This window comes from Bacillus sp. PS108 (genome assembly GCF_037963335.1).
In the GTDB taxonomy this organism is placed as follows: Bacteria; Bacillota; Bacilli; order Bacillales; family Bacillaceae; genus Bacillus; species Bacillus subtilis.
Window position 1 is genome coordinate 3,132,672 of sequence record NZ_CP150155.1, and the last position, 57,671, is coordinate 3,190,342.

General features: G+C 44.9%; 53 protein-coding genes (2 of these 53 cut by a window edge). 22 read left to right on the top strand and 31 right to left on the bottom strand.

All coding sequences use genetic code 11. The features are described from left to right. Together NSQ16_RS16350 and NSQ16_RS16355 are read left to right on the top strand one after the other, a co-directional pair. A protein-coding gene (locus NSQ16_RS16350; RefSeq protein ID WP_076457651.1) for a transglycosylase domain-containing protein crosses the window boundary here: on the top strand, window positions 1-624 show its 3' end. 1,251 nt of this gene lie to the left of the window's left edge; 624 of the gene's 1,875 nt are visible here — the last part of the coding sequence; its start codon lies beyond the left edge, outside the window; it ends in the stop codon at window positions 622-624. Between the two features lie 20 nt (window positions 625-644). Beyond that, the gene (locus NSQ16_RS16355; RefSeq protein ID WP_003228839.1) at window positions 645-1,058 is read left to right on the top strand and encodes a thiol-disulfide oxidoreductase DCC family protein; all 414 of its coding nucleotides are present in this window, start codon (window positions 645-647) and stop codon (window positions 1,056-1,058) included. A 202-nt stretch (window positions 1,059-1,260) separates the two neighbouring features. On the opposite strand, the gene NSQ16_RS16360 is transcribed toward NSQ16_RS16355, so the two are convergent. Beyond that, window positions 1,261-1,818, bottom strand: coding sequence for a YufK family protein (locus NSQ16_RS16360; RefSeq protein WP_003228837.1), 558 nt, complete (start codon window positions 1,816-1,818; stop codon window positions 1,261-1,263). A 177-nt stretch (window positions 1,819-1,995) separates the two neighbouring features. Between NSQ16_RS16360 and maeL the strand changes: the two genes are divergently transcribed. The 7 genes from maeL to maeN all read left to right on the top strand — a co-directional run bounded on the left by maeL (window position 1,996) and on the right by maeN (window position 10,957). Then, window positions 1,996-3,597, top strand: a complete 1,602-nt coding sequence (gene maeL / locus NSQ16_RS16365) for a two-component system sensor histidine kinase MaeL (protein ID WP_003228835.1) — start codon at window positions 1,996-1,998, stop codon at window positions 3,595-3,597. Next, window positions 3,590-4,297, top strand: a complete 708-nt coding sequence (maeM, locus tag NSQ16_RS16370; RefSeq protein WP_014477821.1) for a two-component system response regulator MaeM — start codon at window positions 3,590-3,592, stop codon at window positions 4,295-4,297. The genes maeL and maeM overlap by 8 nt, the downstream gene beginning before the upstream one ends. A gap of 472 nt (window positions 4,298-4,769) precedes the next feature. Then, on the top strand, window positions 4,770-5,849 hold the full coding sequence (gene nupN / locus NSQ16_RS16375) for a guanosine ABC transporter substrate-binding protein NupN (RefSeq protein ID WP_327837275.1): 1,080 nt from the start codon (window positions 4,770-4,772) through the stop codon (window positions 5,847-5,849). A 75-nt stretch (window positions 5,850-5,924) separates the two neighbouring features. Next, window positions 5,925-7,457 (top strand): guanosine ABC transporter ATP-binding protein NupO, encoded by a 1,533-nt coding sequence (gene nupO, locus NSQ16_RS16380; protein WP_327837276.1) that lies wholly within the window; start codon window positions 5,925-5,927, stop codon window positions 7,455-7,457. Beyond that, window positions 7,450-8,496 carry a guanosine ABC transporter permease NupP gene (nupP, locus tag NSQ16_RS16385; protein WP_327837277.1) on the top strand — a complete coding sequence of 349 codons (1,047 nt, stop codon included), beginning with the start codon at window positions 7,450-7,452 and terminating at the stop codon, window positions 8,494-8,496. Before nupO ends, nupP begins: the two co-directional genes overlap by 8 nt. Next, the gene (gene nupQ, locus NSQ16_RS16390) at window positions 8,497-9,456 is read left to right on the top strand and encodes a guanosine ABC transporter permease NupQ (RefSeq protein ID WP_014480697.1); all 960 of its coding nucleotides are present in this window, start codon (window positions 8,497-8,499) and stop codon (window positions 9,454-9,456) included. Window positions 9,457-9,610: 154 nt separating this feature from the next. Next, window positions 9,611-10,957: a sodium/malate symporter MaeN gene (gene maeN, locus NSQ16_RS16395; RefSeq protein WP_339232323.1), complete on the top strand. Its 1,347-nt coding sequence runs from the start codon at window positions 9,611-9,613 to the stop codon at window positions 10,955-10,957. Window positions 10,958-10,992: 35 nt separating this feature from the next. Here the strand turns inward: maeN and NSQ16_RS16400 are convergent, their stop codons facing one another. Further along, window positions 10,993-11,208 (bottom strand): hypothetical protein, encoded by a 216-nt coding sequence (locus NSQ16_RS16400; RefSeq protein ID WP_015251336.1) that lies wholly within the window; start codon window positions 11,206-11,208, stop codon window positions 10,993-10,995. A gap of 230 nt (window positions 11,209-11,438) precedes the next feature. Between NSQ16_RS16400 and NSQ16_RS16405 the strand changes: the two genes are divergently transcribed. The 7 genes from NSQ16_RS16405 to mnhG are packed head-to-tail and all read left to right on the top strand — an operon-like array spanning window position 11,439 to window position 17,207. After that, on the top strand, window positions 11,439-13,844 hold the full coding sequence (locus NSQ16_RS16405; protein ID WP_116315921.1) for a Na+/H+ antiporter subunit A: 2,406 nt from the start codon (window positions 11,439-11,441) through the stop codon (window positions 13,842-13,844). Beyond that, window positions 13,837-14,268 (top strand): Na(+)/H(+) antiporter subunit B, encoded by a 432-nt coding sequence (locus NSQ16_RS16410; protein ID WP_003228819.1) that lies wholly within the window; start codon window positions 13,837-13,839, stop codon window positions 14,266-14,268. The genes NSQ16_RS16405 and NSQ16_RS16410 overlap by 8 nt, the downstream gene beginning before the upstream one ends. Continuing rightward, window positions 14,268-14,609 (top strand): Na(+)/H(+) antiporter subunit C, encoded by a 342-nt coding sequence (locus tag NSQ16_RS16415; RefSeq protein ID WP_003220730.1) that lies wholly within the window; start codon window positions 14,268-14,270, stop codon window positions 14,607-14,609. Before NSQ16_RS16410 ends, NSQ16_RS16415 begins: the two co-directional genes overlap by 1 nt. Beyond that, window positions 14,602-16,083 carry a Na+/H+ antiporter subunit D gene (locus NSQ16_RS16420; protein ID WP_029725869.1) on the top strand — a complete coding sequence of 494 codons (1,482 nt, stop codon included), beginning with the start codon at window positions 14,602-14,604 and terminating at the stop codon, window positions 16,081-16,083. Before NSQ16_RS16415 ends, NSQ16_RS16420 begins: the two co-directional genes overlap by 8 nt. A gap of 5 nt (window positions 16,084-16,088) precedes the next feature. Next, window positions 16,089-16,565 (top strand): Na+/H+ antiporter subunit E, encoded by a 477-nt coding sequence (locus NSQ16_RS16425; RefSeq protein WP_339232324.1) that lies wholly within the window; start codon window positions 16,089-16,091, stop codon window positions 16,563-16,565. After that, entirely contained in the window at window positions 16,565-16,849 is a 285-nt protein-coding gene (locus NSQ16_RS16430) for a Na(+)/H(+) antiporter subunit F1 (protein WP_003228814.1), read from the top strand. Before NSQ16_RS16425 ends, NSQ16_RS16430 begins: the two co-directional genes overlap by 1 nt. After that, entirely contained in the window at window positions 16,833-17,207 is a 375-nt protein-coding gene (mnhG, locus tag NSQ16_RS16435) for a monovalent cation/H(+) antiporter subunit G (RefSeq protein WP_003244302.1), read from the top strand. Before NSQ16_RS16430 ends, mnhG begins: the two co-directional genes overlap by 17 nt. A 40-nt stretch (window positions 17,208-17,247) precedes the next feature. Here the strand turns inward: mnhG and NSQ16_RS16440 are convergent, their stop codons facing one another. From NSQ16_RS16440 to degQ, 6 genes are all read right to left on the bottom strand, one after another. Beyond that, the gene (locus tag NSQ16_RS16440; RefSeq protein WP_017695528.1) at window positions 17,248-17,628 is read right to left on the bottom strand and encodes a hotdog fold thioesterase; all 381 of its coding nucleotides are present in this window, start codon (window positions 17,626-17,628) and stop codon (window positions 17,248-17,250) included. 18 nt (window positions 17,629-17,646) lie between these two features. Beyond that, window positions 17,647-18,291, bottom strand: coding sequence for a two-component system response regulator ComA (gene comA / locus NSQ16_RS16445; RefSeq protein WP_003220716.1), 645 nt, complete (start codon window positions 18,289-18,291; stop codon window positions 17,647-17,649). An 80-nt stretch (window positions 18,292-18,371) separates the two neighbouring features. Continuing rightward, window positions 18,372-20,672, bottom strand: coding sequence for a histidine kinase (locus NSQ16_RS16450; RefSeq protein WP_088300729.1), 2,301 nt, complete (start codon window positions 20,670-20,672; stop codon window positions 18,372-18,374). Window positions 20,673-20,683: 11 nt separating this feature from the next. After that, window positions 20,684-20,848 (bottom strand): competence pheromone ComX, encoded by a 165-nt coding sequence (gene comX, locus NSQ16_RS16455; protein ID WP_015384519.1) that lies wholly within the window; start codon window positions 20,846-20,848, stop codon window positions 20,684-20,686. A gap of 12 nt (window positions 20,849-20,860) precedes the next feature. Further along, on the bottom strand, window positions 20,861-21,721 hold the full coding sequence (locus tag NSQ16_RS16460) for a polyprenyl synthetase family protein (RefSeq protein ID WP_128422373.1): 861 nt from the start codon (window positions 21,719-21,721) through the stop codon (window positions 20,861-20,863). A gap of 184 nt (window positions 21,722-21,905) precedes the next feature. After that, a complete protein-coding gene (gene degQ / locus NSQ16_RS16465; RefSeq protein WP_003220708.1) occupies window positions 21,906-22,046 on the bottom strand; it encodes a degradation enzyme regulation protein DegQ in 141 nt (46 codons plus the stop codon). A gap of 221 nt (window positions 22,047-22,267) precedes the next feature. On the opposite strand from degQ, the gene NSQ16_RS16470 reads away from it, so the two are divergent. Next, window positions 22,268-22,393: a hypothetical protein gene (locus NSQ16_RS16470; protein WP_144500545.1), complete on the top strand. Its 126-nt coding sequence runs from the start codon at window positions 22,268-22,270 to the stop codon at window positions 22,391-22,393. A 113-nt stretch (window positions 22,394-22,506) separates the two neighbouring features. After that, window positions 22,507-22,875, top strand: coding sequence for a hypothetical protein (locus NSQ16_RS16475; RefSeq protein ID WP_144500544.1), 369 nt, complete (start codon window positions 22,507-22,509; stop codon window positions 22,873-22,875). Here NSQ16_RS16475 and pdeH read toward each other — a convergent pair. From pdeH to NSQ16_RS16510, 7 genes are all read right to left on the bottom strand, one after another. Then, window positions 22,851-24,080 carry a cyclic di-GMP phosphodiesterase gene (gene pdeH / locus NSQ16_RS16480; protein WP_003243525.1) on the bottom strand — a complete coding sequence of 410 codons (1,230 nt, stop codon included), beginning with the start codon at window positions 24,078-24,080 and terminating at the stop codon, window positions 22,851-22,853. The two genes, NSQ16_RS16475 and pdeH, sit on opposite strands and share 25 nt — an antisense overlap. A gap of 136 nt (window positions 24,081-24,216) precedes the next feature. Then, entirely contained in the window at window positions 24,217-25,689 is a 1,473-nt protein-coding gene (locus NSQ16_RS16485) for a nicotinate phosphoribosyltransferase (protein WP_003228788.1), read from the bottom strand. 15 nt (window positions 25,690-25,704) lie between these two features. After that, window positions 25,705-26,256: an isochorismatase family cysteine hydrolase gene (locus NSQ16_RS16490; RefSeq protein ID WP_015714627.1), complete on the bottom strand. Its 552-nt coding sequence runs from the start codon at window positions 26,254-26,256 to the stop codon at window positions 25,705-25,707. A gap of 96 nt (window positions 26,257-26,352) precedes the next feature. Further along, entirely contained in the window at window positions 26,353-26,751 is a 399-nt protein-coding gene (locus NSQ16_RS16495) for a YueI family protein (protein WP_085185940.1), read from the bottom strand. Between the two features lie 71 nt (window positions 26,752-26,822). Continuing rightward, entirely contained in the window at window positions 26,823-27,071 is a 249-nt protein-coding gene (locus NSQ16_RS16500; protein WP_003228783.1) for a YueH family protein, read from the bottom strand. A gap of 72 nt (window positions 27,072-27,143) precedes the next feature. After that, the gene (locus NSQ16_RS16505; RefSeq protein ID WP_015384524.1) at window positions 27,144-27,365 is read right to left on the bottom strand and encodes a spore germination protein; all 222 of its coding nucleotides are present in this window, start codon (window positions 27,363-27,365) and stop codon (window positions 27,144-27,146) included. A gap of 59 nt (window positions 27,366-27,424) precedes the next feature. After that, on the bottom strand, window positions 27,425-28,534 hold the full coding sequence (locus tag NSQ16_RS16510) for an AI-2E family transporter (protein WP_014480712.1): 1,110 nt from the start codon (window positions 28,532-28,534) through the stop codon (window positions 27,425-27,427). Between the two features lie 114 nt (window positions 28,535-28,648). Between NSQ16_RS16510 and NSQ16_RS16515 the strand changes: the two genes are divergently transcribed. Beyond that, window positions 28,649-29,038 (top strand): DUF2283 domain-containing protein, encoded by a 390-nt coding sequence (locus tag NSQ16_RS16515; RefSeq protein ID WP_015251329.1) that lies wholly within the window; start codon window positions 28,649-28,651, stop codon window positions 29,036-29,038. 40 nt (window positions 29,039-29,078) lie between these two features. Here the strand turns inward: NSQ16_RS16515 and NSQ16_RS16520 are convergent, their stop codons facing one another. From NSQ16_RS16520 to NSQ16_RS16560, 9 genes are all read right to left on the bottom strand, one after another. Next, entirely contained in the window at window positions 29,079-29,315 is a 237-nt protein-coding gene (locus NSQ16_RS16520; RefSeq protein WP_003220677.1) for a YuzF family protein, read from the bottom strand. Between the two features lie 176 nt (window positions 29,316-29,491). Beyond that, window positions 29,492-30,022, bottom strand: a complete 531-nt coding sequence (locus tag NSQ16_RS16525; RefSeq protein ID WP_003244444.1) for an HD domain-containing protein — start codon at window positions 30,020-30,022, stop codon at window positions 29,492-29,494. 197 nt (window positions 30,023-30,219) lie between these two features. Beyond that, window positions 30,220-30,951, bottom strand: a complete 732-nt coding sequence (locus tag NSQ16_RS16530) for a (S)-benzoin forming benzil reductase (RefSeq protein WP_122894659.1) — start codon at window positions 30,949-30,951, stop codon at window positions 30,220-30,222. 62 nt (window positions 30,952-31,013) lie between these two features. Beyond that, on the bottom strand, window positions 31,014-31,469 hold the full coding sequence (gene essA / locus NSQ16_RS16535) for a type VII secretion protein EssA (RefSeq protein ID WP_015251327.1): 456 nt from the start codon (window positions 31,467-31,469) through the stop codon (window positions 31,014-31,016). 31 nt (window positions 31,470-31,500) lie between these two features. After that, window positions 31,501-34,728 carry a type VII secretion protein EsaA gene (gene esaA, locus NSQ16_RS16540; protein ID WP_327837290.1) on the bottom strand — a complete coding sequence of 1,076 codons (3,228 nt, stop codon included), beginning with the start codon at window positions 34,726-34,728 and terminating at the stop codon, window positions 31,501-31,503. Next, a complete protein-coding gene (gene essC / locus NSQ16_RS16545) occupies window positions 34,725-39,212 on the bottom strand; it encodes a type VII secretion protein EssC (RefSeq protein WP_327837293.1) in 4,488 nt (1,495 codons plus the stop codon). Before essC ends, esaA begins: the two co-directional genes overlap by 4 nt. A 60-nt stretch (window positions 39,213-39,272) precedes the next feature. After that, window positions 39,273-40,628: a type VII secretion protein EssB gene (gene essB, locus NSQ16_RS16550; protein WP_339232327.1), complete on the bottom strand. Its 1,356-nt coding sequence runs from the start codon at window positions 40,626-40,628 to the stop codon at window positions 39,273-39,275. A gap of 14 nt (window positions 40,629-40,642) precedes the next feature. Then, window positions 40,643-40,882, bottom strand: coding sequence for an ESX secretion system protein YukD (gene yukD / locus NSQ16_RS16555; protein WP_003228763.1), 240 nt, complete (start codon window positions 40,880-40,882; stop codon window positions 40,643-40,645). Window positions 40,883-40,951: 69 nt separating this feature from the next. After that, window positions 40,952-41,245 (bottom strand): WXG100 family type VII secretion target, encoded by a 294-nt coding sequence (locus NSQ16_RS16560; RefSeq protein ID WP_003220661.1) that lies wholly within the window; start codon window positions 41,243-41,245, stop codon window positions 40,952-40,954. 521 nt (window positions 41,246-41,766) lie between these two features. Here NSQ16_RS16560 and adeR point away from each other — a divergent pair. From adeR to NSQ16_RS16575, 3 genes are all read left to right on the top strand, one after another. Further along, a complete protein-coding gene (gene adeR, locus NSQ16_RS16565) occupies window positions 41,767-43,035 on the top strand; it encodes a sporulation transcriptional activator AdeR (protein ID WP_010886604.1) in 1,269 nt (422 codons plus the stop codon). Between the two features lie 101 nt (window positions 43,036-43,136). Then, a complete protein-coding gene (gene ald, locus NSQ16_RS16570) occupies window positions 43,137-44,273 on the top strand; it encodes an alanine dehydrogenase (protein WP_327837297.1) in 1,137 nt (378 codons plus the stop codon). A 111-nt stretch (window positions 44,274-44,384) separates the two neighbouring features. Further along, window positions 44,385-45,062 (top strand): YukJ family protein, encoded by a 678-nt coding sequence (locus NSQ16_RS16575; RefSeq protein WP_003228755.1) that lies wholly within the window; start codon window positions 44,385-44,387, stop codon window positions 45,060-45,062. A gap of 44 nt (window positions 45,063-45,106) precedes the next feature. Here the strand turns inward: NSQ16_RS16575 and NSQ16_RS16580 are convergent, their stop codons facing one another. The 7 genes from NSQ16_RS16580 to besA all read right to left on the bottom strand — a co-directional run. Continuing rightward, window positions 45,107-45,316 (bottom strand): MbtH family protein, encoded by a 210-nt coding sequence (locus NSQ16_RS16580; protein WP_003243183.1) that lies wholly within the window; start codon window positions 45,314-45,316, stop codon window positions 45,107-45,109. A 15-nt stretch (window positions 45,317-45,331) separates the two neighbouring features. Beyond that, window positions 45,332-52,468 carry a non-ribosomal peptide synthetase DhbF gene (dhbF, locus tag NSQ16_RS16585; RefSeq protein ID WP_339232330.1) on the bottom strand — a complete coding sequence of 2,379 codons (7,137 nt, stop codon included), beginning with the start codon at window positions 52,466-52,468 and terminating at the stop codon, window positions 45,332-45,334. A 19-nt stretch (window positions 52,469-52,487) separates the two neighbouring features. After that, entirely contained in the window at window positions 52,488-53,426 is a 939-nt protein-coding gene (locus NSQ16_RS16590) for an isochorismatase (RefSeq protein WP_327837300.1), read from the bottom strand. A 27-nt stretch (window positions 53,427-53,453) separates the two neighbouring features. Continuing rightward, on the bottom strand, window positions 53,454-55,073 hold the full coding sequence (locus NSQ16_RS16595; protein WP_327837301.1) for a (2,3-dihydroxybenzoyl)adenylate synthase: 1,620 nt from the start codon (window positions 55,071-55,073) through the stop codon (window positions 53,454-53,456). A 28-nt stretch (window positions 55,074-55,101) separates the two neighbouring features. Beyond that, window positions 55,102-56,298, bottom strand: coding sequence for an isochorismate synthase DhbC (gene dhbC, locus NSQ16_RS16600; RefSeq protein ID WP_014480724.1), 1,197 nt, complete (start codon window positions 56,296-56,298; stop codon window positions 55,102-55,104). Between the two features lie 25 nt (window positions 56,299-56,323). After that, the gene (locus tag NSQ16_RS16605) at window positions 56,324-57,109 is read right to left on the bottom strand and encodes a 2,3-dihydro-2,3-dihydroxybenzoate dehydrogenase (protein ID WP_160244670.1); all 786 of its coding nucleotides are present in this window, start codon (window positions 57,107-57,109) and stop codon (window positions 56,324-56,326) included. A 193-nt stretch (window positions 57,110-57,302) separates the two neighbouring features. Beyond that, on the bottom strand, window positions 57,303-57,671 hold the final stretch of the coding sequence (besA, locus tag NSQ16_RS16610) for a ferri-bacillibactin esterase BesA (RefSeq protein WP_032722448.1). The gene runs 501 nt beyond the window's last position; the window shows 369 of its 870 coding nt (coding positions 502-870); its start codon lies off the right edge, out of view; it ends in the stop codon at window positions 57,303-57,305.

A 57,671-nucleotide genomic window follows, 5' to 3' on the forward strand; every position in this document is an offset into this window, starting at 1 on the left:
AGCAAAGACTACTGTCCGCAAAACTACAATAACCGCACTTACGGCACAGTGACGCTTGATACGGCGTTTAAAAATTCATATAATACCCCGGCTATTAGAATGCTCGACCGCGTCGGCATCCAAAAGGCATTCAGTTATATTGAGCCGTATCATTTTGCCAAACTTGTCGACAGTGACTATCTTCTTCCGGCGGCACTTGGCGGATTTACAAACGGCATGACGCCTCTTGAGATGACAAAGGCTTATACGACATTCGGAAACAGCGGAAGCTATACGCCGAGCCATGCGATTACAAAGGTGACAGACCTTAAAGGAAAAACACTTTATAAATGGAATGATAAAGCGACTCAAATATTCAGCGTCCGCACGAACATGCAGCTGAAAAAACTGATGTCTTCCGTTGTGAAAAGCGGAACAGGGAAAAAAGCATATTTCAATGCGCCTTACATCGGCGGTAAAACCGGAACATCAAATGATTATCACGATATGTGGTTTGTCGGCCTGACTGATACGTATACAATGGGTGTCTGGGTCGGAAAGGATACACCGACCAGCGTTGAATATCTTCACAGCATCAGCCCTCAGCTTTCCATCTGGAAAGGAACGCTGCAAGCGGCTTATTAAAGGATCGGAGGGGATATGGAGTGACTTCAGAACAAATTCCAAATCGCGTTTTGCTGTTTGACGGTGTCTGCAATTTATGCAATGGCGCCGTGCAGTTTATCATTAAACGTGATCCGGACGGATTGATTTCTTTCACATCGCTGCAGTCGGAAACAGGACAGAGCCTGCTGAAAAAAAGCGGGCTTCCGACTGATCGGTTTGACAGCTTTGTCTTTATTGAAGACGGCCAAGTGTACACAAAGTCAACTGCAGCCATTAAGGTTTTCAGGCATCTGCGAGGCCCATGGCGGCTCTTCGTCCTTTTTTTCGCAGTGCCGAAGCCTGTCAGAGATATGGTCTATTCTTTCATTGCCAAAAACCGCTATAAGTGGTTTGGCAAAAAAAATGAATGTATGCTCCCCTCCCCTTCCATTAAAAAAAGATTTTTACCGTAAATAAAAAATGGCTAGGAAGCTAGCCATCACAGATTGTTGACAAAATCCTAAAACGGCTTCGTTTTAGGATTTTGTCATCTATTCAGCGTGATTGAAAACTTTTGAAGTTGTGAAACGGCGGAAACCTGAGAATCTAGCCGCCGTTTTATTGCGTACAGAGCACGAAGCGCAAATCTGACCACTAAACGCTGAAATGGCTAGCTTACACAGGTAAGCTAGCCATTATGCTATTATAAAGCTTGATAAATATGAACAGAATACCGATAACAAAGGTAAACCAAAACAGCAGTTCCAATAGAATGAATCCAACTAATGACATGAGAGAAAGCGTCGAATAAATCCGGTACACGGTAAACACAAAGTAAGCGAGCGTGACGACCGCAAACCAGATCACAATCCAAATGACATTTTGCAAGAGCACAAAGGATAAAATCCCGCCGCCCAAATAAATCATGGAACCCATTCTGAGTTTTTTCAGGTTGTTCCCTTCCGGATCATTAGCAAAAAACAGCAATGACAGCTCGGTCACGGTATTTGCAATTAATTTCAGAGCGGACAGAACCATAAAATATAAAAGTGCAAAGGCAGCAAATAACGCAAGCCTGATTCCTTTCTCTGAAAAATAATCGAGCATTCCATCATACATTCCAAATGAAGACAGCATCTTCAACGCATAAAGTGAAGTTGAGATGGATAAGGACGAACTAAAAAGCAGGATCGCAATCAGCGGAAAATATCCTGTCAAATAAGTATTTTTCATATAAAAAAGTCCCTTTCTATAATCTACCTCATTTATTATGGAGGACTTAAAACACATTGACAAGATAAATTATTCCATTTTTTCTCCTTTTTACGAATTACGGTCCCAAATCTTCACAAAGCAGCATTTTGAGAGTAAAGTAGTACGCAGGAATCATAAAACGTAAGGAAGTTTTATATGAAAAAAACATTAAAACTGCAAACCAGACTCACCATATTTGTTTGTATCGTTGTATTAATCGCATTGCTCATTACGTTTTTTACAGTCGGTGCCCAAACCACCAAACGAATTAGAGATCAGGAAAAGGCCACTGCGCTGCAGACTGCTGAAATGGTAGCTGAGGCGCCGATGACAGCCGCTGCTTTAGAAAGCGGAAAAAAACAAAAGGAACTGCAGAGCTACACAAAGCGGGTTCAGAAAATTACCGGCACGGAATTTGTTGTCGTCATGGATATGAACGGTATCCGCAAAACTCATCCTGACCCGAGCAAAATCGGAAAAAAATTCAGGGGCGGTGATGAGTCCGAGGTATTAAAAGGGCATGTCCATATCAGCACAGCCTCTGGCACGCTCGGGAAATCGCAGAGAGCGTTCGTCCCTGTCTACGCAGAGAATGGAAAACAGGTCGGTGCAGTCGCGGTCGGCATCACCGTAAATGAAATTGATGAAGTGATCAGCCATAGCTTACGGCCGCTTTACTTTATTATTTGCGTCAGCATCTTCGTCGGTGTGATCGGAGCCGTTATCGTCGCCCGTACAGTGAAAAATATCATGTACGGACTTGAACCTTATGAAATTGCGACTCTGCTTGAAGAACGGAGCGCGATGCTGGAATCGACGAAGGAAGGAATACTCGCTGTCGATGAACATGGCAAAATTAAACTTGCCAACGCGGAAGCAAAACGCCTATTCGTCAAAATGGGCATCAACACAAATCCCATTGATCAGGATGTAGATGACATCTTGCCGAAAAGCCGCTTGAAAAAGGTCATTGAGACAAAAAAACCTCTTCAAGACAGAGACGTCCGCATTAACGGGCTGGAGCTTGTGTTTAATGAAGTTCCTATCCAGCTGAAAGGACAAACTGTCGGAGCGATTGCAACATTCCGCGACAAGACCGAGGTAAAACATTTAGCTGAACAGCTTTCCGGTGTTAAAATGTATGCAAACGCACTGAGAGCGCAGTCTCATGAATTTATGAACAAACTGCATGTGATATTAGGTCTCGTCCAGCTGAAAGAGTATGATGATCTTGGAGATTATATTAAAGATATAGCCATACAGCAAAAATCAGAAACAAGTGAAATTATAAATGATGTCAAAAGCTCCGTACTGGCCGGTTTTCTGCTCGGAAAGCAAAGCTTTATACGTGAGCAGGGCGCAAATCTTGATATTGAATGCAACGGTGTCATCCCGAACGCGGCAGACCCTTCTGTCATCCATGAACTTATTACAATCATCGGAAATCTCATCAACAATGGCTTAGACGCCGTTGCCGATATGCCGAAAAAACAAATCACCATGTCCATGCGCTTCCATAACAGCATACTTGATATTGAAATTACCGATACTGGAGCAGGCATGTCTGAAGAAGACCAAGCCAAAGTATTTGAACAAGGCTATTCAACAAAGGGCAAAAACCGGGGATTCGGCCTTTATTTCACACAGCAAAGCATCGAAAATTTAAAAGGCCAAATGATCCTCACAAGCGAAAAGAATGAAGGAACGACATTCAGTATTCGCATCCCGTACGAACCGAAGGAGGAAAATCATGATTAATGTACTAATAGTTGAAGATGACCCCATGGTGGGTGAATTAAATAAACGATACTTAAGCCAAATAGATGGCTTTCAGCTGAAAGGCATCGCTTCTTCCTTTCAAAGCGCTCTGCATATTTTAGGCGAGCACCATATCGACCTCATTTTGCTTGATATTTATATGCCGGGAAAAAACGGGCTGGAACTGCTGACGGAATTGAGAGCCCAAAATGAAGCGGTTGACGTGATTGTCATCTCAGCGGCCAGCGAGCTTGACGTAATCAAGAAAACACTTCGGTACGGAGCTGTTGATTATTTAATCAAACCGTTTGAATTTGAACGTTTCCAAACGGCTCTGTCTGATTACAGACGAAAACAAAAGGTGTATTCAACCCATCGCAACATGAGCCAAAAAGAACTGGACGCCGAGCTTTTTCAAAAGAAAGAAGCAACAGAAAAAGTGCAGCTTCCTAAAGGCCTGACAAAAAGCACGCTGAAGCTGATCTGGTCCAGTATCCAGTCATTTGAAAATGAATCTTTTACGACAGAAGACTTGGCAAAGCACACAGAAATCTCTCAAGTATCCATACGAAAATACTTAAAGTTTCTTGAAGATATACAGGTTCTGAATGTAGAAATGGCGTACGGAACGATCGGAAGACCTGTGTTTCAGTACAACGTCAACAACAGTAACCTTAACGGAATAAAGCAATATCTATAAGAAAACGCACTGCTTGCTTTGAGCAGTGCGTTTTTCTGTCATATCTCTTGCCAAGATGCTTGATTCTATTGTTGATAAGTTATACAAGAATAACAAAGGGCCTTTCACATTTTTAAGCAAACAATTCTAAAAATAGATACTTTTTAAAAAATTATGCGAAATTCTATTTATTTCTTATTAGTTAAATGATAAATTATGATTGGTAAGTTGATCCCGAAAAACTAAGTCATAAGTCTTACTTCAGAAAACGATGTCACGGTTTTCCGCCCGGAACGCCTTCCGCATCCTTCTCTTCCCCGCCTTTCGAAGGAAATACTCACACCACGCTTATTCAGGGAAGAATAGAACTGTCTCAGCGCATTTCATTTGTTATTATCAGAAAATTTTATCGATTCTAAGAAATTGTTCAGGACAGCCCATCACATGACTGGCCGGATCAGCTTTGAACCAAATTTTTCTGGGGGGTTATATCTTGAATAAACGAAAAATCGGATTGGCGATGTCACTTGTGATCGCAGCAGGCACCATATTAGGAGCATGCGGAAACAGCGAAAAAAGCAGCGGCTCAGGCGAAGGCAAAAACAAATTCAGTGTGGCGATGGTTACTGACGTAGGCGGAGTGGATGACAAATCCTTCAACCAATCAGCCTGGGAAGGCATCCAAGCCTTTGGGAAAGAGAATGGGCTGAAAAAAGGCAAAAACGGTTACGACTATCTTCAATCCAAATCTGATGCAGACTATACAACGAACTTAAATAAATTGGCGCGTGAGAATTTTGACTTAATTTACGGCGTCGGCTACTTAATGGAGGATTCAATCAGCGAAATTGCTGACCAGCATAAAAATACAAACTTTGCGATTATAGATGCTGTTGTCGATAAAGACAACGTCGCAAGTATTACGTTTAAAGAGCAGGAAGGCTCATTTCTCGTCGGAGTGGCCGCAGCCCTATCAAGCAAATCAGGAAAAATCGGCTTTGTAGGCGGTATGGAATCAGAGTTAATCAAAAAATTCGAGGTCGGCTTCCGTGCCGGCGTGCAAGCAGTTAACCCTAAAGCCGTTGTAGAAGTGAAATACGCAGGGGGTTTCGATAAAGCCGATGTCGGTAAAGCAACCGCCGAAAGCATGTATAAATCAGGCGTAGATGTTATTTATCACTCTGCGGGCGCCACTGGCACAGGCGTCTTTACTGAAGCGAAAAACCTGAAAAAAGAAGATCCAAAACGCGATGTCTGGGTCATCGGTGTCGATAAAGACCAATACGCAGAAGGCCAGGTAGAAGGAACAGATGATAACGTCACCCTCACTTCCATGGTGAAAAAAGTAGATACAGTCGTTGAAGATGTAACGAAAAAAGCGAGTGACGGAAAGTTCCCGGGCGGCGAAACACTTACCTACGGGCTTGACCAAGACGGAGTCGGCATTTCTCCATCTAAACAAAATCTATCGGATGATGTGATCAAAGCGGTCGATAAATGGAAGAAAAAAATCATCGACGGATTGGAAGTCCCGGCAACTGAGAAAGAGCTCAAAACCTTCAAAGCTGAATAAGAATCGCAGGGATAAGGAGGTCGAGCTCTTATCCCTTGTTTTTCTTTTATTTTGAAATAAAGGAGCGGTCAATCAATGGAATATGTCATTGAAATGCTCAATATCCGCAAGGAGTTTCCAGGTATCGTCGCCAATGACAATATCAATCTTCAAGTCAAAAAAGGCGAAATACACGCGTTGCTCGGTGAAAACGGAGCGGGGAAATCAACATTGATGAATGTCCTTTTCGGGCTGTATCAGCCGGAGCGGGGTGAAATTCGGGTGCGCGGCGAGAAGGTGCACATCAACAGCCCGAACAAAGCGAATGACCTTGGAATTGGAATGGTGCACCAGCACTTTATGCTTGTTGACACCTTTACAGTTGCTGAAAATATTATTCTCGGGAAGGAGCCAAAGAAGTTTGGCAGAATTGACCGGAAGCGTGCTGGCCAAGAGGTGCAGGACATTTCCGATCGATACGGCCTGCAGATCCATCCTGAAGCAAAAGCAGCTGACATATCAGTCGGTATGCAGCAGCGCGCAGAAATATTAAAAACCCTCTACCGCGGTGCCGATATTCTGATTTTTGATGAACCGACGGCTGTTTTGACGCCTCATGAAATTAAGGAACTGATGCAAATTATGAAGAACCTGGTCAAAGAAGGGAAGTCCATCATCTTAATCACCCATAAGCTGAAAGAGATTATGGAGATTTGTGACCGCGTTACGGTTATCCGTAAAGGAAAAGGCATCAAAACCCTTGATGTCCGTGATACAAACCAAGACGAACTCGCCAGTCTAATGGTCGGCCGTGAGGTATCGTTCAAAACTGAAAAGAGAGCTGCTCAGCCGGGAGCGGAAGTGCTTGCGATTGACGGCATAACTGTAAAGGATACCCGCGGAATAGAGACAGTCAGAGATTTGTCTCTTTCTGTCAAAGCGGGAGAAATAGTCGGCATAGCAGGCGTCGACGGAAACGGGCAATCAGAGCTGATCGAAGCGGTGACAGGACTCCGCAAAACAGATTCAGGAACAATCACCTTAAACGGAAAACAGATCCAAAACCTGACGCCAAGAAAAATCACTGAATCCGGGATCGGGCATATTCCTCAGGATCGCCATAAACACGGTCTCGTCCTTGATTTTCCAATCGGAGAGAATATCCTGCTGCAAAGCTATTACAAAAAGCCGTATTCAGCATTGGGCGTTTTACATAAAGGCGAAATGTACAAAAAAGCACGCAGCCTGATCACTGAGTACGACGTCAGAACGCCGGATGAATATACACACGCTCGGGCATTGTCAGGCGGAAACCAGCAAAAAGCGATTATCGGGCGGGAAATAGACCGAAATCCTGATTTATTAATTGCCGCCCAGCCGACTCGCGGCCTTGATGTCGGAGCGATTGAATTTGTCCATAAAAAGCTCATTGAACAGCGTGATGCCGGGAAAGCCGTTCTTCTCCTCTCGTTTGAGCTTGAAGAAATTATGAATCTCAGTGACAGAATCGCCGTTATTTTTGAAGGACGCATTATCGCCAGCGTTAATCCGCAGGACACCACTGAACAGGAGCTTGGTCTCTTGATGGCAGGAAGCACGCAAAAGGAAGCGGGGAAAGCAAATGGTTAAACGACTCTCTCATTTACTCGTGCCGCTCATCGCAATCATCCTTGGTCTTGCGGCCGGCGCGTTGATTATGCTTGTGAGCGGCTACAGTATGGCCAGCGGATATTCGGCTTTGTGGAATGGGATATTCGGAGAAATCTATTATGTCGGAGAAACAATCCGGCAAATTACGCCTTATATTTTATCCGGATTGGCTGTCGCCTTTGCATTCCGAACCGGACTCTTTAATATCGGCGTCGAGGGCCAGCTGCTCGTCGGCTGGACAGCAGCGGTTTGGGTCGGTACGGCGTTTGACGGACCGGCATATATTCACTTGCCGCTCGCATTGATTACAGCGGCAGCTGCAGGAGGATTATGGGGGTTTATTCCCGGCATTTTGAAAGCGCGATTTTACGTTCATGAAGTCATTGTCACCATTATGATGAATTATATCGCGCTGCACATGACCAATTACATCATTTCAAACGTCTTGACAGATCATCAGGACAAGACGGGGAAAATTCACGAATCCGCCTCCCTCCGCTCTCCTTTTCTTGAACAGCTCACCGATTACTCACGGCTGCATTTGGGAATCATCGTTGCCCTTCTCGCAGCAGTTATCATGTGGTTTATCATCAACAAAACTACAAAAGGATTTGAGCTCCGGGCGGTCGGATTTAACCAGCACGCTTCCCAGTATGCCGGCATGAGCGTGCGGAAGAATATCATGACCTCCATGCTTATCTCCGGCGCTTTTGCAGGCCTTGCCGGAGCCATGGAGGGCCTAGGGACATTCGAATACGCAGCAGTGAAAGGCGCATTTACCGGCGTAGGCTTTGACGGTATCGCTGTCGCTCTTCTCGGGGGAAACACAGCCGTCGGCGTTGTACTGGCGGCATGCCTGCTTGGCGGGCTGAAAATCGGCGCATTAAATATGCCGATTGAATCAGGCGTTCCATCAGAGGTCGTTGATATTGTGATTGCCATTATTATTCTGTTTGTGGCTTCAAGCTATGCGATTCGTTTCGTCATGGGCAAATTGAAGAAAAAGGGGGGGAACTAAGTGGACATTGTGCAGATTTTATCTATCATTGTCCCTGCCACACTCGTCTATGCGGCCCCGCTTATTTTAACTGCTCTCGGCGGCGTGTTTTCCGAGAGATCAGGTGTGGTGAATATCGGCTTAGAAGGCCTCATGATTATCGGGGCGTTCACCAGCGTGTTATTTAATTTATTTTTTGGTCCGGAATTAGGTGCCGCCGCACCTTGGCTTTCGCTCCTTGCCGCCATGGCAGCAGGCGCCCTGTTTTCACTGATTCACGCGGCAGCGGCGATTTCGTTTCGCGCCGACCAGACAGTCAGCGGTGTCGCCATTAACATGCTGGCGCTTGGGGCAACTTTATTTATCGTCAAACTGATCTACGGCAAAGCGCAGACAGACAAAATTCCAGAGCCTTTTTATAAGACGAAAATCCCTGGTTTGGGCGATATTCCCGTCTTGGGAAAGATCTTCTTTTCGGATGTCTATTATACGTCTATTCTTGCAATAGCACTTGCCTTTATTTCCTGGTTTATCTTGTTCAAAACGCCGTTCGGCCTTCGTATCCGTTCTGTCGGAGAGCATCCGATGGCGGCCGATACGATGGGAATCAACGTATATAAAATGCGCTACATCGGCGTGATGATCAGCGGATTGTTCGGCGGTCTCGGCGGCGGCGTATATGCCTCTACAATTGCGCTTGATTTCACGCACTCTACCATCTCCGGGCAAGGCTTTATCGCCCTGGCAGCGCTTGTATTCGGAAAATGGCATCCAATCGGAGCACTGGGGGCCGCCCTGTTTTTCGGATTCGCCCAAAGCTTAAGCATCATTGGATCGCTGCTCCCTCTTTTTAAAGACATACCAAATGTGTATATGCTGATGGCTCCTTATGTCTTAACGATTCTCGCTTTAACCGGCTTTATCGGGCGGGCAGATGCGCCAAAAGCCAATGGCGTGCCTTATATTAAAGGAAAAAGATAAAACATTCTCCCCTGGGAAGACGATTCTCAGGGGTTTTTTTCTAATCCAAAAGACCCCCTTAATTTAATTGTTTATTAGTTTTTTAACTTAAAAAAATATGAAGTGTTAACGCTTTCTTGTAGACTGTAACAAACAATACATGGGGGTGTATGACATGGGAGCAATTCCAAAAACGGGGACAATTTCACCAGAGCAAAAAGACTCACAGGAGAAAAACCTGTTTCAAAAAATTTGGTCTTGGGAAATCGGTGTGATTCCTTTGCCATTATACACAGTATTAGCTGTTATTATTATTCTTGCAGCATATTACAATGAGCTGCCGGCAAATATGCTTGGCGGGTTTGCCATCATTATGATTCTTGGTGTGTTTCTCGGAGACATAGGCCAACGCATACCGATATTGAAGGATATAGGCGGCCCTGCTATTTTATCTTTGTTTGTTCCTTCATTTTTAGTCTTTTACAATGTACTGAATTCAACATCTTTAGACGCTGTAACCAACTTGATGAAAACGTCTAACTTCCTTTATTTCTATATCGCTTGCCTTGTTGTGGGAAGTATCCTCGGTATGAACAGAATTGTTTTAATACAGGGGTTTATCAGAATGTTCGTTCCACTGGTTGCAGGAACGATCGCGGCCGTTGCAGCCGGCATCCTTGTCGGATTTATTTTTGGCTATAGTGCCTATGATTCCTTTTTCTTTGTTGTTGTCCCAATTATTGCCGGGGGAATAGGTGAAGGAATTTTGCCGCTTTCAATCGCCTATTCACAAATACTGGGCTCATCCGCTGATGTATTTGTGTCTCAGCTGGTTCCAGCCGCAATTATAGGAAACGTCTTTGCTATCATATGTGCAGCCTTAATGAAAAAGCTTGGCGATAAGCGTCCAGATCTAAATGGGAACGGACGTCTCGTAAAATCTAAAAAAGCAAATGAGATTTACAATCAAAAAGAAGCCGAATCAAAAATTGATTTTAAGCTAATGGGAGCAGGAGTTCTGCTCGCGTGTACATTCTTTATTTTTGGCGGGTTATTGGAGAAATTCATCTTCATCCCGGGCGCGATCTTAATGATTATTTCAGCTGCGGCTGTCAAGTATGCGAATATTCTTCCGAAAAAAATGGAAGAAGGCGCTTACCAGCTTTATAAATTTATTTCTTCAAGCTTTACATGGCCGCTGATGGTCGGTCTCGGCATCCTCTTTATTCCGTTGGATGACGTAGCGTCTGTGATTTCTATTCCGTTTGTCATCATCTGTATTTCAGTTGTTATCGCGATGATTGGTTCTGGATATTTCGTAGGCAAGCTGATGAACATGTATCCGGTTGAATCCGCAATCGTTACCTGCTGCCACAGCGGCCTCGGCGGAACAGGTGATGTTGCCATTTTATCAGCATCAGGAAGAATGGGCCTTATGCCGTTTGCCCAAATTTCAACCCGTCTCGGCGGTGCAGGCACAGTTATTTGTGCGACAGTGCTGCTTCGTTTTTTCACTTCATAAACAGAAAGAGTTCCGTTTTATGCGGAACTCTTTTTTTATTTATTCACAATCCGAATATACTCTCGGGGACCAAACGGCAGATCCTTTGATTCCATCTCACTCATTCTGGCTGACAGGTGGTGCTCCAGTAAATACAGCTCCCACTCATCACTAGCCGCCACACCGCTGCGCCCGTCATATTGATTCAACATGAATGCCCCTGCAAATACTGAGCAGAATAAACCTGAGCACATCACGACTTTTCTTTTCACATGACCAGCTCCTTTCCTTCAGCTTGATCAGGATTGATTTTAAATATACAAATAACCTCTTTTTTGTTAGACTTATTTTGAGGTCAAAAGAACTCATAAAAATCCATTACAGCAGTTCGAAGCGTGGCAGCTTGCAGAAAAGTGCGATATAATTTGGACTAGGTCGTTTGACCGTATATTTTATACATAGCGCATTTTTCAATTGAGAACGAGAAAAGGAGGTCTTATCTTTGCAGCTCTTACATCTTGCTATTTTATCGCCTTTTTTATTTGCTTTTATCATTCCCTTCTTGGCAAAATACGCAAAAAGAGTGCATACGGGCTGGTTTGTGTTGATCCTGCCCGTCTTGCTGTTTATATACTTTCTCCCAATGATCAGGATGACGCAATCTGGAGAAACACTTCGATCGGTATTAGAGTGGATTCCGTCACTCGGCATTAACTTTACCGTTTATATAGACGGCCTCGGGTTATTATTCGCTTTACTGATCACAGGCATTGGCTCTTTGGTCACTCTTTACAGCATTTTTTATTTATCGAAAGAAAAAGAACAGCTTGGGCCCTTTTATGTCTACTTATTGATGTTCATGGGCGCCATGCTCGGCGTCGTTCTAGTAGACAATGTCATGGTTCTCTACATGTTCTGGGAGCTTACAAGCCTTTCATCCTTTTTGCTGATCGGCTATTGGTATAAGCGGGAAAAGTCGCGCTATGGCGCAGCCAAATCACTTTTGATTACGGTCAGCGGCGGGCTGTGCATGCTCGGCGGATTTATTCTCCTTTATTTGATAACGGATTCCTTCAGTATTCGAGAGATGGTTCACCAGGTTCAATTAATTGCCGGCCACGAATTGTTTATCCCGGCTATGATTCTCATTTTATTAGGGGCTTTTACGAAATCGGCGCAATTTCCTTTTTACATCTGGCTCCCTGACGCGATGGAAGCTCCGACGCCTGTCAGCGCTTATCTCCATTCAGCTACTATGGTAAAAGCCGGCATTTATGTGATTGCGAGATTCAGTCCTATTTTCGCCTTTTCAGCTCAGTGGTTTTGGATCGTGTCCCTCGTTGGCCTCTTTACGATGGTTTGGGGTTCATTCCATGCCGTGAAACAAACTGATTTAAAATCGATTTTGGCGTTTTCAACCGTCAGCCAGCTCGGCATGATCATCTCCATGCTCGGAGTCAGTGCTGCGGCCCTTCATTACGGCCATACAGAATATTATACAGTTGCCGCTATGGCTGCCATTTTCCATTTAATCAACCACGCTACCTTTAAAGGAAGCTTGTTTATGGCAGTCGGGATTATCGATCACGAAACAGGCACACGGGATATCCGGAAGCTAGGCGGCCTGATGGCGATTATGCCGATTACATTTACCATTTCCTTAATCGGGACATTTTCAATGGCCGGCCTACCGCCGTTTAACGGATTTTTGAGTAAAGAAATGTTTTTCACAAGCATGCTTCGCGTGACACATTTTGACCTGTTCAACGTGCAGACATGGGGCGTTCTGTTCCCTCTTTTCGCCTGGATCGGAAGTGTATTTACGTTTATCTACAGCATGAAATTGCTGTTTAAAACATTCAGAGGAAATTACCAGCCTGAACACCTTGAAAAACAGGCTCACGAAGCGCCTGTCGGCATGCTCGTACCACCGGTCATTCTTGTCGCTTTGGCTGTCAGTCTCTTCTTTTTCCCGAATATATTGTCGTACAGCCTGATAGAGCCTGCGATGAACTCAATCTATCCGACACTGCTTGCCGGCCATGAGAAATTCCACGTTCACATTTCACAGTGGCATGGGGTTACAACGGAATTGCTCATGACTGCGGGTATTGTTGTGATCGGAACAATTGGTTATTTGTCGCTGAATAAGTGGAAAGGAATCTATAAACTGTTTCCTTCGAAACTCACACTCAACCGGTTATACGATAAGCTTTTGACTCTGATGGAGAAAGGCTCTTACCGGGTCACAAAACAATATATGACCGGGTTTTTAAGAGATTATTTGCTGTATATCTTCGCTGGTTTCATCATTCTGATAGGCGGAGCTTTTGCCATTAAAGGCGGATTTTCATTTAAAACGGAAGGCATGGCTAAAATCGGTGTATACGAAATCATTTTGACGCTTGTCATGATCAGCGCCACAGTGGCGACTGTTTTTGCTAGGTCAAGACTGACGGCGATCATTGCACTCGGTGTTGTCGGTTATACGCTTGCATTGTTTTTTGTCATTTTCAGAGCGCCGGACTTGGCATTGACTCAGCTCGTCATTGAAACGATTTCTGTGGCACTGTTTCTGCTTTGCTTCTACCATTTGCCGAAACTGAGGCTGAAAACAAAAACGAGAACGTTCCGGATGACGAATTTTATCATTTCTTTAGGCGTCGGTGTTATCGTTACTCTGCTCGGCATCGCATCCTCAAGCCAGCGGACAAAAGACAGCATTGCGTCCTTCTTTGTCAAACACAGCCATGATCTCGGCGGAGGGGATAATGTCGTCAATGTCATTCTCGTTGATTTCAGGGGATTTGATACAATGTTTGAAATTACGGTATTAACGATAGCCGCTCTCGGCATTTACAGCATGATTAAAACAAAAGTAAAAGAGGAGGGGAAAAGCGGTGAATGAACAAAAAACAAATGACTTGATTCTTCAAACCGCGACAAAGCTTGTATCCTTTATCATTTTGCTTTTCTCTTTCTATTTATTTTTATCAGGGCATAACGCGCCCGGAGGAGGCTTTGTCGGCGGACTGATCACGTCCTCTTCCATCGTTCTCTTGCTCTTGGCGTATGATTTAAAAACCGTGCGTTCCCTTTTGCCGGTCAATTTCATTTATGTCGCGGGAGCCGGCCTTCTGCTCGCTGTATTAACAGGCGTTGGCTCCTTTGTCTTCGGGGCTCCTTTTTTAACCCACACATTCGGATACTTTCAGCTGCCGATCCTTGGGAAAACGGAGCTCGCCACAGCGACGATATTTGATTTAGGCGTTTATCTTGTTGTCGTAGGCATAACGATGACCATTATTCAAACGATTGGAGAGGAAGAATAATGGAAATCTTAATGGCTGTATTAGCCGGTATTATTTTTATGGCTGCTACGTATTTGCTGCTGTCTAAAAGCCTGCTTCGCGTCATTATCGGAACAGCACTGTTAAGCCATGGCGTTCATTTAATGCTTTTGACTATGGGAGGGTTAAAGAAAGGCGCCGCTCCGATTTTGAGCGAGCATGCCAAATCATTTGTCGATCCGCTTCCGCAAGCCCTGATTTTGACCGCAATTGTCATTTCTTTTGGCGTTACATCATTCATCCTCGTCATGGCCTTTCGCGCTTATCAGGAATTGAAATCGGACGATATGGATCAAATGAGGGGAAATGATCAACATGAATAATTTTGTTATTTTGCCAATCCTGATCCCGCTTTTGTCGGCTATTCTTCTGATTTTCATGACGAAGAATCTTATGCTCATGAGAATCTTCAGCACGGCGGCATCGGCCATCGGGATTGTGATTAGCGGCATACTTGTACAGACTGTCTTCACAAAAGGTATCCAGACACTCAGCTTAGGCGGCTGGAAAGCGCCGTACGGCATTGTGCTCGCCGCAGACCAATTCGCCAGCCTGCTCGTTCTCACAACAGCGGTCATCGGTTTATTGGTTGGGCTTTATTCCTTCCGTTCCGTCGGTGAAAAACGGGAGCGCTCCTTTTACTACTCCGGCGTTCAGTTCTTGCTTGCCGGTGTCAGCGGAGCGTTTTTAACAGGCGATTTATTTAATATGTACGTATTTTTTGAGCTTCTGCTTATTGCTTCCTATATGCTGATTGTATTAGGCGGCACAAAAATTCAGCTGCGGGAATCCCTTAAATATATTGTGTTTAATATCGTATCGTCTGCCCTGTTTGTCATAGGGGTCGGCTTTTTATACGCTGTAACCGGCACGTTAAACATGGCGGATCTTAGCGTGAAAATCAGCGAATCAGGACAAACCGGGCTGATCACTGTGATTGGTGTCCTGCTGCTTTTGGTATTTGGCATGAAGGGCGGAATTTTCCCCCTCTACTTTTGGCTTCCAGGCTCTTATTACGCGCCACCGGCGGCAATCTCCGCGTTGTTCGGCGCTTTGCTGACAAAAGTCGGGTTATATGCGATTACGAGGGTTTTCACATTGATTTTTATTCACGATACTGCCTTTACCCATCAGCTGATGATTTGGCTGGCGGCGCTGACTGTGATTTTTGGTGTGATCGGTTCACTCGCTTATTCGAATGTCATGAAAATTGTGATCTATAACATTATTACCGCTGTCGGCGTGATTTTGTTCGGTGTGGCAGTACACACCCCCGCATCCATTCAGGGCGCGATCTACTATCTGATTCACGATATGCTGATTAAGGGCGCTTTGTTTATGCTGGCAGGTACGCTGATCGCATTGACTGGAACCGCGAGCCTGCATAAAATGGGCGGGCTGATCAAACGCTATCCTGTTCTTGGATGGATGTTTTTCATTTCCGCTATTTCTCTTGCAGGCATTCCGCCACTAAGCGGATTTGTCGGCAAATTTAAAATTGCAGAGGGCGGCTTCGCAGAAGGTGAATTTACGATATCCATGCTGATTCTGCTTTCGAGTTTGCTCGTACTGTACTCTGTGCTGAGGATCTTTATACATGCGTTTTGGGGCGAAGAAAAAGAAACGCCAAAACCAAATCATCGAACAGCTAAAGGACTTCTTTATCCGGCAGCTATTTTTCTCTTGCTGTCTCTTCTCTTCGGGTTGGGTACAGAATGGGTGTCGCCTTACGTTGATCAAGCGGCCGAGACGCTGCTGAATCCGGAAAAATATATCGAAGCTGTTCTGAAGGAGTAGATCGCATGGCATTTCAAATTTTATTAAATATGTTTCTCGCTTTTTGCTGGATGTTCTTAAGCAACAGTCCAAGCGCCGCAGGATTCATTACAGGCTATATTCTGGGAATGCTCTCTCTCTTTTTCTTCCGGCGCTTTTTCACTCGCCAGTTTTATCTATGGAAATTGATTTCTATCATCAAGCTCTGTTTCATTTTTATAAAGGAACTGTACCTTGCCAATGTCAGTGTGATGAAATCAGTCTTATCTCCAAAAATGAATATCAGACCGGGTATTTTTGCTTTTAAAACTGAACTGACGAAGGACTGGGAAATCACCCTGCTTTCTCTGCTCATTACATTAACGCCGGGAACCTTGGTGATGGATATTTCAGATGACAGAACAATACTTTATATTCATGCAATGGATATCGAGGATGCGGAAAAAGCGATTTTTGATATTCGGGAGTCATTTGAAAAAGCCATACAGGAGGTGAGCCGGTGATGTTTACGCTGATCCTGCAAATCGCGCTCGGCATTATGGCAGTGTCTACCTTTTTGTATGTCATTCGTGTCATTAAAGGGCCGACTGTGCCTGACCGGGTCGTGGCTCTGGATGCAATCGGCATCAATCTGATCGCAATCACGGCGCTTGTCTCCATTTTGCTGAAAACAAGTGCGTTTTTGGATATTATTTTGTTGCTGGGGATTTTATCGTTTATCGGAACGATCGCATTTTCCAAGTTCCTGGAGAAAGGAGAGATTATCGAAAATGATCGAAACCGCTAAGGTCGTTGTGGCTGTATTCATTTTGCTGGGTGCTCTAATATGCCTCATTGCTTCATTTGGCGTACTTCGCCTTCCCGATGTGTTTACACGCGCTCATGCTGCTTCTAAAGGCTCAACATTAGGTGTCAATATGATTCTGCTCGGTGTCTTCTTCTATTTGTGGTTTGTGACGGGGGAGCTCTCCGCTAAAATCCTGCTTGGGATTCTCTTTATCTTTATTACGTCGCCTATCGGCGGGCACTTGATCTGCCGTGCTGCGTATAACTCCGGCGTCAAGCTTGATGAGAGAAGCGTACAGGATGACTATAACGGAATCAGAAACTTTGTGATTAAACGAAAAGAGGATTCTTATCTATAAAAATAATAGCAGCCGGACAGGCAGAGTTCCGGCTGTTTTTTTATTTCTTGATGACAGCCAGCGTGCATCTGGATATACAGATCAGCCTCTCTTGCTCGTCATATATGTGAATGTGATAGACAATCGTCGTTCTGCCGATATGAACGGGCTCGGCTATCGCCTTTACCGTTCCTTCCTTTACAGATTTTAAATGGTTGGCGTTAATCTCCAAACCGACACAAGCCTGTGTTGAATGATCAATCAGGTTCTGTGCACCTGCGCTCGCCGCTGTTTCCGCCAGGGCCACTGAAGCGCCCCCATGCAAATATCCGAACGGCTGAACCGTCCGATGATCCACCGGCATGACCGCAACGCATCGTTCCGCTGTGTTTTCAACAATCTCTATACCAAGCGCTTCAAGCAATGTGTGTTTCGTATCCATCATCTACACCCCCAACATTTAAAGTACACCGTCTGATTTCGCAATCAAAACCGCTTCCGTCCGTGAACCGACATTCAGCTTATTGAAAATCGATGTCAAGCTGTATTCAATGGACCGCTTGCTTAAATGAAGGGCATCTGCGATTTCTTGGTTTGTAAATCCCTTTTCAACTTCTTGAAGAATCAGGCATTCTCTAGGTGTGAGCACATCTTGTTCTTTTTGAGAGGAAGGAGCCGGCTTTGTTTTTTGCTGAGTCATCAGCTGTTTAAAGTAAGCAAAATCGACTAAAATTTCTCCGTTGAGTACGTGGTATATGTATTGGGTGATCTTTTCTTTAGATTCCGTTTTGCTGATGGCACCGTGCAGACCCGCACGAATCGCTTCCTCGAAATAATCCTCGACCTCATAACCGGTATACACGATAATTTTACAATGAGGATTCTCTTGTAAAATCTGTTTAGAAAGCTCCATCCCATTGACCTCGCCGCCTAGATTCAGATCCATTAAAATGAGATCATATGACGAGAAATCATGCTGCTTGATAAACTGTTCGCTCGGTTCAGGACTGAGACAATCAACAGACAAATTCGAATCCGTTTCCAAAATTGTCTTGGTGCCTTCCATGACAGCCGGATGGTCATCAATCACTAGTATCTTTTTCATGTTTTCCTCCCTTTTACTCACTCTTTTCCATTTTATAAAAAAGACTTGGCCTGTGCCAAGTCGTTTCCGTTATAAATCCATTACAATTCGATTTCAATATCAGCCTTAAAGCCCTTTCCTTCACTTGTTTCAATCCGAAGGCGCCCATCTAAAGCCCTGACTCTCTCCTTAATGCCAGAAAGCCCCATGCTCATGGAATGCTCAGTATTCTTTTCCTGATCAAACCCTACGCCATCATCCTCATAATGAAGAACGATTTTGTTTTGAATACTGATGAGCATAATCAGCACATCCGTCGCCTGAGAGTGCTTGACCGCATTAGACAGAAACTCTTGAATGATCCGGTACAAATTCAGCTGCGAATCCAGATCAAGGGAAGCCGTAAATCTCCCGGTATTTAAACGAATATGAAACGGAACCCGCTCCTGCTGCTGCGCCACCAGCTTCGACAGCGCCTTGACCAGCCCAAGATCATACAGAAGCTGCGGCCGCAGCTCATGACACGTCTCCCTCGTCATCGAAATCACATCAGACATCTGCTCATTCATCTGTACAAGCTTGTCCTGCACCTCTTCACGGCACGGATTATCATCCTTCTTGAAATCACCCAAAAACAGCTCACACTGGCGTTTTAAGGAAATCAAATCCTGAAGAACCGAATCGTGGAGATCGCGGGCGAGATCAGAGCGTTGTTTTTCCTCGATCGTATACATGAGTTTTTTGAGCCATACGGGGTTAGATTCTTGTTGTTTTATTTCTTCTAAATGACTCATCAGTTCTTCGATTTTCATGACGTTTTCGATCGATACGTTTGTATAAAAAGCCAAAGTTTTCAGCCAAGAAAGTTCTTCGAGTGTGAGACGAGGCGTATTCATTTTAGATAAACAAAGGATCACAAATGATTTACCACCGCGTTCACCAATCTTCATGACAAAACCTTTATTAAATTCAACGATTTTCCCTATTTCGGATGTTACTTTTCTAAATTCTTTTTCATAGACTTTTTCAAATGAATTTTGATTAAGTTCTTCATAGAGTTTAATACTTCCATCAACTGAAACCTCATAAATATGGGCTCGGCTTACAAGCGAAACCTCAAGTATCGTGGTTTTCAGTTCCTCAAATACTTGGGTCAAAGAAGTTGAATCTCTAATCAACTGCGTAAATTTATATATACTGTCTTGATAATTGAATTTTTCCGAAACCCTTTTTAATCTAAATCTGAAATCAAGTACTTCTTTATAATAAAAGACCGCCACCATAATAATATACATAAGAATCGCCAGTCTGAAATAATAGAAATCTCCAGCTGGATTTCCTATTAACTCGAATACCGTAACTAAAATAATTGTGGGCGTTAATGCTAATATTCCATAATATTTTAACCTACTTAAAATAAAATCCACATTATAAATTTTATTTGTCATAAATTGATAAACCAAAGAAAATGGTATTAGGAACATAAATGAAGCAGCTACAAAAGAAGAAATCCCATCAGTGCTTAAGAATACATAAGGTATTATATATAAAAACAAAAACGGCGAAAAAGATAAGATATTAATTATGGTAAGAACTTTTATAATATGTGCTTGTTCAGTATCCTTACTTTTAATTAAAATAGATCCAAAATATACGCTCACGATTATAAATGAAATAAAGAACGAAAGTAAATTTATTTTAGGCACATAATGTCTAAAGAAAAGTTGAGTTCGCAACAATTCAAAAACTAGATTTAGTACTGGAATTGCATATAATATAAAAACTTTTTTGTTAAATAACACAGTGCCCAGTTCTTTAAAATACTGATACAAGAAAAGAAGATAATTAAACATTACAGATGTTAAAGTGAATACCATTATACATCTGCTTAACCAATCTCCCTTTGCAGATCCACCCGCACTTAAGTATGCTAAAGAAGCAGATAACAAGAAAATGATTAAAATCAAAGCAGAGAGTAGTTTTTTCGATTCATTTATTTTTAGAATGAAGAAACAACAAAATAGACAGGCTATATAAAATATTAATGGGATCACAAAAGTAGTAAAATTCCCATCATTCATTAAATCAGGCTTAATTTTAACCTTTTCTCCATCTCTCTCGACGACTATTGAACTCACATGGTTTGAATTATATTTTTGAACTTCAAGAGGACGCTTAACTTTATGATTATTGATACTTTTGATGACGTCCCCTTTTTGTATGCCTGAGTAATAAGCCGTAGAAAATTCCTCAATATTTGTTATTACAACTTCATTGTCTTGATTTTCAGCTACTGCTGCACCAACTAAAAGTTTACTCGAACTTATATACGTTAAATAAGTTACATAGACTAAACTAACTAAAATCAAAAAAATTGAAACTTTGTTGTACCATGCCTTCATTTATTAAAGCCTCACGAAGGAACCCAATTACCATTAGTATAAATTTGCAGCCCTCTAAAGGCATCAACTATACTTTTCAATTGATCCTTATCTATATTTAATAAAGAGGCTCTGCCTTCCATGACCTCATCTAAAACTTCTGGATTTTTTACTAAGTATCCGACTATTTCCTGCATATAAATCCTCCTTTATTTTATGATTCCTGTTATTAATTTTTTTATTTTATTCTCTTGCAATTCTAATCTAGCAATTTCTTTCTTTAGTTTTTGTAATGACAAGTGTTTCATTACAAGTAAATATTGCACTACGCCTGCCTCAGTTAATTTTTCTTTTATTTGTTTGGAATTCAATGATAAGAACAACTCAGTATTTTCATACCAACTCAAGATTTCTGCAGAAGCTGCATTAAAACGTTTATTTAAGTATAAGTATGCCAATGTGTTTTTCTTCTGAATAAAATCGTTATTTAGATAATATAAACCTCGGTAATCATTTTCGATTTGTGCAATAATCCCAAGTTCATAAGAATAAGAAGCTACAATGGGATGGTATTTGCCTGTTGCCAGCATTACTCCCATTACACAGGGCAATGCCGTTAGCGCTCCTGATTTATTTTTGATCATTTCAAGACAGGCTTCTTCCGTTTGCGGCGCATTCACAATATCATCATGCTGGCCTTGAATTGATTGTAACGCAAAATTCAATATCTCTTGTGAAAATTCTGGTTCATGACTAGCTTGACACATCACTTGTATACTTAGGGTGTAAAGAGCTGTAACTGCATTTAAAGCGATTGACGAGTCAATCTTCATCCAGACAGCACTTCCATTATCTTGATCCTCTAAGTCATCATAAATATCGAATGAGAGTATAAGCAATTCAATTCCGGCAGCTAGCCATTCGATTGCTTTTTGGTCCTGACCGTTAAAAGCTAAATAATGATGAAGAGCCAAATCGGCAAACTCAAACGTATCCTTAGACTCAATAAAATTCTGAAGATATCGTTCCAAGTCCTGATTCATTATTTTTTGGCTTACAATCTCCTTCATTTTCTCCTTGATCCGGACAGAATCTAAACATATCTGCTCAATAACGACTTCCCCCCTCCCATTCCATTTTACTAAATGGGACATTTAAAGGACAGCAGGTTTTTCGTTTTTTAACAATCATATAATACTTTATCCATTTATTGTATCGGTAGAACGAAAAAAAAGACTTGTTTCCAAGTCTTTTTCACGAAATTTTCATTGCATAATTGTATTTATCGAGTTGATCAATGCTTTTGTTAATGTTTCGTAATGAATCTGTCGTTTCTTTAATATCAAGTTCGAGTCGGAATAACAATTGTTTTACTTCTTCAAGTTTCTTTTCCATCGTTTCCACACTCCTTTTTTTGAAAGATCAATGAATTGTGTATGGTGAACGAGTCCTAGGTATTTGATCTGTTACTAATAGTGTATCTGCTTTCGGCTCATTTTTCACCGAAAAGTATGCAAAAAAGTCCTGCGTGACACCGCAAATCTCAATAGGTCCTTATACTCAAAGGAATCACAACAAGAACGGGACTATCTTTCTATGTGAAAGAGCGTTTATATGTGCTGAAATTGAGAAAGATTCTTAATCTCCTTGATTTTAACGGGTTTCGCATTTTCACTAAGCAAGACTATAGTCCTTCATACCGTATTTTCAAAATTGAATATGTGATTCTTGGCGTTTCCTGACCGACAAACACCGAAAAAGACCGCAACGCTAAAGTTGTGGCCTTTTCGCTTTGTCATATTCGGCAATTAGGGATCTATACATATAGAAACATCCTTTTTTGCGAGGTGCTCCCATGAGATATCGTTATCCCTGGTTTTACGTGTATCCGTATGAGGTACGCCGTCCGCCCGCTCCTGCCAACAATATTGATACCTTTATCCGTTCAGCGAAGCAGGCCGCAGGGATATTTGCGGATGCCCAGCTCGTTCTCAGCCGCATTGCGGGCTCGCGGGAGCTCTCGCGCCGCATTCTGACCGCAGCCGAGCAGTCCGATAAACAAACCATCAAGCGCCTGATCAAACAAATGGGCGTCCGGCATGAAGTGGATACGGTCTTTAATCCCGACGGCATCTATATCAGCCTTATCGGAACGCAAAGCCGAATGATTCTTGCTTTGCGGTGGTCAGAGGACCGCAATCATTTTGCGTCCATAAGATTATGACACCATTCCAGAGCCTCTAAATAACATTCATACGCTTCTTCTTTGTCGAGTTGATTGCCTAATTCTGAGCAAGTGTCCCAGTTGTTGCTTTCAATTAATTTCACAAGCTCAAGCATTTGGTAGTAGTCGTTTTGATGGCCTAATAATGCTTGCCCGACTTCATCTTTTAAAGGCAATTCTTGAACAATTTCCTCTATTTCTCTATGCAGGAGGGTGTCTATGAGAGAAAACATTCCGATCAGCATATAAGAAGCAGGCTGCGGCCGGGATGTCTTTCTTGCCAGCAGTTCGCAAAGCTTTGCTCTTATCAAAGAAATCTTAATGATTTCGTGCTTGCTGGAATGCCCTTTCCTGCTTAAATCCTTAAAGGAAAGAATATATATCCACCGTTTGATTTCATTAAATCCCAGCAGCATAATGGCCTGTTGAATGCTTTCAATTTTCTGGCTCAAACGGCTGTGGGATGAGTTTAAAAATTTTAAAATCTGATAGGACAGTGATAAATCCCGCTCTATGTACTCTGTCACACGCTTTATGTTAGGCTGCTCTTTGCTCAGTTCGTTAAGCAGTTCATAGTAAGAATAGAAATGAGTCGATAGGTCATGCCCGCTGATGATGCGCGGCTCGCTGAAAAAGTAGCCTTGGAATAATTGAAAGCCGTCTTGGACCGCCTGTTTATATTCTTTTCGGGTCTCTACTTTTTCCGCTAAAAAAATCAGGCCGCGGCAGCCGTAGGTTTGCAAAATTGTTCTGCGTTCCATTCGTGTTGTTTTGAGAAAATCAATTTTCAATATATCAATATAGCTCATGAGTTTTTCCAGTAAGTCCTCATCTTGCGGGTTTATTGCATAAAAATCATCAAGCGCCAGCATATACCCCATTTTTTTCAATTCTTTGCATCTAGAAATGAGGGCCGGCGTGATCGGTATATCTTCAAGGATTTCAATGACAAGCTGTTTCGGATTGAAGGAGGTGGGAAGATTCGAAAACATCAGGCTTTCCGTAAAATTAACAAAACAGCGTTTCCCTTCCGTCAGCTTCTCAATTCCGATGTTTAAAAAGCTGTTGATCACCAAATCTGTTGTTGCCTGATCGCCGTCTTTAGCGCTATACACGTTCTCTTCGCTTTCTCTATACAGCAGTTCATAAGCAACAACCTGTTCTTTTCTATTAAAAATAGGCTGTCTTGCAACAAACACCCTCATTGATTTATCCCCCTTACAATACGCGCGGCTTTCACCCCTAAGTATATCAAATAATTTGACGAAAATTGTCTAAACATGAAAAATAATATATACATAAAGAAAACTGGCCCCTCGCGAACGAAAGGCCAGTTTTTCTTTATTCTTCCTCAAGCTCTTCTTCAATTCTGCTTTTCACTTCGTGGATCCGCTGCATTTTATTGCTCCAGCAGTCCTCGCTTAAATCAACCGGGTATTCCTCCGGCTTGCTGATTCTCTTATATTCCTCCCAAAGCAGGCTGAGGTTATCCTGCACATACTGCTGTATGTCTGAAATCTCAGGGTTTTGGTAGCAAAGAATACCCTTCTCAAAAATCAGCTCATGAAGATCCTTCGCATAAAAATTCGTGACAAATTTGCTGATGAATGTATGAACCGGGTGGAACATTCTGAGCCGCTTCTGATCATTCACCTGCTCATCATAAAGCGCAATATAGTCGCCTTCAGAATGATGGTTGGACTGATTAATAATGCGGTAGACTTTCTTTCTGCCCGGTGTCGTCACTTTTTCAGGATTGGACGAAATTTTGATCGTGTCAACCATTTTCCCGTCTTCTTCAATGGCAACGAGTTTATAAACTGCGCCGAGAGCCGGCTGGTCATAGGCAGTGATCAGCTTCGTACCGACACCCCAGACATCAATGCGCGCTCCCTGAGCCTTTAAATTCATAATGGTGTGCTCATCCAAATCGCTTGAAGCAATCACCTTCGCATCTGTAAATCCTGCTTCATCAAGCATTTTCCGGGCTTTTTTTGACAGGTACGCCAAATCGCCGCTGTCCAGACGGATGCCAATGAAATTAATGCGGTCGCCGAATTCCTTGGCAACCCTAATCGCGTTCGGCATGCCTGAACGAAGCGTGTCATACGTGTCAACTAAGAAAACGCAATCCTTATGTGTTTCCGCGTATTTTTTGAAAGCTGTATATTCATCGCGGTAAGCCTGCACAAGCGCATGCGCATGTGTGCCGGAAACCGGGATATTAAAGCGCTTTCCGGCTCTTACATTGCTTGTCGCGCTAAAGCCGCCGATTAAGGCTGCTCTCGCTCCCCACATGGCCGCATCCATTTCGTGCGCCCGTCTTGTTCCGAATTCAAGCGCAACTTCATCACCAATGACGCCTTTAATCCGGGCAGCCTTTGTTGCGATTAATGTTTGATAGTTCACAATGTTGAGCAAAGCTGTTTCAATCAGCTGCGCTTCTACCAGGGGTGCCTCCACCCTCATAATCGGCTCATTGTTAAAAACGAGCTCTCCTTCTTTCATAGAGTAAAGTGAACCTGTAAAAGATAACCCGCGCAAATATTCAATAAAATCTTCATGATACCCGAGTTCATCCTGTAAATAACTCAAATCGCTATCCGTAAACTTGAAATTTTCCAAGTATTCAATGGCTTTTTCCAAGCCCGCAAATACGGCATAGCCATTTTCAAACGGAAGCCTTCTGAAAAACAGCTCAAAAATCGCTTTCTTTTCATGAATGCCGTCTCTCCAGTACGTTTCCGCCATATTGATCTGATAAAGGTCTGTATGTAATGACAGGCTGTCATCTTTAAATCCGTACTCTAACACTGTTTTTCCCCTTCCTTACTCTGCCACTTGCGCTCCGATGCTGTTTGCAAAATGGGAAAGAGCCCATGCGTGCCCCTCCTGATTAAAGCTGGCAACAGCTTGTTTATGCACAACAATCCCAAAACCTTTGTTATATGCGTCAACAGCTGTATGCAACACACAAATATCTGTGCAGACACCGGCAAGGTGCAGTTCGCCAATCTGCCGCTCTCTGAGTTTGAGCTCTAAATCAGTTCCCGCAAAAGCAGAATATCTCGTTTTTTCCATGTAGTAAACATTAGGCTCATGTTCATGTTTCTGATATAGAGGCAAAAGCTTTCCGTACAGATCTTTTCCTTCCGTGCCTTTTATATTATGCGGAGGAAAAAGACGGGTTTCAGGGTGATATTGATCCCCTTCATCATGAGAATCTACTGCTAATACGACGTAATCACCGTTTGTGATGAATTCTTCAGTTAAATTGACGATCGCCTCTTCAATCATTCTGCCGGGCTCCCCGCAGGTCAATTTTCCGTCACTCGCCACAAAATCATTCGTATAATCAATACAAATAAGTGCTTTTTTCATAGCCGGCCTCCCCGCCATCAGTATGAGAACATTATATCTTATCTCCAGTTGTAAGTGAATTGCCATGAACAAAAAGACAAACGGTCCGTTTGTCTCTTAAGATTTCAGCACTGACCGATTATAAATGTCGTCCTGAATATATATCAATTCACGATTCACAGCGATGTCAGCCGCAATGACGATGCCTAAAGGCGTATGAAACTGAAGATCAGATACAATCTTGAAGGGCACTCCGTACCGGTTCGCCATTTGGATATAAGGAGAGTAAGACTGATACTGAAGCTCTCCATTAACCAAAAGGGTGACGTTATGGCTGTTTTTCAGCTCGTGCTCCGCCTCTTTATACGGTTTACTTCTAAGCACCTGTCCTTTCGTCAGTGCCAAAACGACTCTTTCTCTTAAAGAGCCTAAAAACAAATGGCGCTCGTCAGGCTTTGTCTCCAAAGGCCCATACATTCCTTGCTGCAAATAGAGATCCATTTTGTCTTCACTCAAAAGCCTGTCCTCCCGTCTTGTTTGTCTTCATTATCACCTGAACAGGCAGGAGCTAAACTTTCAAGCGCCGTTTACATTTCTGTTACCCAATGAATGATTTTTTTGGCCAGCTCACCAGCAGGGGTTTCCTCTGTATGCCGGCGCAACGACGCTTCCAGCCGTTCAGGCAGAGTTGCTTTATCTTCTTCATAGGAAATGATCGTGCTCCACTCCAGCTGTGGTACCGCTACAAGCGTGCGCAGTTCTTTTCTGTTTTCATGCAGATACACGTCCGTGATCATTCCGGTTTGCGTATTGATATTTGCTTTTCTGATTTTCATAACATGACCTCTCTATTAAAAGACTACCCATATTATACAATAAAAAAGCAACAGCCTCTTGTGAAAAGGCTGTTACCCGTTAAACGAAACTGTTTCATCAGTGATATCGGCATCTTTGAAAAGAGTTTTACTCGTTTGGTTGTTAATCTTCACAAAATCACCAAGCTGAAAAGCGCCTGACCCCGCCCCTGAATGAGCGACACTTTTGGGCGAAATCGCAAATACGTCTCCAAAGCTTGCCGCGGCATTACCCGTAACTGACATGATATAAATCGGCCCCACAATTGCAGGCATTTCCCCACCTCCGCATTGATTTACAGCATCATATGCAAAGAGCCGCTAATGGTGCCCGCCTATTCAGCTGGCTTTGCGTTTTCCTCGAGTCGTGACCGCTGGCGCAGCTTGATCAAGCGGACAATATTCAGGAAGAACGCCTTCACTACCGCATAAACCGGCACCGCTAAAATCATGCCGAGAATTCCGCCGAAGCTTCCCGCTCCGATTAATAGCAAAATAATCGTAAGCGGATGGGTATTCAGCCGCTTTCCGATCACAAGAGGAGACAGCAGGTTTCCGTCCAGCTGCTGAACGATGACGACCACAATAATCGCAAACAGCGCTTTGGCCGGCGAGTCCATAAAACCGACAATGACAGCCGGCGCGGCACCGAGAAAAGGCCCGACATAGGGAATGATATTGGTAATCGCCATGACAATCCCGAGAATCAGGGCATACGGCAGTCCGGCAATTAAATAGCCAATAAAACACGCTGTCCCGACAAAAAGACAAATTAACAGCTGACCCTGGAAGTATGCCGCAAGCGTATCGGATAAATCTTTAAAAATTTTCAAGCCTTCTGTCCGATAAGAAGCCGGAAGAATTTTTACTGCCAGATGCGGAAAGCGGTGTCCGTCTTTCAGCATGTAAAAAAGGATAAATGGAACAGTAATAATAACAAGCGTGATGTTTGTCACGACACCAAACACCGCAGATAAACTGGACGTGATATTTTGCGGCAGGTTTTGGAGAAAACTTGTCAATGACTGTTCAATTTTTGATATCGATACATAATCCTGGTTCATCATCCAGGTAAACCATTGAGAATGGGACAAATCCTTTGTCAGCGCCTGAATCTGTTTTATATAATCAGGAAGGTTGTTAAACAGCCCTGTCACCTGTGAGGTGATGATAGGTCCGACTGACGCTGAAATAAAGGCAAGCAAACCGATAAACAGTAAATAGATCAATAGAATGGATAATGTCCGCGGAATTTTTTTCTCAAGCAGGCGGACGACCGGATTAAATATGAAATACAAAATTCCCGCAATCAGCATCGGGAAAAACAATGTCGAGATAAAAACAATAAACGGCTGAAATACAAATGAAACTTTTGTTGCTACAAAAATAATCAGCAAAACAAATAAAATCTGCAATGTCCAAAAATGGACTTTTGATTTCAACAAGCTTTGTTCCTCCTAGTTTTTCTTTGTCTGTCAGATAAAAGAACTTATACCCCATCATTGTAACAAAAATGAACTCATATCAGAACTCTTAATATAATGAAAGGAGTGTTGGTGATGAAGGCCGTGACATACGATACAGATTCAGAACTGGCTTATATCTATGTTCTTCCTCCGAAAAAGAACAGGAATGTACGGACTGAGGAGCTCAGAGTCAATGATTGTCTCCTGCTGGATATCAGCCAAGATGGCAAAATCGCCGGATTCGAATGTTTTGGTGAGGCAGCACACCTCTGTGCCCCATTTGCCGGGAAATCCCGGCTATATGTAAAAGATTCAGACGGTTATCATTTTCGGGTCTGCCAGCATGCTTCAGTCCGTTCCTGCTATACGGTGTACGGTGTCACTTTCTGTTTTTCAGATGGTGACTATCAGGAATTTGCCGGCTTTGACCTTGATGGAACAATGTATCATAGTGCGTTTTTACAGCGCTTAACTGAAAAATAGGACGTCCCGGTGTACGCCTATTTTTCATGCGCAAGCACTGTTAGACCCGCTCACTGTAATCTGGGGTGACGGAAATCATGTGCTGGATTCTGATCAAACAAACAGAATTTCGGGCTCCTTCAATTGTGATATGGTCAGGTTTTACATCGATCAGTCTGCCTCTGACCGTATCTCGTACTGTCTGTATAACGAACCTTGAGCCGATGAGCTTTTTAATGGTCTGATAGACATAAGGATCGACTAAAGAGACCAGTTGCGGACTACCTTGGTTGACCATACTTTTATCCCCTTTGTGTGTTTTATCTCAGCTTATGCCGCGCTTATGGATAATGACACAGGCTTACCTGATAAAACAAAGGAGTGCGGAGATTTTAGGAGAATACGTTTGGAAGCGGGTGTAAAGGAAGTATCGATGAAGCGGAGACAGCGAAGAAAGCTGGCGCTGTTCCGTACTTATACAGGCTTTATCACGGATGCCTGGGCTTGGTCGATTAATTGGTCCAGCTTTTCTATTTTTTTTCGTGCGGTTGAAGGATCAATTTGGCGGTAATGATGGTGGCCGCCCGGCTCTTCATCCAGTTCGTCCGCTTTTTTGACAATCTGCTGCAGCGTGTTTTTATCTAATTCGCCTTCAGGCAAATAGGAATCTGTATGAAGCAAAATGGCTAGTGCAATCTCTTTTGCCGCTTTCGGTTCCTCGCCAAGCCGAATCAGAAGTTTATGCGCCCGTTCCGCCCCTTTAATGGCATGGATGTCATTTCTTTTGTATTTCTCATAATCCCACTTTCCGTCTGTATACCATTCATAATGGCCAATGTCATGAAGCAGTGCCGCTTTTGCTGCTAAATCAGGATTAATGTCAGCCTTCACAGACAGCCTGTATGCATGATAAGCGCAGGCAATCGCATGTGCCACGCCGGAACGCTGAAGATATTTTTGTGCAATTGGATGGGTGAAAACATCCATTAATGTAACCTTTCTCATGGAAACCCCTCCTTTAGATATTTTTAGAATCCTAACATAATTTGCAGAGAAACTCAATTCTTATGTCACATCATTTTGATCTTCTTATCATCATTGTTATACCCTAAAAGCAACGTTTCAGTCAGTATATGCGGCTGTTCAATAAAATGCGCTGGCTGTAGCCTTTTGTATAAAAAAAAGAGCAGAAAATATCTGCTCTACAAAAACTCTTTAATATCATAAATGCGGCCGTTTTCCGTCCCTTTTTCTAGTAAAGAAAGCAGCGTGCCGGCAATAAAGTCCGGACTGCGAAGGCTTCCTGTTTCATTTAATTTCCGGAATCGTTCAATGTGGTGGAAATCCTTTTTCGATGAAGAACGGATGACGGCCTGCATCTCAGTGTCCATCACTCCAGGTGAGAACGAAATCATGTTCACCGGCAGCTCTTCATCCTCCTGTTCAAATCCGAATGTCCTCGTAAACATGTCGAGCCCGGCTTTTGAACTGCAATACGCGCTCCATCCCTTATATGGATTTTTGGCGGCTCCTGAAGTAATGTTGACAACCGTCTTTTTGCCGCTGTATGAAGCAAACCGTTTTGTAAACAGCTGACTCAAAAGCACGGGCGCAGTCAGGTTCAGCTGATAATGGCGCTGAAGCTCGTCAAGAGACGCTTCGCCGGCACGTTTGATCGGCGTTACCATTCCGGCGTTATTGATAAGGGTAATACCAGAATAACGATCTGGATCGATGGATGAGAGCAATGTTTCAAATTGCTGTTCAGCTTCTTCAAGATTGATGAGGTCTATTTGATGCTGCGTTAGTTTTTCATGAGAGACATCTGTTTTCGTTCTGGATAAGGCATGGACTTCATGCCCCTTTTCTAAAGCCTGTAATGCAACGGCTTGACCCAGCCCTTTTGACGCTCCGGTGATGATATAAAGTTCCATTGGAAACCTCCTTTTCCGTTATTATTGTACGGCACTGCTTTTACACAACACAAGCACGCGGCCTACGCCTTCTTGTTTTCCTGCGCTGTGACTTTTGGGATGAGGAACACGATGCCTGCAATTCCGAGCAGGATCAGTACGACATAGATCATCGGCAGCAGCAATGATGATGTTTCTTGTTCATCTTCTGTTTCCGTTGATGATGTCTTTGTTATTGGTTTTTCTGCAAATGTAATTCCAAGCTGTTTCGACTGGGCCGCAATCGTGTTGGAATCCTCGGCATTTGTTGATGTAAACAAATCTTTTATCAGCTCGGCGTCCTTGTCCTTCGGTTTATCAAAAGTGATATCCTTTTGTTCCTCAGGCAGTTCTGTTTTTTCTTCATAGTAGGTATCTTCATGCAAATAATTCGTATCGATTTCGATGTCTTTTTTCTCATACTGGTTTGGCGCGACATCTGTATTTTCTTCAGTTTGGGCAGCCGCTGCAGAGGGTATGAAAAGGGAAAAGGAGAGCATACAAATCATGATCCCCTTTTCCATGCTGCGATCACGCTTCATACGTTTCATCGCTTTCTGCTGTGTGTTCAGCCATCAGCCGGATAATCAGCGGCAGAGCCGCGGCAATCACCGTAATGATCAGCAGAACTGTTATTCCCATTGTAAACAAGTGCCCAGTACCGTACTGGATGTCGATATATACTTTCGAAACCGGATCTTCAAATGTAAAGTTCGGCATGATCAAATCAATAAGCGGTGCGACATAGAATAGAATCATTGCCGCTGAAGCAACCCAGCCAGGGATTGATCCGAATCTGAATGCCGTCCGGATGAAGGCAGAGCTTGCGACCAGCAATAGAATCGTAAACACCGACCACTTAATCGTCTGATCGTCCGGCAATGAATAAATATTCAAGCCGAACAAGCTGATCATAAGTCCGACAAGGATATTCAGAATTCCGAATAACGCTCCTTTGACGAGAAGCGGTGCGTTTTGGTAATACGAGCTGAAATAGCCGATTAACAGACTGCTGATCAACACAATGACAAGGATGACAACCGGAGGTACCGTCTGAATTTTTTCTTCCGGAACCTCTCCGCTGATTTTAAGCGGATTCGCTAAGTAATCATATACATAGCCATTGTTTTGCCCGTCTACTAATGTATTTCCGAGTATGCCGTATACGTCATTTCGCACGAGTTTCGTGGAGGCTACATTTTTCCCCCAGTTGTTGTTTAAGGTGTCGGCTTTCGCTTGAACATCATTGACGCTTTGCTGCATGTTGGTTGTGTAATCAATGATGCCTGACTGGCGATCAGACAATGAACCCATCATGTCTGACATTTGCAGCACTTCCTGGCCGACCGTATCTTGGACACTCAGTGCCATGGTGCCAGACAGCCCATCGTTGCTGAACGTCGCAGATTCCTGTGTTGCGCCCGTTACAAGCTGTTCTGACGCTTTTGCGGCACTTTCAGAGATTTTCGTCAGTTCGTCGAGAACACCTGCTTGAGAGTCACGGATAAAGCCGCTGTAGTCGTCCGCAAACTTGGTCATTCCGTCGATGAAGCTGTTAATATCCTCATCTGTTTGCATCGTGTTGTTTTTGAGAGCTTCCCAGCTGGCTGATTCTTCAGGTGTGAGAGCCAGGACTGATTTGACGTTGCCCTGCTGGCCGTCAATAGCGCCGGCTTTTGCAGCACTGTCAATCGTACCGGATAATACAGAATCATAAACAGATAGATATTTATAGTATTTCATTAAGTCGTTAATGTTCTCTGTATTTATTTCCCCTTGAAATTCTTTTTGATATTGTAGCTGGTCTTTATTTTCTAGCTCCCGAATCATTTTATAAATGCCACTATTATACACCTGTCCATGCATATCTTTTAACTGATCTTCTAAATCAATTACTTGTTTCTTCAATTTAACAATTTCATCATCTAGGTTGCCTATTTTCTCTTGCAATTCTTTTAATTTCTTATCTAGCTCTTCATTATGGGCAGCTTCTTTTTCTTTGAGCTCTTCTTCAATTTGCTTGATTCGCTCAGACGCTTTGCTGAGCTGTTCCTTTGCTTTGGCGATATCAGAAATGTCGCCGTTTCCTGGTTGATCTTGGTCCCCAGGCTCCGTCGTATCTCCGCCGCTGCCGGTATCTCCTGAATCTCCTGTACCGTCTTCATTTGCCAGCTTGATAAATTGAAGGGCTGAGTCAGATGAAGCAGTCTGTTCGGCAGATGTGCCCGTTTCGGTTTGTCCGCTGTCGGACGCACCATCAGAGGCATCGCCGTTCTGCTCCTGACCGTCTGTTCCCTTCTGCTGGTCTTGATCCTGAGTACTGCCGCCCGTTTGTCCGTCATTACCGGTATCACTGCTGTTATTGTCTTCTCCAGAATTATCATTTTGATCATTTGGAATCGTCCCGTCTCCATCATTATTTCCGGAATTTGTATCCGGATCTGGAGTAGTGTCCTCTTTTTCAGGCTCCTTCAGATTGTCTGAAATATCCTGAACATCAGCAGCTATATTTTTCAGTTCTTCACGCTGTTTTTCAAGATCAATTTTGAGTTCTTCAGGATCTTCTTCTTTAGGGTCTTTATCTTTATCTTTATCTTTATCATCATTGTCAGAGCCATCATCTTTCCCTGGGTTTGGATTCCCTATCTCAACAGTGAGTTCCTTACGAGATTCAATAAGCTCAACATACAATTGTTTTAATGCTGTTTGTCTTGATGCGGCCTGATATTGTTCGATTAAATTACTTTGGATTTTTGCCATGCCAAGTTCCTGCTGGGACACTTGCCCTTCCCTAATTTGCTGGGCGTTTGCCAGCACATTGCTGGTTTGTCCGAGCTGTGTCTTCGCTTGGCCGATCCCGGTTGCCAATCCGCTCATGCGTTCGCTGAACTGATTCGCCTTTTGCTGTGCCTGGATGGCATCCAGACCTGTCCGGATTTGCTGCTGTGTTGAATCCTGGGCTGCCAAAAGCAGCTTTTTCTGATTCTCTTGATATTCTTTGTACCTTTCAACTGTATCAATGAATTCTTTCAGCGTGTTTTTGGCTTCCTCCGCCGTAGAAGCTTTTTCTTTTGTCGTGCCTTGCGCTTCATTCATTGATTTCTTCAGCTCATCGATTAAGTCTTTTTGCTGTTTGATTTCACCTGCTAAATCATTAGAGCTTGGTTTGTAAAAGTTGTACATGACATTCTGGAATTCAGATTCTTTATTGACGATCTTGTCAAATTCTCCTCTGATGTTGTCCACTTTTTGCGAAACAAAGTTCCAGTATAAGGCCGACATTTTTTTGTTCATTGTCTTTTGGGCATCCTCAAGCTCCCGCTGAACTTTTTCTTTGTTAACCGCATTCAGGTTATCTTGAATGCTGAATTCGAGCGTTGCTTTTTGAGGATGGTCTTTGTCATAGCTCAAAATGTTTTTTGAGAAGTCTGAGGGAATGTAGACGATCGCATCATATTTCTTTGAAGCGAGACCGGTCTCGGCCGCGCTTCGGTTTACGACCGTCCACGAATAATCAGGACGTTCACCCAGAACGGCCGCTACTTCCTTGCCGAACTGGGCGGATTTGTCCTCTTCATCAGACTTTACCTCATCACTCAATACGCCTGTGTCTTCATTCACCACCGCGATTTGCCGGGTGGAATTGACTGCTTTTTTCGTCGGATCGTCTCCGATAAATCGGAAAAACAAAACCGGCAGCAGCAAAATGATGATGACGGCGGATATTAACTTGATCAAGCTTTTTCGTTGTTCTGTCATCTAGCACTCTCCCTTTCAGCAGAACATAAAGGAATTTGAACTTTTTGCTCCTTCCCGTTTTCCACAACATATCCGAAGCCCGGCTGAATCTCAGGCTCCTGTCTTTGGTACGGGAGAGGAATGACATTTTGCTCAGACTTTTTCATCAGCAGAATCGCGTGGCGGATTTGCTTCATCTCAGTCGTCAAGGAGTCATAGCCTTTTGAGAATTCGCTGTGGTTTCCGCCCGGGATAAAGCTGAACCCAAGATGAGCGTATGATTTCATGAAGTTAGCGAGACGATCTTGTATTCTCGTATCAATCGTCTGCTGGAATCTCGTTATCCCGTCAATCATCAGCACGACTTGTGAGAATCGCAGATTTTGTGCGTCTCCTTGGCGGACGGCTTCTACATACATGGCCTCTCTAGTTTTGAAAATGTCTTCTGCTGTTTCAATCCACTGCTCAATATCTTCTTTCGTTTCCAAATATGAAACATCTGATTCCTTCGCATAATGAGATAAGCCGCGGTCAATCGAGTCAAACAGGCCGATCATTTCAGTTTCATCATCAATCAGATGTTCGAGCATGACTTTTAAGACGTTTGTTTTCCCGCGCTGAGTCTGGCCTAAAATCAGGCAGTGCTTATGCTTGCCTAAATCAAAATAGACTGGGCTGACTGTTTCTTCATGAAGCCCGATCGGTACAGATAAAGGCTTGCGTTCCAGCTTGAAGCGGAGAGAAAATTCTCTCGTAGACAAGCTCTCAGGCAGCATCGGAATCGGTGCCGGCTGCTCCATTGAAGCAAATCGCCCTTGAAGTTTCTGTACGTCTGATTTCAGCTCGTTGAACATGCCGATATCATCATCGGCGTCAACAGGCAGGAACATTTGCGCGAAATAAAGCTCTTCTTTTTGAATGATGACGCGTCCCGGAATCGGCTCAAGATTGAATTTCGGACGGCCGTAAATGGAATATCCTTCTGATTGATCCATGAGATAATGGACAACCTTTGTTTTCAAGTTATTTAACAATGACTGGCGGACAGCATTCACCCGCGTTGCTGTCAGCATAAAGTAGATACCCAAGCTTTGTCCGTCTCTGGAAAGCTGGACAAATTCCGATTCAAGCTCATGCATCTCATCCTTGACAATGTCAAAGTTGTCAATGGTGATAAAAATGAATGGAAGCTCTTCTTCGCTCAGCGCATTGTACATTTTGATGTGGCTGATTTCTTTTTCCCTGAACAGACGTTTACGTCGGTCAATTTCTTCTTTGATTCGAATCATGAACTTTTCAATTTTTCTTGACTGGTCCATCAGGAAGTAATCCGCGGTATGCGGGAGCTTCGCTAATGGCAGCAGCGTTCCGTTTCCGAAATCAAAGATATAGACATGAAGCTCTTCAGGTGTGTATACGTCCGCAAAACTCATCAGGAACGTTGCGGCTGCAATCGATTTTCCGTAGCCCGAAGAGCCGAAGATGCCGATATTTCCATCTTCCATCATCTTATAAGCAATTGGCGCCTGTCTTTGCAGATCAGGTTCATCGACATACGCAAAGTGGAAATGGTCTTTTTCGTTTGAAGGGAAAAGAGTGCGCGGAATACGTTCCGCAAGCGGCGGCAGCCAAGGGCTTGGCAGCTTCTCGATTCCCATTTCATCTTGGATGCGTTCAATTTCGTCAACTACAGCTTCGATTTCGGTTTGAACGTCTTTTTTCGCGTTATCTTCGGTATCAACCTCAGAAAGCGGGATCAGACCCGTATCTGTGACGATCGCGATTTCATCCTCAGTACCGTAGACTTCCTCTAAGTAAGGCGCCCCGCTCCATGCAGATTGGAACAGCTCATACACTTCATTGTTTCCGACCTGCAAATAGCCGCGGCCTGTTACGGTAATGTTTGCGGCATCGCTGTTTTTCAAAATTTCTTTACTGTCGGTGGCATCCTGGACCTTGAGCGCTACTTTAAAGCGCGAGTTACTCCAGATCTGGTCGTCGATGATGCCGCCTGGCTTCTGTGTCGCCAAAATCAAATGAACGCCGAGGCTTCGTCCGATACGCGCGGCACTGACAAGCTCCCTGATAAAATCAGGCTCCTCGCTTTTCAGCTCGGCAAACTCATCAGAGATTAAGAACAAGTGAGGCATCGCCACTTCTGCTTTCCCTTGCTTGTATAGCTTTGTATAGTCATTGATGTGATTGACTTGATACTGGTCAAACAGACGCTGCCTTTTTTTCAGCTCGCTTTTAATGGAAGCAAGCGCACGCATACTGAAGTTTTTGCTTCCTTCAATATTTGTGATCGTGCCGAGGAGGTGGGGAATGTTGCGGAACGGCTGCGCCATTCCTCCGCCTTTATAGTCAATTAGTAAGAAAGCCGCTTCATGCGGATGAAAATGCACTGCAAGTGACAAGATGTAGGTCTGGAGAAATTCACTTTTCCCTGATCCCGTTGTCCCCGCAAGCAAGCCGTGCGGACCGTGTGCTTTTTCGTGAAGGTTCAGATACACAATGTCATCTTTCCCTTTATAGCCGATCGGCACTGACAGCGACTTCGACGATTCACTTGTCAGCCATCTTTGCTGAATGCCGATTTCTTTTACTTCCTTCGCATGAAAAAGCTCCAGGAACGATACCGTTTCCGGAATGGAATTCGTAATGCCGACCTGGTGGTTCAGCGTCCGCAGTGTGCGTGAAAACCGTTCGTTGTCCTCACGCTGATGATGATCGAGACGGAACGGAATTCTTACCGCTTTTTTCTTTTGTATTAAAATGTCGCCTTCATGCTCATTGATGTAGCGGACAAGAGTTGTAATGTTTTCCGACAAGCTTTCCTTTGTTTCCGCCGCGACAATTGTCGAGATGCCCAGATGCTCATGCTGTCCTTCTAAATATTCGAGAATGACATGCTCAGAGATCAGCTGCTGATTCGTGATGACAAATACAAAATGCGGTTTGAACTGCAGTTTTTCTTTGTCATCTTCGAGATCACGCTCTCTGATCAATTCGTAAAGTGAAGACAGGAGCTGATCTCGGGTTTGCTCATTATAAATAAATCCTTTTGCATAAATATGGGGCATTTGAAATTGGGGAAGCCACTTCATCCACTCCCAGTCTTTATACTCTTCTTCATGAAAAATAAATACAAAACGCAAATCGTGATAGCTGTTAAAGAACGACAGCTGTCCGATCAACTGGTGAATCTCATTTTTCACAATTTGCGATTTACCGACAAGCCCCATCGGACCTTCTGCCAAATCGACCGTCACCGGCGCATTGCGGATGTCCTTATAGACGCGCTGCATGTGCTGCGACTTCTCCATGAGGTCATCGATATCACGATTCGCCAAGTCTCCGCCGCTCATATTGATTTCATAGCTTGACGGAACTGTTCCCGTCCCAAGCCGCAGCTGGAGATAATCCTTGCTTTCAAGTGATTTTTCCCAGATCCGGTCACTGATTTCACTTGTTAAGTATTTCATTTGTTCAAATGAAGGAAAGTGAAATTCAAGAACCTGCTTTTGCTTTTCAGCAAGTGCCTGAAGCTCTTTCCGCTTATTGTCTAAGTAAAGCTTATATACACGCTCCCGTTTTTCCTCGCGTTTTTTCCGCTGGTTTTTATCCCGGAAATATTGCACTGTCGAGGTAATGAGAGTCATCATAAACATCGCCAAAGAAACGAGTATAAATATGCCGCGCGGCTGGATGATGGCAACTACGCCCATCACGATCAGCATCACAAGCGGAGGCAGGATGACGAGCCACAGCCCTCTGTTGGTTTGATCGCTCTCCTGAGAGGGAAAACTGAAAGAAACGCGGTCATCCGGCAGATCGTATACCATCCGCGGCGTTCTTCTGTACTGCGGATATTTTTTCTGCATCTCTGTACTCGGTTTGACCGTTTCTGTTAACGCTGTTTCAAACTGGGCATAATGAACAATTTCTAAAAGGTCTTGTTCCGTCACCCTCATTTGCGTGAAGTTCCAGAATATTTCATCCCCCGGCTTGAGCGGCGTATTGGCGTTGATTTTCTCTCCGTTCAAGAATATCGTTCCGCTTTCAGGGCGGACCGACCAGCTGCCGCCTGCACGAAGCAAAGAAAACGTGCTTTGTTCTGCAAATGCAAAATCTTGCGGATTCAGATAAATATCTGCATTCGTTTTTTCTGAGGAACATACAATTTCATCCCGATTTCCCGTAAAATAAACGGATTTCTCAGGTTCACTGCCCGTCAATATCAAGCGTATATCCTGCTGATCCGTTTGGAGAGTAAATGATATATCCGTCTCAATCGTGCCGAGACAATCATTTCCCAGGAAAACTTCGTATTGGCCGCCGGATTCCTTTCTTTTAAGAGAAATCACTCCGCTATTAAATGGAATGGAGCTGATCGTAACAGAATCCTTCACATCAGGCCCTATGGTCACCGGATGAGACGACGGGAGGTTAGACAGATTTAATTTTTGAACGTTATTTTGGTAAAAAACCCATAATAGACTCAAATGGCGAACCCCCTTACGGCCGAATGGCAGCATGCGATGACCCGTGCTTCATGTCTCACGTTATTTGTCATCTTTTTTCTCATCTTTCTTTTCTGTTTCTTTTTTCTCGTCTTCTTTTTTCTTCTGTTCTTCTTTTTTCGCTTTTTCCTCGGCTGCGGCTTTTTCTTCTGCCGCTTTCTCTTCTGCTTGTTTTTCTTCGTCTGTTTGTGTCTGTTCTTCGCTTGTATCGACTAACGTTGTTTCAGAATTAGACTGTTTATTTTCTTGACGTTCTTTTTGGGCTTTTTCAAGCTCACTATTTACTGAGTCAAGTTCTTTTTGTATGTCTTCATCATTTGTATCCTCAGATAAAAGCTGCTGTTTATATTTAGCTAGGGCAAAGTAAATATAATCATTGTATTCAAGCTTACGGCCGATACTGATCGCTTCTTTGTATTCTCCTCGACCATAATCAATCCAATACAAGAAATGCTGAGGGTCTGATTGAAGGGTGACTAAGTTATTTTCTATATTTTTGGTTTTTGCACTCCCCAGGTTTTCGACCTCAACATAGGACGTCGCCAGCTGATACTGCACCGATTCAGGCAGGCTTTCCGCATCGTACTTGGACAGTGTACTGATGACTTCACTGTACTGCTTGTTTAAGAACGCACGGTTGCTGTCCACTATCGCCTGGTGCTTTGGCTGCGCGAAAAATAAGGCGTACATCGAATAAATAAGTGCCGGTACAAGCAAAACAATGAGCCCCAGGCCGATATATCGCTGGATGTTCCACTTCTTTCTCGGGATATGTATGTATGTTTTTGCTTTGGCTTCGAGCTCATCAATATGGGTTTGAATCAGCTCGAGCAAATCATCATAGGATTCAGCATCTAATATCGCCTTTGCCTCTGCGGAGAACGTCAGCGTTTCATTGAATTTCAGGTAGTCTTCAAACGCAAAAGCGCCGTCAACTGCCAAAGCCGCTGCCGCTTTCAGCTCCTGCCATACTCTTTCCTCATCACGCTCGTAAGGAGGAATGCTTTCTTTTACTCCATAATGGAGAAAATAAGGCGTAAGCCCTTTATCGAATACAATGTTTTCAGGAGCGACAATCAAATTCAGCCTCGACAGATTGTGCTGCTGTACGGCTTGAACAAGCTGATAGGCAAACTGCCATTTACTTTTTTTATCCTTAGCTTTCATGAAGCGGAATGCTTTATAGGAGGAGGGAGGTTGGATTGTGATGATTACTTCATCATCCGTCACATCGATTTCTTTATGAAAAAATGGATTTATATCTTTGATCACGTTAGCTTCAAGACCGTCGAGAAGCTTTATTTTTTCCCGTTGAAAGGTAAATGTATAGCCGGCATCTGTTTTCTCGGCAACAGCTTCTAATTGGTTTTCTAAATATGATTTTTGTTCACCTGACATTCAACCAGATCCTTTCATAATATTTCAAGCCGGTCTCCGTTTGTAATGCCGCAATCAGACAGCTTGCATTCTCCGGAAAACACCTTATCCTTGTTCACCACTCTGATCCAGTGCCCTTCGCGCGGAGGCATAGATACGCTTTGGGCCTGCCAAGCAATATCAATTACTTTTTTCACCGGGTGGTAATCTGACAATCTGAGATCAAAGACACTGCCGTTATAATGTTTCAAATCTATTGTAATATCAATATACATTTAGGATCACCCTTACATAGAAAGAGCGCCGTCTTCTTTTGAATCAGGCGCTCCTTCCCTTTCATACTGTTATCCGCGGATTTGATTTGCGATGTCTTGGTCAGTAGACTCAAGTGTATTTGCTGTTTGATCAAGCTGCTGATTCACATCTTGAAGCAAATCTGACATTTTGATAAATGAAGGTTTGAGCTGCTCGTATTGATCTGCGAACGCTTCGCTTGAAGCACCTTCCCACATGCTTTTCAAATCAGAGATCATTCGGTTTAAACGATCAACCTGATTTAATACTTCTTGGCTTTCAACGCCGTATTGCTTCGCCATCGCTCTTAGCTCTTCGGGTGTGACACGAATTAATCCTGCCATATTCCTCATTACCTCCTGTGCCATCAGCCTAAATATGGGCTAATTCACTTATTTTTAGAACGTCATTATTATAAAAACAGTTTTTCGGCATAGTCAAACAAATATGTTTTAATTTTACAAAATGAGTCCAATGGTTTACCCCGAATCACTTAAAAATTACATATAATGTAAAGTAAATAGGTTTATTTTCTTAATCTCCTCTTCATTCTCCGAATAATCCAAAAGACCCAAATAACTCTCCAACTCCCAAAAAAAACCTTTCAGAAAATTTGATGCTACAGCACCATTTCTGAAAGGTTCAGTTTTTTCTTTCCTTAATTAGTCTCGCCTCCGATGACTTTCTTAGAAGATTAATAGGATAAGCTGTCGTATTATATGAGGCATACAACTGTCCTGCAAAAAGGCGATTACACCGCCAAATGTATATAGAACGTTTCTCTCATGAAATTGTTTTTTTGCTTCTGTTCTTTGTTGTTGATTTTCACAAACAACAACAATCATAATAAAAGGAAGGGGATGAGATGTCAAAGAGAAATCAAGCACGAAAAGTAGGGAGATTTATGACCATGCCGAATGATCCGTTTAAATATAGTTTTGACAGACTTGAAGATGTGGCTGATCATATCAGCGACGTTCTGCGTTGCCCGATCACCATAGAGGATGTTAACCACAAGCTGCTTGCCTACAGTACACACAGCGACTGCACAGACCCTGCCCGGACGTCTACCATTATTGGCAGAAGGGTACCGGAGAAGGTGATTAACAAGTTGTGGAAAGATGGGACAATTCCAGCTCTCTTAAAAACGGACCAGCCGATCAGAGTCAAGCAAATTGATGAAGTCGGGTTGAGCAATCGCGTCGCTATTTCGATTTGGAAAAACAAGCAAGTACTTGGCTTCATATGGGCGCTTGAGATCCAAAAAACATTGTCCGATGAAGATCTGCTGACATTGCAAATGGCAGCAAAAGCAGTGAAAAACAAGCTTCTCAAACTTCAAATCAGAAAAACGAAAAATGAAGAACGCAGCCAAGAATTTTTCTGGAAAATGCTGACCGGACACATCCATCAGGAGGATGATATGGCGGATGGGTTCCATAAGCTTGGAATGGCCGCTCCTTCAGAGTTTTCCGTTATGATCATCCGCATAAATGGCGAGCTGACTGAAAAAATCGAACAGCAGCTGCAATATTTACAGGAAACGACCCAGCAGGTTTACGTGCTGCTGGCGACCGTAGATTCCAATGAACTTATTATATTAACCTCACCCAAAACAGATCATCCTTTTCAAGATTTAAAACAGTTTGCTTTAAGTACGCAAAAACAGCTGAAGGAGCGGTATAAAATAGAAGACGTTTCTATCGCTTTTGGCGGAATATACAACTCTATTTCTTTTGTCTCCCGCTCCTATCAGGAAGCATTGTCCGTCTTAAAAACGAAGGAACGGTTCGCTGAAGAGACCAAACATCTTTTCAGCTTTTCTGAGTTAGGCATTTATCAATACTTAGATGTCTTAAATGAAAAACGTAAACAGGCGGGCCATTATAATTACTCGCTTTCCAAACTGGAACAATATGACCGGGATCACCAGTCAAATATGGTAGAAACACTAGAGCGCTTTATTGAAGCAGACAGCAACGTGAATACCGCTTCTAAGCTGTTAAATATACACGTTAATACGTTGAATTACCGCCTTAAGCGGATCAGCCAGATCGCTGAAATTGATTTGAAAAATGTGAATCAAAAATTCACCATCTATTTAGATATCAAACTTCGGCACATGGATTTGTGAAATTTCACAAATCCATGTTTTTTTATTTTCTTAATCAAACAAAGAATTTTCCAAAATATCAAGCTACACTAAAAATATCACAGATACAGGAGGAGACAGATATGATCATAGGGGTTCCTAAAGAGATAAAAAACAATGAAAACCGTGTCGCATTAACACCCGTGGGCGTTTCTCAGCTCATTTCAAACGGCCACCGGGTGCTGGTTGAAACAGGCGCGGGCCTTGGAAGCGGATTTGAAAATGAAGCCTATGAGTCAGCAGGAGCGGAAATCATTGCTGATCCGAAACAGGTCTGGGACGCCGAAATGGTCATGAAGGTAAAAGAACCGCTGCCGGAAGAATATGTTTATTTCCGCAAAGGACTTGTGCTGTTTACGTACCTTCATTTAGCAGCTGAGCCTGAGCTTGCACAGGCCTTGAAGGATAAAGGAGTAACTGCCATCGCATATGAAACGGTCAGTGAAGGCCGGACATTGCCTCTTCTGACGCCAATGTCAGAGGTTGCGGGCAGAATGGCAGCACAAATCGGCGCTCAATTCTTAGAAAAGCCTAAAGGCGGAAAAGGCATTCTGCTTGCCGGGGTGCCGGGCGTTTCTCGCGGAAAAGTAACGATTATCGGAGGAGGCGTTGTCGGGACAAACGCGGCGAAAATGGCTGTCGGACTCGGTGCAGATGTGACGATCATTGACTTAAACGCAGACCGCTTGCGCCAGCTTGATGACATCTTCGGCCATCAGATTAAAACGTTAATTTCTAATCCGGTCAATATTGCTGATGCTGTAGCGGAAGCGGATCTCCTCATTTGCGCGGTATTAATTCCGGGTGCTAAAGCTCCGACTCTTGTCACTGAGGAAATGGTAAAACAAATGAAATCTGGTTCAGTCATTGTTGATGTAGCGATCGACCAAGGCGGCATCGTCGAAACTGTCGACCATATCACAACACATGATCAGCCAACATATGAAAAACACGGGGTTGTGCATTATGCTGTAGCGAACATGCCAGGCGCAGTCCCTCGTACATCAACAATCGCCCTGACTAACGTTACTGTTCCATACGCGCTGCAAATCGCGAACAAAGGGGCAGTAAAAGCGCTCGCAGACAATGCGGCACTGAGAGCGGGTTTAAACACCGCAAACGGACACGTGACCTATGAAGCTGTAGCAAGAGATCTAGGCTATGAGTATGTTCCTGCCGAGAAAGCTTTACAGGATGAATCATCTGTGGCGGGTGCTTAATTCACAATGAGCTTGCAGAAAGATTTCTGCAGGCTTTTTTATTTTTTAAAAGGAAAAAAGAGACCATTTCACGAATTATGACTATGAAGTTGATCATAAAGGAGGATTCATATGGCTGTTCAGCAATATGGCGTGTTAAAAGGCATAGTCTTAGACATGAAGCGGGAAACAGATGATGACAGTCCTCATTTCCAAGTCAAAATGCTCGGTGAAGAGAATACGTATTACAGGTGCGCCATCAATGTGATGTCCAGTTCTGAGGAATCTGAAGTATTGTATTTGGCTGACGATCAGTTTGATTCGGGCTCAATTACCATCCTTCCGAACATGCCGTATGGATATACAAGGATCAATGAAGCAAACCGTGAAGTGGCACTGGATTATGTGCGGGGCAATTTGTTTGACCCGCGGGAAATGAAGCCTTTGCCTCATGAAATCACAGGACCTGATAATGATTTAAATGATTTTATTGAAACCTATATGAAGAAAGCACAAGATGAGAAAGCGCCGGTTTATATATTCGGTTCAAAATTCGGACCTGAACAGGCTGCAGATAAAATATTCGGCTTTACCCCGACCAACGGAATGCACAATATCCATATGAATCAAGGGAATGCAATGGATACCCGCTGGAAAAAAGACAACGGCTCTTGGCATGACGGGGGTATTCTGATTCAGTTTGCAGATCAGTGGGCCGCTGTGTTTTTAGCGTTTTTATCCCAATCTTGGTGTACGGATGAAAACGGAAACCCGGTCAGAGATTGTGATCATACCCAAACGTCTGCGTAAGATTAGAAAAAGAGACTGCGTCGAGCAGTCTCTTTTTGATACGATTACACATTTTCAACAGTCTTTAGGCTGTTTGGCCTCATATCGCTCCAATGCGATTGGATATAGTCCAAACAAGCTTCACGCCCTTTTTGCTCATGAACGACTGTCCAGCCGCTCGGCACATCTATAAAACCGGGCCATAGGGAATATTGGCCTTCTTCATTGACCAGCACCAAATATGTGCCATCCGCATTTTCAAAAGGATTTGCCATTCTATTTCTCCTCCCTTATTTATGCAACTCTTCCAATTTGACAGCGAGAACCTTGCCGATTTGAGCCAGAGGTTCCGGCTGACATAAATCTTTATGACGGCAGTCGATGTCGATTTGTTCAATCTGTCCGTTAATATAAGGCTTCCACGAGTCAGGTTCAATCGGGTCAAACCAATCAGGTATGATTGTTGATCTGAAAAACAAAACATTTCCACGGAAGGTTTTCGGCTTATAGGAACCTAAAATGCCGACAGAATTGACATACGTATTCTTCAAATTTAAAATGACCGTTTCATCCAGGCTCGCAAGCGCACTGCCGTCCCGGCGAAGAATCTCAATCGCCGCTTCAAAATCTAGCGGTTTGTCCCCTAAGCTGTCTGGATCGTACCCGCCTAACGCCAGAAGGGCAATAAGCGCTTCCTCATCATCCGGTGCCTCTTTTATAGGAAGGAAGTGGTTCGGATAGGCGTCCAGCATCACCAACAGGGATACTTCTTCTCCTTGATTTTGCAGCTGGGTAGCCATCGCTTGAACGACATTCCCGCCCAGGGACCAGCCCAGCAGATGGTATGGGCCTTTTGGCTGGACCGTTCGGATTTGTTTAATGTAATCGGTAGCCATGTCATCAAGTGTTTTCGGAAGCTCCTCGCGCTGCCCGATTCCCCGTGCCTGCAAGCCGTAGATTGGATAATCTGTTCCTATATTGGTCATCAAACCGGCATAACACCAGCTGAGCCCCCCTGCCGGATGAACACAGAATAAAGGAGGCTTGTCTCCACTTGTTCGGAGCGGCAGCAGAACGTCAAGAGCGCTTTGGCTTGATCCCATTTCAAGTCTTTCAGCGAGCCCGGCTACAGTAGGTGCTTCGAACAAGTTGCCGATGCTGAGTTCAACGCCGAGCGCTTCACGAATGCGGCTCATGAGCTGTACAGCAAGCAAGGAATGTCCGCCTAAATCAAAGAAACGGTCATCAATGCCTACACGCGGCAAGTGAAGCACCTCCATAAAGAGGTCACAGAGAATTTCTTCCTGCGGCGTTCTCGGTCCTCGTCCTGTCACTGCCGCTGCGAAATCCGGAGCGGGCAGTGCTTTACGATCAAGCTTTCCATTCGGTGTCAGCGGTAATTCTTTCATCGTCACAAAGGCAGCAGGCACCATGTAATCCGGTAGTCTCTCCGCAGCATATCTGCGCAGTTCCGCCGTATCAAATGTTTCTTCCGAAGGGATGACATAAGCTGCCAACCGTTTATCTCCCGGCTGATCCTCACGAACGATCACTGCCGCATCTTCAAGCTGCGGATGCTGAACAAGCGCGGCTTCAATTTCTCCCAATTCAATCCGGAATCCCCGAATTTTCACTTGATGGTCTGCACGGCCGACATAGTCCAGAGAACCGTCAGCGCGGAGGCGGGCCACATCCCCAGTGCGGTACATCCGGGTGCCTGGAGGACCGAACGGATCAGCTATGAAGCGTTCAGATGTTAAACCAGGCCGGCCTAGATAACCTCGTGCTAACCCCGCTCCTGATACATACAGCTCTCCGGCAACACCCGGCGGAACCGGCTGCAGGCGTTCATCCAGCACGTATACACCAAGATCGGGAATGCCGCAGCCGATCAAGCTGTTTGCCCGTAAAGCTGCCATGCTTCGGTCTAATTCGATATAGCTCACATGCACCGTCGTTTCTGTAATACCATACATATTGATAAGCTGCGGTCTATTTTCAGGGTGGCGGTTGTACCAATCCTCTAAACGGCTGAGTTCAAGCGCTTCTCCGCCAAAAATGACATAGCGCAGACTGAGTGCCTGTCCGAGATCCGGCTGTTCCCGTTCCGCCTGCATAAACTGATAGAAAGCAGACGGTGTCTGGTTCAGAACGGTCACACCCTCTTTGACAAGCAGGCGCAGAAACGCTTCTGGCGATCTGCTGACATGGTGAGGCACGATTACAAGACGTCCGCCATGCAGCAGAGGACCCCAGATCTCCCACACCGAAAAATCAAACGCATAGGAATGGAACATGGTCCAGATATCGTCTGAGCTGAAACGGAACCAGTGCTCGGTCGCTGCAAATAAACGCGTTACGTTTTGGTGAGGAATCATCACACCTTTTGGAACACCAGTTGAGCCGGATGTATAAATGACATACGCCGTATTCAAAGGCGTAAGCGGCTGGATCCGATCCGTATTATCCGGATTCTCTGCAGTGTACGAGTTTAGTTTCTCTGCCAGCTCGGGTTCATCCAGCACAATTTTCGGCACGTTTTCAACTGGCGGAATGTGATTTGCAGCTTCAGTGTTCGTCATGATAAATGCAGGCTGTGCATCTTTTAGCATAAAAGCAATTCGATCAGCCGGATAATCCGGATCAAGAGGGAGATAAGCTGCCCCGGCTTTTAGCACCGCCAATAGGCCGACAGCCATTTCCAACGATCGGGGCAGTGCCAATGCCACAAATTTCTCCGGCCCGACACCTTCACTAATCAGCATTCGGGCAAGCCGGTTTGCTCTTTCATTCAGCTCTGCATAGCTCAGTGCCTGATCTTCATATACAACGGCAATAGCTTTAGGACGTAAAACAGCCTGCTTCTCAAACTGCTCTGGCAAACTTGCGTGCGGAATCTTTTCAGATACACTTTGCCAATCTGTCACCATGCTGCTGCGTTCCTCTGGCGCAAGAATATCCAGATTTCCGATTTGCTCGTCAGGATCAGACTCGGCAGCCTCCAACAGCCGCATCAAACGGTCAGCAAGAGCCTGAGCAGTTTCCCGCTTGAAAAGATCAGTGCTGTATTCAAGCAGTCCTTCCATTCCGTTTGGTGTCCCGTCAGCAAGGCGATCTTCACTAATTTCCAGCGTCAAATCAAACTTAGCAGAACCGACACTGTTGATTCGCAGGCTGCTCTCCATATCAGGAAGATGCAGTTCAGCGTCCGGTGTGTTTTGGAACGCAAGCATGATTTGGAATAAAGGATGCGTCGCACGCGAACGAGCCGGATTGAGCACCTCTACAAGTCTCTCAAACGGCAGATCCTGATTGTCATAGGCGGCCAGATTCACTTCCCGTACTCTGTCTAGAAGCTCACGAAAGCTTGGGTCACCGGACGTATCAGTTCTGAGCACCAATGTATTAATGAACAGCCCTACAAGATCGCCCAGCGCATCATCATTCCGTCCCGCGATCGGACTGCCGATCGGAATATCAGTGCCCGCCCCGAGCCTTGTCAATAAAGCGGCGAGACCGGATTGAAGCACCATAAACAGGCTCACCCTATTTGCGCGAGCCAGCTCCTGCAATCGCTTGTGAAACTCGGGCTCAATACGAAAATGAATCGTATCTCCATCATGACTCGGCTCAGCCGGACGTGAATAATCGGTTGGCAGTTCAAGCTGATCAGGCAGGTTTTTCAAGGTTTCTTTCCAGAAAGCAAGCTGTCCGGCAATCAAGCTATTTGGATCATCCTCGTTTCCAAGCAGTTCTTGCTGCCAAAGCGCATAGTCTGCATACTGCACAGCAAGAGGCGCCCATTCGGGAGATCGTCCGTGGCAGCGAGCCGCATAAGCTGTCCCAAGGTCTCTGGTCAGCGGTGTTAAGGACCAGCCGTCCCCGACAATATGATGGACGAGAAGAAGCAGCACGTACTCGTCAGGACCGATCACAAAAAGCTCGGCACGAAAAGCAGGTTCAGCTGCAAGATCAAAGCTGTAGCGTACAGCTTCGGCAAGCCGATCAGAAAGCTCCTTCTCAGCAATTTCAGTAACATGTAACTCGGGACAGGCTCGATCGGCATCTAAAATATGCTGATAGGATGTCCCCTGTGATTCAGGGAAGATCGTCCGAAGACTTTCATGACGGCGGACGAGGTCATAAAGTGCCGCTTTCAGCAATCCTTGATCCAACTCACCTGACAAACGGACAGCAACCGGAATATTATAAGTAGGACTCGGTCCTTCCAGACAATGCAGGAACCATAGCCGGCGCTGGGCAAATGAGAGCGGGATCTTTTCAGGCCGCTCAGCTCTCTGCAAAGCGGGACGTGCACTCTGCGCCAAATCAAGATGGGCAGCGAGTCCGGCTACTGTCGGTTCGTCAAAGAGCTTGGCGATACCAAGTTCGGCTCCCATTACCTCGCGAATGCGGCTCATCAGACGGGCTGCAAGAAGAGAATGGCCCCCAAGCTCGAAGAAACTGTCATCGATACCGACGCGTGCCAAACCGAGAACCTCTGCAAACAAGTCACACAATATCTCTTCCTGAGGAGTCCGCGGGGCCCGATCACTGACAGATGTGCTGAAGTCTGGTGCCGGCAGTGCTTTCCGGTCAAGCTTGCCATTAGGTGTTAACGGCAGCTCGTCCATCTCCACAAACGCCGACGGTACCATATAATCAGGAAGACTGGCCCCCATATAACGACGAAGCTCTGCAGTATCAATAGCAGCATCAGCGACTACATAAGCCGCCAATCGTTTGTCTCCCGGCTGATCTTCCCGTACGACAACCGCGGCCTGTTCAATGTGCGGGTGATTGGCAAGCACGGCATCAATTTCTCCAAGTTCAATTCGGAATCCGCGAATTTTGATTTGATGATCCGCCCGCCCGATATAATCCAAAGACCCATCGGCGCGCCAGCGGGCCTGGTCTCCGGTCCGATACATCCGAGTTCCCGGCGGTCCGTATGGATCTGCAACGAAGCGCTCCGCCGTTAAATCAGGGCGATGGAAATAACCTCTGGCCAAGCCGGTGCCTGCAATATAAAGCTCTCCTACAACGCCCGGCGGCACCGGCTGCAATCCATTATCAAGCACATACACCTGCGTGTTCCAAATCGGTTTCCCAATCGGAGGAACGCCCTTCAGCCCTTCTTCAAGAAAAGCTGCGGCAGACCAAATCGTTGTTTCAGTGGGACCGTATAAGTTCGTGACTGAACAATGAAGGTCTTGAAGCGCCTGCAAAAGACCGCTCGGCAGCGCCTCGCCTCCTACAAGCACTCTAAGCCCCCGAAGTTTCTCAGGTTCACTCGTTACCAAAGCGTGCCACAGTGTCGGTGTCGCCTGCATGATGTTAATATCGAAATTTTCAATCATTTGAGCTAATGCCTGCGGCTCACGGATCGTTTCTTTCTTTGCGATCACAATTTGCGCTCCGCTAATCAGCGGAAGATATAACTCCAATGCTGAAATATCAAAAGCGACAGTCGTCACAGCCAACAGCCTGTCTTCTTCTCCTAGAGAAAATGCCTCCTGCATGGACAGCAGAAAATTGCTTAAGCTTTTCTGTGTCACAACGACTCCCTTCGGTCTTCCTGTTGATCCTGAGGTATAGATGATATACGCGGGATGGTCAAGAGAAACCGATACATCCGGATTTTCCGGCGAATAGCGTTTTATAATCTCCTGTGTAACAGCCTGATCAAGCACAAGCTCCGGTACAGCCAGGTTATCAGGCAGACTGGCTGCTATTTCCTCAGTCGTTATGATGCATGAAGGTTTCGCATCCTCCAGCATGTAAGAAATGCGGTCGGCTGGAAACTCCGGATCAAGGGGGAGATACGCCGCACCAGTCTTGAGCACACCAAGCATTGAGGCCACCATCTCAGGGGAACGCGGCAGCGCCAAAGCGACAAATTGCTCCGGACCAATCCCTTTTTCGATCAACAGACGCGCGAGGCGGTTTGCCTCTTCATTGAGCTTTCGATAGTTGACTTGAATGTCATCACACATGAGAGCGATACGTTCTGGCGTAAGAACTGCCTGCTTTTCGAACATGTCCTGAAGGCTGACCAGCTTCTCAGATTTTGCCGTCTCATTCCATTTAGAAATGACTTTTTCTTTCTCCTCTGGCAACAGAAGCTCCATTTGCCCAATCAGCATGTCCTCTCCGGGAGAAGCCGTTTGCAGCAGCTGCAAAATACGCCGCTGATGAAGCTTAATATCAGACTCACTGTATACCTCGGGATTCGCATCAACATCAATTCGCAGCCCGCTGCCGTCTGTTCTGTCATATACATTGATTGATAGATCATCAACAGGACCGGCTGAAAGATTATGCGTTGTGCCCCGGGCGCCGGCAAAGTCGAGACCGTAATCAAACGGCATAAGATTGATTTGAGGGCCAAATAATCTATGATTTTCTCCTATCAATTTCAGATCGCGCCGAAGCTCTTCATGGCGATACTTATGATGTCGCCGAATGCTGCGGATTTCCCGGGAAATTTGCTGAATCAGTTCAGAAAAGCTCATCGAAGAGCTTACCGTCAGCCGGAGCGGGAGAAGGTTCATCACCATAGCCGGTACATTCAGTGACGCGGACCCTATCCGACCCATCATGGGCAGGCCAAGCACAACATCCTCAGAGCCGGTCATACGGTGCACATAAACAGCTGACACCGCAATCATGACTTCATGCCAGCTTCCTGAGAAATAGCGCGCCGCTTCTTTTAACGCGTTTACATCAGACGGAGGCAGATATGCCGTATGACGAAGAAAACTGTTAGATGTTCTCGGCTCCCGATCAGCCAAGCTTACAACTTCAGGTGCATCTGCAAAACGGTCCAGCCAGAATTGACGATCCTTCTCATACTGCTCTGATCCGCGATAATCTGTATCCTCCTCCAAAATGGCCTGGAGAGACCCAAAGGAACGGCTTTTAGCTGTTTGTCCTTTTATAAGGGCAGTATATGTACTTGCCACGCGCTGGGCTAACAGGGAAAAACCAAAGCCGTCGATCGCTATATGATGAATGCGCTGATACCAAAAGAAACGATCAGGCCCGGCAATAAACAGAGCTTCATTGAACAAAGGGTCATACCCTAAATCAACCGGCTTTGCTAAATCAGCTTTCATCCAGTTTAATGCTGTTTTTTCCGGATCAGGCTCAGAGCTGACGTCAATGACGTGCAGCTGTACATCCGGAGACGGGTTTATCATCTGCCAAGGCCCGTCCATATTTTCACCGAAGCGGACATGCAGCGATTCCGCTTCCTTGATCACGTGCCGCAAAGCTTCTTCAAAAAGAGCAATATTGATTGGGCCATTGATTTCTATATATTCCGCAGTATTGTAAATTGGATTGTCCGGATCAAGCTGTTGAGCAAACCATATGCCAGTTTGCGCCCCGGTCAAAGAATATTGAAGATCTTTTGTATCAGGCATCCGTTTGTTTACCCTCCTTTTATAAATAATCCGCGTTTGGCAGCACTTGCTGGCTGCGGGTTGTGAGCAAATTCTGCCATTCTTCGATCGTTGGGCGTTCAGCCAATTCCACGAAAGTCACCTCTGCCCCTTCACGGCGCCATTGTTCCACCAATGTCATGATCCTTACCGAATCAAGACCACGATCGAGCAAATCCTCTTGATCTGTGATGTCTTCCGGTGTTTCTTGTAGAAGCTCAGCAATTTGTTTACGGATATTCTCACATGTAAACACGTTCTTTTTGCCAGTGTTTGCTGACGTTTTTTGAACGTCTGCCGGCGCATTTTGCAGCTGATCAAGAAGACTGTCAGTCATCACGGTAAACGCACAGCGTCCAGCCGCATATTCCAGCGCCATTTGATGTTTTTCTAATGAAAAATCAGCAACTGCATCTCCCACAAAAAAGGCTTTAATATCCTCCATAAATGCTTCACATGCTGTAACAAGACAGCCGATATGGGCGTAAATTCCTGTAATGATCAGCTGATCGCGTCCCTCTTTGCGCATCATTTCAAGCAGATTCGTTCTCTTAAACGCGCTGTATCTCCATTTTGTCAGCACAAGATCATCATCCTCTGGTGCCAGCTCGGTTATAATTTTCTCCTCATAAGGACCGCTGTTTAATCCCGGGCCCCAAAAGTCTGTCAGCAGCGCACGGTCATCCGGATTTTGGCTTCCCGGCTGTGCGGTATAGACAACAGGAATCCCAAGCTGAACACATTGATTCTTCAGCTTTCGTATATTCGCTGAAAGCTCTATTACCGGAGACGCTCCCGCTGTGAAAGCATCGACAAAATAGTTTTGCATATCGTGTATTAACAAAACAGCCCGATTTGGATCAGGCACCCATGATACTTTGTTTTGCGGCATATCAGACGCTGTCGGCATTTGATACGGCTGAATGGCAGGTATAGCCATATGAACACTTCCTCTCAAATTGTTGATTTATTTTTTTGACCCTGCAAGAAGTTTCTCGGAAATGGCTTCACGAAGAGCCTTTTTGCTTACCTTTCCTACCCCTGTCTGCGGAAAGGATTCGACAAATTCAACTCGGTCAGGGATTTTATATGCCGCCAGTCCGCGCTCTCTCAAAAATGCTTTGAGCTCTGCGGCTTTTGGGGCTTCATCCCTGGGAATAATGAACACACAAGATCTCTCGCCAAGAAATTGATCAGGCATGGAGACCATTGCCGCATCATGGACAGCCGGATGCGCCAGCAGATGATTTTCTACCTCTTCAGCCGCAACCTTTTCTCCTCCACGGTTAATTTGATCCTTCGCCCGGCCTTCAACGACAATATAGCCGTCTCGTGTCAGCCTGACGATATCACCCGTACGGTAAAAACCGTCCTCAGTAAATGAAGCGGCGTTATGCTCTTCTGCCTTATAGTAACCTCGAATTGTATACGGTCCCCGCGTCAGCAGATGGCCTGTTTCACCAGGTTTTACGTCGCGATCCTGATCATCCCAAACACGCACTTCATCATATGGGGACATCGGTTTTCCTTGGGTGTTGACAATGATCTCCTCAGGATCATCCAATCTCGTATAATTGACGAGACCCTCTGCCATTCCGAACACCTGCTGCAGCGTGCAGCCGAAAACAGCTTTTACCCTGCGCGCGGCTTCAGCACTAAACTTGGCACCGCCGACCTGCAGCACTTGAAGGCTGGATAAATCATCACGGCGTGAGGATGCCGCATCCATCCATACCATCGCAAGAGGCGGAACAAGAGCGGTTATCGTGACCTTTTCCCGTTCAATTAAAGGAAATGCGTTATCTGGACTTGGAGAAGGAGATAATACCACTCTTCCTCCAGCGTATAATACGCCGAGAACGCCGGGTGAGCTCAGCGGATAATTGTGTGCCATCGGCAGCGCGGCCAAGTACACCGTGCTGTGGTCGAGCCAGCAGACCTCCACACTCCGCTTCAGGCTGTATATGTAGTCATCGTGGGTCCTCGGAATCAATTTCGATAGCCCGGTGCTCCCGCCAGAAAGCTGGAGGAACGCCACATCCGATGATTTGACTTCAGGCAGTTTTACAGGTTCTGTATGCAAATCCTCGAGCGGCAAAAATTCCTCTGCCTCACCTGCGACAATGATGTTTTTCAAAGTCGGCAGCTTGCTTTGAACCTGTCTGGCAAGCGAACGGTAGTCAAAACCGGAATAAGCGTCGGGAATGATATATGCAGCCGCTTCAGCAAACTCGCAAAAATATGTAATTTCACTGCTTCGATGAGAAGGCAGTGCGAAGACTGGAAGCGCCCCCAGACGGAAAAGCGCGAAAATGACTTCAAAAAACTCTTTGATATTTGGCAACTGCACCACAACACGATCCATCTGTTGAATGCCGAGCTTTTGAAATCCGGCAGCCAGGCGATCAGCCCTTGTGTCAAGCTCTCGATAGCTCCAATGGGTGTTTCCGCATGTAATGGCAATGCGATCACCATATTTGGCTGCCCGGTCCCTTAACAAATCTCCAAACGTCTCACCGGCCCAGCAGCCGTTCTTTCGATAGGTCTCAGCTAACTCATCAGGCCAAGGCGTAAATCCTTTCAGCATGTTGTATCCCTCCAGCAATTCATTCTGTTCATATGTGATCCACGCCCATTGCCCGCAGCATTGTCCGAAACTTTGCGGACGTCTCCTGAAGCTCGTCCTCAGGCTTTGAACCGGCCACAACACCAGCTCCAGCATACAGGCGGAGTGAGCGTTCTTCTGCTTCTGCACAACGGATGGTCACGATCCATTCTCCGTCACCGGCATCGTCACACCATCCGACCATGCCGGTAAAGAAACCGCGGTCAAATGGTTCAATGCTGAGAATCGCTTCTCTTGCAAGATCAGTCGGTGTTCCGCAGACGGCTGGCGTCGGGTGGAGCGCCGCCGCCAATTCAAGTGCGGTTACAGACGGATCGGAAAGCTCTCCCTTAATCACGCTGGACAGGTGCCACATCGTTTCCGTTTTGATCAGTGAAGGCTTCTCCGGAACCTCCAGCGTCCGGCAGAAAGGTCTCAGCGCTGCCGCAACCGCGTCAGCGACAACCGCGTGCTCATGAAGATCCTTTGCGGAAGAAAGCAATTCAGCTGCCCGGCGCTGGTCTTCAACAGGATCATTACTGCGCGGCCTTGAGCCGGCTAATGGGTTGGAAACGACCTGTGTTCCCATCCTTGAAACGAGAAGCTCCGGACTTGCTCCGAGCAATGTTCGGCGGGGAGACGTTTCCTCCTGACTGGACACGTCTGCGGCAAACGTGTAGCCATGCGAGTTATGCTGAGCCAGATGGCGAAGCAATTCATCCGTCTGAATCGGTTCAGGCGATGTCAAATGCAGCGATCTGGACAGAACGATTTTGCTGAGTGTTCCATCGGCAATGCGTGTCAGCCCTTGTTCAACACCATTTTTATAATCCTCAGGTTCAGGAACAGGCTTTATGTGGTATGTATGCCCAGCCTGCTGTTCCTTTTCCTCATGATCAAATTGAAGCGGTCCTGACCAGCGCACTTCTTCAGGTACAACGAGCCGCGCTGCTTTTACTTGATCAAAAGGAACGGCCCCGACAACAAGCGGCCGGCTTTGCCCTGATTGTTTTGCCTGACGCAGCGTCTCTGCAATTCGGCCAGAAAGGGTTTCCATTTGGTTTTGCCCGTCTGCCTCCGGTACGATTTCACATATGCCTTTCGCTAACAGTACACGATGAGGAGACGCTAAGAAAAAGGCGCCCGGCTGATATTCATGAAGCAAATGCTCCGCTTTTGTTTCTGTTATAACGTTTTGATCCAACATTCTCATGAACCTCCTTTAAATTCAGTTACACGCCTAAGGTCGCGCCGCCATCTACGCATAAATTATGCATCGTAATATGCCCTGCCTGGCCAGAAACCAAAAAGAGCACCGCATCCGCAATATCCGAAGGCTTGGCTAGTTTTTTGAGCGGGATCCCTGTTTTAAATGTCTCAAGTGATCCTTTTATGACTTGCTCCGCTCCATTCTCGTCGGCCCATAATGACCACTGCATGTCAGTTTCCGTTGATCCGGGAGATACAATGTTGCAGCGAATATTGTATTCTGCAAGCTCAAGGCCAAGGCATTTCGTAAACATCACAGCCGCAGCCTTTGAAGACGCATATGCCGCCATAGATGTTCTTGGTACACCGGCAGCATTCGATCCGACTGTTACAATCGAACCTGATCTTCGGTCCATCATATATTTGCTGACTGAACGCGAGGCGTTAAATACACCAGTCGAATTCACTGAGAACGTCGCCTCCCATTCCTCATCGCTAAGCGAATGGATCAGTCCCGGGCGAAGGACACCCGCTACATTCACTAAAATATCAATCGGCCCCATTTCACGTTCGATGCGCGCCGTGATCTCGTCAATCGCCGCGCTGTCTCTCACATCCGCAGGAAAAGCTTCTGCATGGCGGCCTTCTGCTTTGAGGCTGCTCACAACCTTTTCCAGCTTTTCAGGATTATAATCAACTGCCGCAATATGTGCGCCTTGACTGGCAAGCGTCCGCGCAACAGCTTCGCCTATTCCTTGGGCAGCCCCTGTTATAAAAGCAATGTTTCCCTCTATACTCTTTGCATTCATATCATCAATTCCTTTCTTCGCTCTAAATGCCGAACAGACATCCAGCGAAAAAGACTGCTGCGCCTTGAAAAACGCAATCTATTGATAATGATTATCATTATCAACTATAAAAATAATCATATCCAAATGTCATGTGACAGTCAAATATAATTTCAGTGACAAATATTTTTTTAAAGGCAAGGCTGAGTATGTCTCAGCCCATTGATAGATGCGGTCCGTCAGGGTGAAGCGCAAAACGCAGCGCCCTGCTGACCAAAACTGGAAGAACTGAAATATGTCCTTCTCCTGAAAACTCGCAAAATTCTGCCCGTATGCCTTGTTCAGATAAAACGGCCAGCCGCTCATAAAGCTCCCTCGCATTGTCGTTCATCCGGCTTTTATGATGCTGCTCCAATTCTCCTGCGGCAAGCAGGATATTGATAGGCTGATTGTTTGTCTTGGTGAGAGAGACGAAATGGTCCGTTTTCTCGAGAATAAACGGTTTATTCCAATGAATGGACGGACTTCCTGCGATATACGTTTGAAACGCATCGGGCTTTGTTAGCAGCACCTGCAGCACGAA

Excerpts from the sequence above, each read along its gene's own strand:
- NSQ16_RS16605 (WP_160244670.1), bottom strand. The coding sequence starts at position 57,109 with ATGAATGCAAAGAGTATAGAGGGAAACATTGCTTTTATAACAGGGGCT.
- NSQ16_RS16590 (WP_327837300.1), bottom strand. The coding sequence starts at position 53,426 with ATGGCTATACCTGCCATTCAGCCGTATCAAATGCCGACAGCGTCTGAT.
- comA (WP_003220716.1), bottom strand. The coding sequence starts at position 18,291 with ATGAAAAAGATACTAGTGATTGATGACCATCCGGCTGTCATGGAAGGC.
- maeM (WP_014477821.1), top strand. The coding sequence starts at position 3,590 with ATGATTAATGTACTAATAGTTGAAGATGACCCCATGGTGGGTGAATTA.
- mnhG (WP_003244302.1), top strand. The coding sequence starts at position 16,833 with ATGATCGAAACCGCTAAGGTCGTTGTGGCTGTATTCATTTTGCTGGGT.
- NSQ16_RS16425 (WP_339232324.1), top strand. The coding sequence starts at position 16,089 with ATGGCATTTCAAATTTTATTAAATATGTTTCTCGCTTTTTGCTGGATG.
- essB (WP_339232327.1), bottom strand. The coding sequence starts at position 40,628 with ATGTCAGGTGAACAAAAATCATATTTAGAAAACCAATTAGAAGCTGTT.
- comX (WP_015384519.1), bottom strand. The coding sequence starts at position 20,848 with ATGCAGGAAATAGTCGGATACTTAGTAAAAAATCCAGAAGTTTTAGAT.
- esaA (WP_327837290.1), bottom strand. The coding sequence starts at position 34,728 with ATGACAGAACAACGAAAAAGCTTGATCAAGTTAATATCCGCCGTCATC.
- NSQ16_RS16530 (WP_122894659.1), bottom strand. The coding sequence starts at position 30,951 with ATGGAACTTTATATCATCACCGGAGCGTCAAAAGGGCTGGGTCAAGCC.
- NSQ16_RS16415 (WP_003220730.1), top strand. The coding sequence starts at position 14,268 with ATGGAAATCTTAATGGCTGTATTAGCCGGTATTATTTTTATGGCTGCT.
- nupP (WP_327837277.1), top strand. The coding sequence starts at position 7,450 with ATGGTTAAACGACTCTCTCATTTACTCGTGCCGCTCATCGCAATCATC.
- NSQ16_RS16520 (WP_003220677.1), bottom strand. The coding sequence starts at position 29,315 with ATGGTCAACCAAGGTAGTCCGCAACTGGTCTCTTTAGTCGATCCTTAT.
- NSQ16_RS16420 (WP_029725869.1), top strand. The coding sequence starts at position 14,602 with ATGAATAATTTTGTTATTTTGCCAATCCTGATCCCGCTTTTGTCGGCT.
- essA (WP_015251327.1), bottom strand. The coding sequence starts at position 31,469 with ATGCTCTCCTTTTCCCTTTTCATACCCTCTGCAGCGGCTGCCCAAACT.
- NSQ16_RS16490 (WP_015714627.1), bottom strand. The coding sequence starts at position 26,256 with ATGAAAAAAGCACTTATTTGTATTGATTATACGAATGATTTTGTGGCG.
- pdeH (WP_003243525.1), bottom strand. The coding sequence starts at position 24,080 with ATGAGGGTGTTTGTTGCAAGACAGCCTATTTTTAATAGAAAAGAACAG.
- NSQ16_RS16460 (WP_128422373.1), bottom strand. The coding sequence starts at position 21,721 with ATGAAGGAGATTGTAAGCCAAAAAATAATGAATCAGGACTTGGAACGA.
- NSQ16_RS16450 (WP_088300729.1), bottom strand. The coding sequence starts at position 20,672 with ATGAAGGCATGGTACAACAAAGTTTCAATTTTTTTGATTTTAGTTAGT.
- NSQ16_RS16560 (WP_003220661.1), bottom strand. The coding sequence starts at position 41,245 with ATGGCAGGATTAATTCGTGTCACACCCGAAGAGCTAAGAGCGATGGCG.
- NSQ16_RS16595 (WP_327837301.1), bottom strand. The coding sequence starts at position 55,073 with ATGCTGAAAGGATTTACGCCTTGGCCTGATGAGTTAGCTGAGACCTAT.
- NSQ16_RS16525 (WP_003244444.1), bottom strand. The coding sequence starts at position 30,022 with ATGAGAAAGGTTACATTAATGGATGTTTTCACCCATCCAATTGCACAA.
- NSQ16_RS16475 (WP_144500544.1), top strand. The coding sequence starts at position 22,507 with ATGAGATATCGTTATCCCTGGTTTTACGTGTATCCGTATGAGGTACGC.
- adeR (WP_010886604.1), top strand. The coding sequence starts at position 41,767 with ATGTCAAAGAGAAATCAAGCACGAAAAGTAGGGAGATTTATGACCATG.
- dhbC (WP_014480724.1), bottom strand. The coding sequence starts at position 56,298 with ATGTTGGATCAAAACGTTATAACAGAAACAAAAGCGGAGCATTTGCTT.
- NSQ16_RS16515 (WP_015251329.1), top strand. The coding sequence starts at position 28,649 with ATGAAGGCCGTGACATACGATACAGATTCAGAACTGGCTTATATCTAT.
- yukD (WP_003228763.1), bottom strand. The coding sequence starts at position 40,882 with ATGTATATTGATATTACAATAGATTTGAAACATTATAACGGCAGTGTC.
- maeN (WP_339232323.1), top strand. The coding sequence starts at position 9,611 with ATGGGAGCAATTCCAAAAACGGGGACAATTTCACCAGAGCAAAAAGAC.
- NSQ16_RS16575 (WP_003228755.1), top strand. The coding sequence starts at position 44,385 with ATGGCTGTTCAGCAATATGGCGTGTTAAAAGGCATAGTCTTAGACATG.
- nupO (WP_327837276.1), top strand. The coding sequence starts at position 5,925 with ATGGAATATGTCATTGAAATGCTCAATATCCGCAAGGAGTTTCCAGGT.
- NSQ16_RS16360 (WP_003228837.1), bottom strand. The coding sequence starts at position 1,818 with ATGAAAAATACTTATTTGACAGGATATTTTCCGCTGATTGCGATCCTG.
- maeL (WP_003228835.1), top strand. The coding sequence starts at position 1,996 with ATGAAAAAAACATTAAAACTGCAAACCAGACTCACCATATTTGTTTGT.
- degQ (WP_003220708.1), bottom strand. The coding sequence starts at position 22,046 with ATGGAAAAGAAACTTGAAGAAGTAAAACAATTGTTATTCCGACTCGAA.
- NSQ16_RS16580 (WP_003243183.1), bottom strand. The coding sequence starts at position 45,316 with ATGGCAAATCCTTTTGAAAATGCGGATGGCACATATTTGGTGCTGGTC.
- ald (WP_327837297.1), top strand. The coding sequence starts at position 43,137 with ATGATCATAGGGGTTCCTAAAGAGATAAAAAACAATGAAAACCGTGTC.
- NSQ16_RS16430 (WP_003228814.1), top strand. The coding sequence starts at position 16,565 with ATGTTTACGCTGATCCTGCAAATCGCGCTCGGCATTATGGCAGTGTCT.
- NSQ16_RS16505 (WP_015384524.1), bottom strand. The coding sequence starts at position 27,365 with ATGCCTGCAATTGTGGGGCCGATTTATATCATGTCAGTTACGGGTAAT.
- dhbF (WP_339232330.1), bottom strand. The coding sequence starts at position 52,468 with ATGCCTGATACAAAAGATCTTCAATATTCTTTGACCGGGGCGCAAACT.
- NSQ16_RS16440 (WP_017695528.1), bottom strand. The coding sequence starts at position 17,628 with ATGGATACGAAACACACATTGCTTGAAGCGCTTGGTATAGAGATTGTT.
- NSQ16_RS16500 (WP_003228783.1), bottom strand. The coding sequence starts at position 27,071 with ATGAAAATCAGAAAAGCAAATATCAATACGCAAACCGGAATGATCACG.